The organism is Corynebacterium gottingense (assembly GCF_003693265.1).
In the GTDB taxonomy this organism is placed as follows: domain Bacteria; phylum Actinomycetota; class Actinomycetes; order Mycobacteriales; family Mycobacteriaceae; genus Corynebacterium; species Corynebacterium gottingense.
This window is the reverse complement of record NZ_RDRE01000001.1, coordinates 225,545-281,338: the sequence shown is the minus strand read 5'-3', so window position 1 is coordinate 281,338 and position 55,794 is coordinate 225,545. Positions and strand designations below refer to the sequence as shown.

Here is a 55,794-nt window from a genome sequence, read left to right as displayed (position 1 = left end):
CGTCCCGTCCGCCCCATTCACGGATAAGGCGGAATCGTGGACCGAGATGGAAAACCAGCTGATCAAGCGCTTCTCCAAGTTCTAGAAAGCTTCAGGCATCCCACGCCATGACCCCCGATCAGGTCGATCCCCTAATCACCACTATCTACCGTTGGTTCGACGTCTCCGGTGTGCTGCTCATGGGCATCATCGGAGGAACCCTAGCCCGCCACCGCGGCTACGACATCATCGGTTTCTTCTTCATCGCCATGCTGTCCGCCCTCGGCGGGGGCATGCTTCGCGACGTCCTAATCAACCAGGGCACCGTCGCCGCCATGAACCAACCCGAGTACCTCATCTTGGCGTTCACGGGCGCGCTCATCGCCCGCTTCACCTACTTCAAGGGCAAGGCCTGGGAGCTCTTACAAAGCCACGGCGACGCGTTCGTCTCGGCGCTGTGGGCCGCCACGGGCGCGGGCAAGGCGATCACGTACGGCCTGCCCATCCTGCCCACGATCATGATGGGCGTGTTCACGGCGACGGGCGGCGGCATGATCCGCGACGTGGTCACCGGGCGCGAGCCGTCCATTTTCGGCGACAATCAGCCGACGGTCATCCCGGCGGTCGCCTGCGCGCTGATCATGTTGCTGGGCAACGCGACGGGGTTCCTCGCCGTGGGCATGGTGCTGGGGCCGATCGTCAGCTTCGCGCTGTTCCTCGCCGGTTACTGGGGGAACTGGCGCGTGTCCACCAACCCGGAGTACGCACCGGTGAATGAGACCGCGGTACAGGTGGCGCACCTGGCCAAGAAGGCGGAGCACCGCTCGCGCGCCGTCGCCCGCGAGCTGGAGCCGACCCGCGTGCGGTCGTGGCGCCACCGCCAGATGGAGAAAGCGCTGCAGCGACGCATCGAAAGCGAGGTGCGCAAGGGCAAGCGCCGCGCCACCGCGCAGACTGAAGCGGACGATTTCCTGCAGGAGTTCACCCACGAATTTTCCGCCATCGACCCGACGATGCTGGACAAGGCCGAGCAATCGCCTCGCGACGCCACTGAGCCCGCCGAGCCCGAGAGCCTCCTCGACGGCCTGGGCGTGGACCTCGCCGGCGACTCGTACGACGACGACCCAGCCCCCGAGGACCGCCGCCCCGCCGACGCCGACACGATCGCAATGCACAACGACATGCTCGATACGATCCTCGCTGACGACAAGCTCACCGACGAGCTCATCGAGCGCCTCGCCGCCCGCTACGCCCAGAACGACGAGTAGCGCCGCCCACGCGCGTTCCTCCGCGGGCCTATAGCCGACAGCGCGTACGATCAAGCGATGTGTTTGTGCAACGGAGAAGTGTCGCTGCCGTGGCGGTGGCGTCGATAGCCATCGCGGTGCCTGCCGCCCCGAACCCGGCGGTCGCGCAGGAGACGTCCACGACTTCGCTCACCCCAGGCCCCGGCCACTTCGACGAGTTTGGCAACTGGGTCCCACCGGTGCGCGACCGCGCCCCGGACACCGACAACTGCCCGAACGCGCAGCGGCCGTCGGCAGCGATGTCCACCTCCGAGCGGCTCGCGCCGGGTCAGCCCACGCCGACGCCGCCGCCGCAGGTCTACGACGGCCCCTGCGGCGTGATCGTCCCGCCCGGCTATGCGGTGCCGCGCGACGTGTACGCCTCCGCCTGGGCCGTGTTCGACGCCGACTCCGGCGAGGTCGTCGCGATGAAGGACCCGCACGGGCGGTACCGGCCGGCCTCGATTATCAAGGTCCTGCTCGCGCTCGTGGTGATCAACGAGCTCCCGCTGGACCAACAGGTCCCGGTCTCGGAAGCGTCCGCGAACCAGGAGGGCTCGCGCGCCGGCATCGGGGCGGGCGGCACCTACACCGTCAACGACCTCCTGCACGGCCTGCTCATGGCGTCGGGCAACGATACCGCCCACGCCCTCGCCCAGGCGATCGGCGGCGACGACGCGGCGCTGCGCAAGGTCAACGCGCTCGCCCAGGACCTCGGCATGCGCGATACCTACGTCGCGTCCTACTCCGGGCTCGACGCCCCCGGCATGTCCACCTCCGCCTGGGACCTGTCGCTGGCCTACCGCGCCGCGTTCCAAAACCAGACCTTTGCCAGCATCGTGGACACGGATTCCTACGAGTTCCCCGGCTTCGACGACCTGCCCGGCTTCCAGCTCTGGAACGACAACCAGCTCTACCTCAACGACCCCGAGGGCATCGGCGGCAAGACCGGCTACACCGACGACGCCAACCACACCTTCGTCGGCGGCGTGCACCATGACGGCCGCCGCCTCGTCGCGGTGCTCCTGGACACCACCGTCGGCGAGCACCGCGCGTGGGGCCAGGCCCAGGAGCTTCTCTTCGCTGCCTACCCAGTCGCCGCGGGCCAGGGTGTCGCATCGCTTGACGACGCCACCGCTCCCTCCACCTCGCCCTCCACCACTCCCCTCGCTCCGGGTCCGGACGAGGGGGCGTCGACAAGCACTGATGCGCAAAAAGCGCCGGCGACCACCCCGTGGAAGTCCATCGGGATCGTCGCCGGCGTGGCCGTGCTGGCGCTGGTGGCGCTGGCGCTTAGCCTCGAGTCAAGAGGGACACCACCCCGACACCGACGGCGCCAATAGCCGCGCCGACACCGAGCGCCTTGCCGGTGTTGGAATTCTGGCGGGCGGCGCCGGAGCGGACGTTGATCACGGCGGGCTCCGGCACCTCCGCGGGCGCACGCTTCAGGCTCTCCTGGGTTGTCGCGGTCCACGCGGACACGTACAGGACGACGCGCCAGATCAGATAGAGCACAACCATCAGGGAGATCAGCGGGCCGAAGATGGCGCCCGCCGGGTTGCCGGTCATCGCGCCGATGATGAGGCCGGCGAACTGCTTGATCACCTCGAAGACGATCGCGCCGAGCAGCGCGCCCTGCATGCCGGACTTCACCGGCACCTTCGTGCGCGGCAGGAACATCACGACCCACAGCATGACGAGGAAGTTCGCCAGGATGCCCACGAGCAGCACGACGACCCACACCAGCACGCGCGCGCCCGGGACCTGGTCCAGGCCGATGTACTCGAGCAGTTGGTCCGTCCAGCCCGACACACCGAGCGCGGTGACGGCGAACGCGACGACGAACAGCACAATGAGGCCGATCAGGCCAACGAGGTCCCACAGCTTCTTGGACACGAAGCCGCCGCCCTCGTTGGCGTCCAGGTTCCACATCGCGGAGACGCCGACGCGCAGGTTGTTCATCCAGCCCAGTCCGGACCACAGGGTGGTGAGCAGGCCGATGCCGGCGACCGCGCCGCGCTGATCAATCGCGGACTGGATGAGGTCATTGACCATGCTGCCCATGTCGCCCTCCAGGCTCTCGCTGACCTGGTTCTGGATGTCCTGCATGAGGTCCGGGCGGGCGTTGAGGAAGAAACCGAGGCCGGCGAAAACCAGCATCAAAAGCGGGAAGAGCGAGAGCACGGAAAAGTACGTGATGCCCGCGGCGTAGTGGTTGCCGCCCTGGGCGCCGAAGCGGTCGTTCATGCGCAATAGGTGGCCAACGGCGGGCGCCTTCTTCTGCACCTCGCCCATGGCGCCGTCCTGCTGCTGCTTCGTAGCACGCTCAATGCCGTGCTCGTCGGTGTACGCCTTGGACGGCGACGTCGATGTTGCCATGCGGCAATCCTTCCTCACTCAGTGGACTGTTGTCAGCACCACAATCGTAGAGGAAGCGTTGGGGCGTCGATACTCGATGCCCCGTGTGGCGTTAGGCGCGCTTGAGAAAACCGGTCTTCTCGTAGACATCGGCGAGCAGCGGCGCGGCGACCTCGCGGGCGCGCTCCGCACCGCGGGCGAGGATGGCCTCGAGCTCCGCCTGGTCCGACATGAGCTCGTCGTAGCGGGCGCGCAGCGGGGTGGTGAACGCCTCGAGCGCGTCCGCCGTGTCCACCTTGAGCGCGCCGTAGCCCTGGCCCTCGTAGCCGGCGACCAGGTCATCGATGGACTTGCCCGTCAGCGCCGACTGGATGACCAGCAGGTTGGACACGCCCGGCTTGTTCTCCTTGTCGTAGGCGATGACGCCGTCCGCGTCGGTCACGGCCGAGCGGATGCGCTTTGCCGACGTCTTCGGCGCGTCCAGCAGGTTAATCAGGCCCTTCGGGTTCTGGCCCGACTTGCTCATCTTGGAGGTCGGATCCTGCAGGTCATAGATCTTCGCCGCGCCCTCCGGGATGAAGCCCTCCGGCACCACGAAGGTCTCGCCGCGCTTGGCGTTGAAGCGCTCCGCCAGGTTGCGCGTCAGCTCGAGGTGCTGGCGCTGGTCCTCGCCCACCGGCACGAGCTGCGGGGAGTACAGCAGGATGTCCGCGGCCATCAAGACGGGATAAGTAAACAGGCCCACCGAGGTGCGGTCCTGCCCCTGCTTCTGGCTCTTGTCCTTGAACTGGGTCATGCGGCTGGCCTCGCCAAAGCCGGTCAGGCACTGCAGCACCCAGGTCAGCTCCGCGTGCTCCGGCACGTGCGACTGCACGAACAGGGTGGACTTCTCCGGGTCGATGCCCAGCGCAATCAGCTGTGCGCAGCCGGCGATCGTGCGCTGGCGCAGCTCCTCCGGGTCCTGCTCCACCGTGATCGCATGCAGGTCAGGAATGAAGTAGAACGCCTCGTAGTCGTCCTGCAGGTCAATCCACTGCTTCAGCGCACCGAGGTAGTTCCCCAGGTGGTAGGAGTCGGCGGTGGGCTGGATTCCGGAAAGGACGCGTTTCATACACCACATATTAACCCGATACGTAATCGAGGGAACCGGGGGTTCTTTATCGCTACGATGAAGCCCACGAAAAGAGCAGCGATGACTGTAAGTAACCGCCCTGAGACAGTTCAGGATGCCAAGGGAGAACATCCGCACCGTGGCTAGACTTCATTCGAGAAGCTGATCCTCAAGAGAACACGAGGGCAACGGCAGATCCGCGTCACTGATGAAATGCGTCGCATCGTCTCGTTTGATTCCTCAACGTGCGTATCACTGCCCTCCAGCTCGACCCGATCAGCCCGCTCCAGAGCTTCGGCCACCAGATCATCGCCGACTGCTTCGGCGGTGACGTCTCCGTTGGCCTGGCCAGCCAGAACAAAAAGGGCACCGTACGGCTGTCGCTGACCGAAGCCGGTCGCACAGACCCTCTCCTCGGCCCCCTCATCCTCGAGCCGGTTGTCGTCGAATCCCACCACGACGCAGTAGTGTCACTCCCGCCCGGCGCGCAACTACTCGGTTCGAGTGCTCACTGCCCTATCCAGGCAATGCGGCTCGGCCCCATCGTTTCGGTGCAGTTCTACCCCGAATGCGCCCCTGATGTCGCAGGTCAATGGGCTGCACGCAGCAATTACGACGCCACCACCGTCGCCCAAGATCTCTCGCGTCACGTCGACCGCCTCACCCATACCGGCGACACCCTCGCCACCGGCTCCGTCCATGCCGCCCAGGTGTGGCGGTAGTTGCGGTAGGTATTTCAGATTTCGCCTACCACTTGCTCGACCCGACTAGTAGTACAGGGACGCAGCACTGCTAGAAATCAGCGCTGACAAGCAGCTTTCGCGATCTAACCTGCCATACCCGGCGCGTTGGAAAAATTGGGGGTTGACACGCCAGCCTTTCCGGTTCTATGGTTACCCACATGAGTGGTAAACCCATATACCAACAGATTGCCGATGAGTTACGTGACCTCATCGGCGCTGGCACCCTCGCCCCCGGCGACCGGGTGCCGTCCACCAACGAGTTGTCCGCCTATCACTCCGTCAACCCAACAACCTCCGCCAAGGCGCTCACCGAACTATTCGACGAGGGCCTGCTGGAAAAGCGTCGCGGGCTCGGCATGTTTGTTCTAGAGAATGCGCGTGACCAGGTATTAGGTACGCGTCGTGAGGCATTTGCCCGCGACTTTGTCCAACCGCTTGTCCATGAGGCCAACCAGCTCGGCATCACCACCGAGGAGCTTGCCGCAATGATTGAAAAGGAGCGCACCCAATGAACCCCGGCTTCTACGCGCTGGTCGGCCCAAACGCCGCCGGCAAAACCCATTTCCTACACACGCTCATGGGCCCGCACGCCGCGTTTGTCCCGGCTGGTGCGGACGCGAAGTTTGCGGGCACGACCGTGGACGGCCACCTGCGCGCGGTCGCGGCCATCCACCCACATGTAGAGCTCGACTTCCCCAACACCCGCATCAGGGACCTCTCCGTTGGGCAGCGCCGCCTCCTCACCATCGAGGTAGCCCTAGCCATCGGCAAGGACCTGTTACTCCTCGACGAGCCGTTTGACGGCATCGACACCACCACCCGCAAACAGGTCCGCCAGCGGCTGATTGACTACATCGCGGAGAACCCGCAGCGCAGCGTGGTGATGGCGTCGCATCGCGCCGAGGACTTCGCCGGTTTGGCCACCCATGTCATGCAGACATTCGATCACGAGGTCTCGCGCCCTGTCCCACTCGACGACGCCCGCCTGCGTTTTCCGACGGTCACCGGCCCCACCGCCGAGATCAAGGAACTTATCGCTCGCTTCCCCGTCGCCGAGACGGCGAGCCTCGGGCCAACGACACGCGCCACTTTCGCTGAACCCATCAGTGAGAACAATGTCCACCTGCCCATCGAATACCCGGACGATGCCGAACTCATCGACCTCCTTGCGACAGAAAGGCCCGAACGATGAAACTCTTCCTCAGCCCCTTCAAGCCGCTGTCCTACCTGGTGGCGTTGGCCGTATTACTGATCCTGGCCCCTCTGGGCCGTTTCTACAGTGGAGACGGTTCCTTCTGGACCATCTTCGGAGGCTTCGCCCTGACCGCCCTATTTATCCACGCTGGCACGCAGTGGAGCGCGTTAAACCAGCTCGGCGCGAGCTTTTCCGCGTGGATGAACTCTGCAACAATCACCGCCGTCATTGTGGCGGTGATACTTGGAGTGTCCACCGCGGCATCCTCGATCTACAACCAGTTCAAGAACCCGTACTACCAGCCCTATGACCTGTTCCTATTCACCAACGGCGCAGACGTACCCTGGACGGACACGAACGGCGATGCCTACATCATGGTGAACGCCGGGCAAGACACCACATCTATGACCCTGACGATGCTGCTCCACATTGCGTTCTTCTTCGTGGCTGCCATCGTGGGGGTTGCGCTCGGTTTGGTCTACGCCTCCTACGGTGCCGGACGCGGCCTCATCACCGCATTTTCCACGTTCCTCATGGCGGTGGCGCTGTACTGGGCAATAGGGTCCCCTGTACGCGATTGGGACACCGCCGCTGCCAGTGGCATATACGCCGCATGCCTAGTCACACTCGCCGTCAGCGCGGTGGCGTTTCGTAGCACGAAGCGCTTCGTGCCCTAGCAACCACTCGCGCCCCCTACCGCTCCAGCCACTCCGAGCGCAGGATGCCGTGGCGGGAGCAGCATGCCTCCCAGCCGAACGGGCTGATTTTCACCACCATGCGGCGCTCGCACACCGGGCAGATGCGCGGCGCGTCGTAGGGACGATTCGGGTTCACAGGCAACTGAATCTCGCCGGACAGGACGGCGTCGGCAAGCTCGGTGCTCTCCGGCACGCGCATTAGAGGGCCTTGATGGTGTCGTAGACCGCGCCGTGGCCGGACTTCATCTTCTGGCCGACCGGGGTGATGCCCAGGTCAAGCACGCGGTCGACGGCCTCGCGATCCTGCTCGATCGGGCGGCCCAGGGTGGTCAGGTAGTTGCCGCCGATGATGGCGTTGGCGCCGCCGAGGAGGCCGGCCTCGGTGCCGTCGTCGCCAAGCGCGAGCTCGGTGCCGCCAGCGAAACGCAGCTGTGCGGTCGGCATGGCCAGACGGAACGCGGCAACAGCACGCAACGCCTCGCCCTGCGGAACCAGCGGACGGTCCTCAAACGGGGTGCCCGGGCGTGGGTCGAGGAAGTTCATCGGGACCTCGTGCGGCTGGATCTCCGCGAGCTGGGTTGCGAACTCGGCGCGCTGCTCCAGGGACTCGCCCAGGCCAATGATGCCACCGCAGCAGGTCTCCATGCCCTCGGCCAGCACGTACTCGAGCGTGTTCTTGCGCTCCTCCCAGGTGTGGGTGGTCACCACGTTGGGGAAGTAAGACTTCGCGGTCTCAAAATTGTGGTTGTAGCGAGACACGCCCATCTCCTTGAGCTGGCGCGCCTGGTCCTGGGTGAGGATGCCCAGGGATGCGGAGATGGAGATGTCCACCTCGTCCTGGATGGCCTTGACCGCGGCGGCAACCTGGTCGAGCAGCTGCTGGGTCGGCCCCTTCACGGCGGCGACGATGCAGAACTCAGCCGCGCCCATCTTCTCGGACTGCTTGGCAGCCTCAACGAGCTCGTTGATGTCCAGGGTCACTGCGCGGACCGGGGACTCGAACAGGCCGGACTGGGAGCAGAAGTGGCAGTCCTCGGGGCAGCCGCCGGTCTTCAGGGAGATGATGCCCTCGAGCGACACGTCGACGCCGCAGTGCTTGATGCGGGTCTCGTGCGCGATCTCCAGCAGCTCCTGGAGGTCCTCGTCAGGAACCTGGAGGACCTGCAGGATCTCCTCCTGGTTCAGGCCCTCGCCCTTCTCCAGGGCCTTTTCGCGTGCAATATCAAGAATAGGTGCGTGTGACATTGGTTAAACTCCGTTCTCAATGTAATGACTGCCAAAAGGCTACCGCATTGCTTGAACAGTGTTCAGGTGTTGCCCCAAAAATCCCCCGCGTCCCCGAATCTGGGGGCGGGGGTGCGCGATGTCAGGATCACTCGCCGTCGGAGCGCTTCCGCTCGCTCCTGGGCGGCAGCTTCATCTTCTTCAAGCCCCGGTACGCAGTGCGCGCGCCCGGAATGTGGCGAGCGCGGTGATACATGAAGGTGGTCAGGGCGTATCGCGGGTCGTACGCCGCGGCGGCCTCCTCGTCGTACTCGTAGACCGGCAGGCTCCAGCCCCGCTTGAGCGAGAACAGGCGCACCCCGAGCACCGCGACGAGCGTTACTAGGATGACCGCCCACTCGTGGACGCCCAGCCAGGACAGGGCCCACCACACCACAACACCGATGACGGCGGCGGAGGCGTACATCTCCTTGTGGAAGACGAGCGGGACGCGGTCGGAGAGGACGTCGCGAAGCACACCGCCCGAGACACCCGTGGTCACCGCGGCCACGCACGCGATGATGAAGCTGTGGCCGTTCTCCACCGCAGTTTGGATACCCAGCACGGCGAAGGCGGCCAGGCCGATCGCGTCGGCAACCAGGAAGCTGCGACGCAGACGTACCAGCAGCCAACTCACCCGCACCGTCACCGCGGCCGCGATAATCACCGTGAGCAGGTAAAGCGGCTGCTCCACCCAGGTCAGCGGGTACGTGCCGAGCAGCACGTCGCGCACCGTGCCGCCGCCCAACGCAGTCAGCGCGCCGAGCGTGATCACGCCGAACAGGTCCATGCGCATCCGGCCCGCGGCCACCGCCGCCGTCATCGCCTCGGCCACGATGCCGATGACGTAGAGGATGGAGACCAGGTTCGCGGTGCTGAAGTTGGCAACATAGGAAGCGATCATGCGCCACCCCCGTCGGCGTATTCCACCAGCAGTGGAGAGTGGTCCGACCAGCGCAGCTCCACCGCGTCGGCCTTTTCCACCCAGCTGCCCCGGGCCCGGGCAAGCATGTCTGCGGTCGCGGCCTGGTAGTCGATGCGCCACCCGGCGTCGTTGTTAAACGCCTGTCCGCGGTAGGTCCACCACGTGTACGGCGCAGCTTCCGGCGACAGGCGACGGGCCACGTCGAACCACGCTGGCTCCGCCGCAGCCGTGCGCGGCGCCGCACCCTCGGGACCGTAGTCGACCGCGCCGACCCAACCGGCGTTCGCCTTGTCCTCTATATCCTGCGCCTCATCGTCCGGGAATGCGCCGAAGACCGAGTCCATAAACGCGCGCTCCGGCGGCAGGAAGCCCGACTTCTTGCGGTTCGTCTTCCAGTTCTTCAGGTCCTCGCGGCGGTGGCAGATGTTCCAGTCGCCGCCGATCACCATCTGCGGGTACTGCGTGGCCCACTCGGCAAGCAGCGGCTCGAACTGGTCGAGGAACTCGTACTTCTCATCCTGCTTCGCAGTCTCCGCTGCGCCCGACGGCAGGTAGAGGGAGGCGACGCGCGTCCCGCACGGCAGGGTCCCCGCCAGGAACCTGCCGGCGGTTTCGAATCCGGGGATGCCGGTCTGGACGTCGATAAGCGAATGCTTCGACAAAATGCCGACCCCGGCCCTCCCCTTCGCCTCAGCGGGCGCAACTACCAGCTGCCAACCCTCATCGAGGGCGGGGGCAAGCGCCGCGTGCGCCTGCTCCTCCGTCGCACGGACTTCCTGCATCAGTACCACGTCGGCGCTGGTGTGCTGCAGCCACTCGAGCATGCCCAGGTTGTCCTCGTTGCGGACCTTCGTCGCGGCCCGAATCCCGTTGACATTCACAGAAGCGATAGTGAGACTCATGCCCCCGAGACTACCTTTTACAGGACAAGCGGTATGTAAACGCTGTACGCTGAGAGGTTGAGTACTGCCAACCAGAAAAATGAGGAGCACAATGGCTAAGATCATCTGGACCCGCACCGACGAGGCGCCCCTGCTGGCGACCTACTCGCTCAAGCCGATCGTGGAGGCGTTCGCTTCCCAGGCAGGGATCGATGTGGATACCGCCGACATCTCGCTCGCCGGCCGCATTATCTCGCAGTTCCCGGAGCGCCTCACCGATGAGCAGAAGCTTGACGACGCATTGGCGCAGCTCGGCCAGCTGGCCAAGACGCCCGAGGCGAACATTATTAAGCTGCCGAACATCTCCGCATCTCTGGTGCAGCTGAAGAAGGCCATCGCCGAGCTGCAGGCCGCCGGCTTCGACCTGCCGGAGTACGAGGAGGCGCAGGAGAAGTACGACGCCGTCAAGGGCTCCGCCGTCAACCCGGTGCTGCGCGAGGGCAACTCGGATCGCCGCGCGCCGGAAGCTGTGAAGAACTACACCAAGAAGCACCCGCACTCCATGGGCGAGTGGTCGAAGGACTCCAAGACCAACGTTGCCACCATGGATGCCGGCGACTTCCGCCACAACGAGAAGTCCGTCATCATCCCGTCCGAGGACACCCTCACCATCAAGATGACCGACGGCACCGTGCTCAAGGAGGGCCTGAAGGTCCAGGCCGGCGAGGTCATCGACGCGACCTACATGTCCGCCGCTGCGCTCGACGCATTCCTGCTCGACGCTGTGAAGAAGGCCAAGGAAGAGGGCGTGCTCTTCTCCGCGCACCTGAAGGCCACCATGATGAAGGTCTCCGACCCGATCATCTTCGGCCACGTCGTGCGCGCATACTTCAAGCCCGTCTTCGACAAGTACGGCGAAGAGCTGCTCGAGGCCGGCCTGAACGGCGAGAACGGCCTCGGCGCCATCCTCGACGGCCTGTCCGAGCTGGAGAACGGCGAGGAGATCCGCAAGGCCTTCGAGCAGCAGCTTGTCGACGGCCCGTCGCTGGCCATGGTGAACTCCCACAAGGGCATCACCAACCTGCACGTGCCGTCGGATGTGATCATCGACGCCTCCATGCCGGCCATGATCCGCACCTCCGGCCACATGTGGAACGCCGACGACCAGGAGCAGGACACCCTGGCCGTCATCCCGGACTCCTCCTACGCCGGTGTGTACCAGGCCGTGATCGAGGACTGCCGCGCCAACGGTGCCTTCGACCCAACCACCATGGGTACCGTCCCGAACGTCGGCCTCATGGCGCAGAAGGCCGAGGAGTACGGCTCCCACGACAAGACCTTCAAGATCCCGGCAGACGGCACCGTCCAGGTGGTCAACTCCGCCGGTGACGTGCTCATCGAGCACGACGTCCAGGCTGGCGACATCTGGCGCGCCACCCAGACCAAGGACGCCCCGATCCAGGACTGGGTCAAGCTTGCCGTCAACCGCGCACGCCTGTCCGGCATGAAGACCATCTTCTGGCTCGACGAGGAGCGCGCACACGACCGCAACCTCATTGAGCTGGTGAACAAGTACCTGGCCGACCACGACACCGAGGACCTGGACATCTCCATCCAGTCCCCGGTCGAGGCCACCAAGACCTCCATCGAGCGCATCCGTCGCGGCGAGGACACCATCTCCGTGACCGGCAACGTGCTGCGTGACTACAACACGGACCTCTTCCCCATCCTCGAGCTGGGCACCTCCGCGAAGATGCTCTCCGTCGTCCCGCTGATGGCAGGCGGCGGCCTGTTCGAGACCGGTGCCGGCGGCTCCGCCCCGAAGCACGTTCAGCAGGTCCAGGAGGAAAACCACCTGCGCTGGGACTCCCTCGGCGAGTACCTCGCGCTGGCTGAGTCCTTCCGCCACGAGAAGAACACCAACGGCAACGAGCGCGCCGGCGTCCTGGCCGCCGCGCTGGACAAGGCCACCGAGCAGCTTCTCGACGAAGGCAAGTCCCCGTCCCGCAAGGTCAACGAGATCGACGACCGCGGCTCCCACTTCTGGCTGTCACTGTTCTGGGCCGAGGCGCTCGCCGCCCAGACCGACGACGCCGAGCTGGCCTCCGCGTTCGAGCCGATCGCCAAGGACCTGCGCGCCAACGCCGAGCAGATCGACTCCGAGCTGCTCGCCGCACAGGGTTCCGCCGCTGACCTGGGTGGCTACTACTGGCCGGACGAGGAGAAGACCACCGCGGTCATGCGCCCGTCCGCGACCTTCAACAAGGTCATCGACGCGCTGAAGAAGTAGGCGCTCGGCCATTCCGGCCCCGGTTGCTGCGTATTCGCAGCGGCCGGGGCTTTGGTTTGCGGCTCTTGACCTGGCCTGTCGATGTCGCACTACGTAGCCTCAGAAGCGTAGCCCCTAATGCGTAGCCTCTAGAACGTAGCCTTTCGAGTAAATCATGTTTGAGTTGGCCAAAGTTTTTCCGTTTACTCGAAAGGCTACTTTTTAGGGGCTACGCTTCTCCCGCTACGTTTTAGCTTTCGTGTCAGCCGCATCAACGTAGCCTCCGCCGCACCGCTTTCTGCTGCCCCACCAGAGTGTCGCGCACTTCTTGCACAAACGTCTCCGGATTTCTGCGCAGGAAGCCCGGCGAGTACCGCAGGAACACATACCCCTGGTTCGCTATCCGCTTTTGCCGGCGAAATTCCTTCTGCCTCACCTGTTCTGCGTCTGGGCCTTGGTATTTCACCTCACCATCGATCTCGATGAGCAGCCAGCCATCGATGCACAGATCGGCATACCGCCCAGCCACCTCATACTGCGTTGTCACCGGACCAATTCCTGCTTGGATGAGCAGCCCACGCGCGAGGGATTCGTACGGTGAATCGGAGTTGGCTACCGCGTGGTCCAAACATTTTCTTACCGTACCGATCCCCTTGGCTCTTCCGAGCAAGGCAGCATGTGTATGCAGCATCTCCAGATCGAACCCTCTCCGGAGTAGGTAGTCGGCCGCCACGAGTCCCTCGACGAATCCGTGGTAGCGGGCGATGTCAGCGAAAGTGCGGAAACCGGTTGTCAGTCGGTGCCCGTCAACGTCGCCAATGTCCATCGGGAGCAGTTTCGATCGACGAAACACCAGGCCCTGACTACGATCTCTGTTGGTAGAGACACCCCCGGATGGCAAGGCGAGCTCAATGTGTTCCGCTGACGTGCTAATGACCCACATACCGTGCATCCGCGCAGCCGAACGTCCAACTAGGATCGCGCTGTTACTTGTCCTGCCAGCGGCTTCGACGCGCAGCCATTGCCGCTCATGGTATCGCAACTCCTCCCACGCGCTACGCGGGTAGTAGATCACTGAGCTCAGCGCCAAATAGTGCTCAGCGAGATACACGAGTGCCTCCCGCGACAGCGCGCGCTTATCGACGATCCCCCGCCGCAGCTCCCCCTTCCGTGCTTCCCACCGCCGCAGTTCGACCTGGTTTTCTCTGTCAATCCCCATACCTAGTTTGACGAAGAAAACCAGGTCCAGGTTCCCTCACTTCGCGGAAACCTACCCCGCGTTGCGCAGCGCTGTGGCGAGCCCGTTCATGGTGACCTGGATGGTCTTGGAGACCAGGAACGTTTCGTCGCCGGCGCGGTAGCGGCGAAGCAGCTCGAGCTGGACGGCGTTGAGCGGCAGTAGGTAGGGGTATCGGCGTTTCAGCGAGCGGGCTTGCCGCTGATTCTCGGCAACCAGGTCCGTGTGCCCGGTGATACGGAAGTACACCTGGCGAGTGCGCTCGAATTCGTCGGAGATGAGCCCGAAAATCCGCTCAGCGACATCAGCGTCTTCGACCAGGTCGGCGTAGAGGCGAGCCAGCGACATCTCCGCTTTCGCCATCACCTGCGCCATGTTTGCCATTACAGATCGGAAGAAGGGCCAGTCACGGTAGAGTTCGCGCAGCTCGTCCCAGCGTGCTTCGCTCTCGCCCGCCCAGCGCTCCACCGCGGTACCGACGCCGAACCAGCCGGGCACATTGGTGCGCGACTGCGCCCAAGACAGGACCCAGGGGATGGCGCGAAGATCGGAGATCGCAGTGGTTTGTTTGCGCGAGGCGGGGCGGGAACCGAGGTTGAGCTCGCCGATCTCGTGGAGTGGGGTGGATTGGGTGAAGTAGTCGATGAAGCCGGGGTCGCCGATGAGTTCGTTGTACTTTTCGCCGGAGTAGGCGGCAAGCGTGCGCATGATGTCGTAGGCGCGGGTCGGGTCTGCGATCGGTTCCGTGTCCAGCAGGGAGGCCTCGAGGGCACCGGCGACGAAGGCCTCGAGGTGGCGGCGAGCGGTTTCTGGGGAGCCGTACTTAGCGGAGATGATCTCGCCTTGTTCGGTGATGCGGATGGAGCCGTCGACGGCGCCCTTGGGTTGGGCGAGGATGGCGTCGTAGGTGGGCCCGCCGCCGCGGCCGACTGCCCCGCCGCGGCCGTGCGCGAGCCGGAGGCGGATGCCGTGGCGGTTGCAGAGTTCAACGAGGGCGAGTTCGGCGTCGTAAAGCGCCCAGTTGGCCTGCAGGTAGCCGCCGTCCTTGTTGGAGTCGGAGTAGCCGAGCATGACCTCCTGCACGTCGCCACGTTCGCGCAGGTAGTCGCGGTAGAACGGGAGTGACCAGAGGTCTTCGAGGATGCGCGCGCCGTGCGCAAGGTCGTCGATCGTTTCAAACAGTGGCACAACGTTGACCGCGTCGAGCCCGACCTCTTTGAGCAGCACCATGGGTTCGAGGATGTCGGAGACGGCCCCCGTCATGGCGATGATGCACTGTGTGACCGCGCCCTGCCCCAGGTCGCGGACGGCGCGTGCTGCTGCGGTGAGGATACCCATTTCCTTGCGCGTGGCGTCGCTAAGCTGCGCCTCGGCGCGCAGCAATGGCCGCGGTGTGCGCAGCTCCTGAACGAGCACCTCCACTCGGTCCTCCTCCACGAGCTCCGCGTAGTTTTCGCAGACACCGGCTGCCGCGAGCACCTCCGCCACGACCGCCTCGAAGGACTCGGAATTCTGCCGCAAGTCGAGCGTGTACAGGTGGAAGCCGAAGGTGGTCACGGCCGAGCGCAGGCGCGCGAGCCGATCATCGGCGATAATCGCGCCTCCGTACGCGCGCAGCGAGTCGTCGATGCAGTCCAGGTCGGCGAGCAGTTCCGCGGGGTCAGCGTATGGAGCATGCGTATCGACGCCCACCTCCTCCCCCGCCAACGCCCCGCGCGTCGCCGCAACGCGGTGCCGGATCCCGTACACGGCGCGGCGGTAGGGTTCGTCCACGCGGGACTCGGCGGTGTTGTCGGCGGCGTCGGCGAGCTGGGAAAGCTCTGCCGAGCAGGTGGAATAGCGGTCCGACAGGGAAAGTTCGCGCTCCAGGTCGGCCAGCTCGTCCAGGTAGTGCGCCAGCGCTGTGTCGGCGGCCTGGCGAGTGGCGTAGGTCAGCGTTTCCGCGTTGACGTACGGGTTGCCGTCGTGGTCGCCGCCGATCCAGGAGCCCGGGCGGAGGACCGGGGTGAGTGCAGGGACGGTCCCGGTGGCGTCGGCAAGCAACTGCTGAATGGCGCGGTTGAGCTCCGGGATCTGCTCGAGCAGCGAGAGTTTGTAGTAGCGCAGACCGACGTCGATCTCGTCTTCGAGGCGCGGGCGCGCGATGCGGATGAGGGCGGTCTGCCACAGCAGGGTCATGCGCAGCTCCATCTCACGCTCGATCGCCTCGGGGTCCGCACCAGCGTGAAGCTCGCTGAGCAGGCGTTTGATGCGTGTCTGGGTGTCAAAGACGGTGCGCCGGCGCGTCTCGGTGGGATGCGCGGTGAGCACCGGCGAGACCTGCGCGCCGGCGACCAGTTCGGCGACCCGATCTGCGCCCACCCCACTGTCGTGCAGGTGCGCGAACGTGTTGCGCAGCGACACCGGGGCGGGGACCTTCTCGTCGTCCAGGTCCTCGACGAGGTTGGTCAGCAGCGCGAAGTGGCTAAACGCGCGGGCGACCAGGTTCACGTTCGTGATGTCCAGCTCGCGGAGCACGGCGAGCAGGTCATCCGGGGTGGCGTCGCCGTGCGCGATGTCGAAGGCGGTGCGGCGGGTGGATTCAACCAGGTCGAAGACTTCCTGGCCCTCCTGTTCGGCGATCACCCGGCCAAGCACCCGCCCGAGCAGTCGGATGTCTTCACGGACGTGGTCTGCGGGTTGGGTTGGCACGTGGTGTCTCCTTACAGCTTCGAATTCTTAAGCGGTGTCCAGCACACCACCTAATGTAACCCAGATCACATCCCCGCTCACCACAACGCACATCACACTCTCACGAGCTGGGCAAACCACCCCAATTTTATTCAGCCGTTTAACACGCAAAATAGACAGCTTGGTACACAACGGACCGACCGCGCGTTACGGTCAGGGGCCATGAGCAACTACGACAACTCCAACGCCAACGAGTGGGCCTTCGCCACCCGCTCCATCCACGCAGGCCAGCCCGTCGACTCCGATACCGGCGCGCGCAACCAGCCGATTTACATGACCACCAGCTACGTCTTCGACGACGCGCAGCACGCGGAGAACCGCTTTAACCTCTCGGACGCGGGCCCGATTTACACACGCCTGACAAACCCCACCCAGCAGGCGCTGGAGGATCGCCTCGCTTCCCTGGAGGGCGGCGTCGCCGCCGTCGCTTTCGCCTCCGGCATGGCCGCGGAGACCGCCGCGATCCTCAACCTCGCCTCGGCCGGCGACCACATCGTTACCTCCCCGCGCCTCTACGGCGGCACCGAGACGCTTTTCCAGGTCACGCTGCCGCGCCTGGGCATCAATGTCACCTTCGTGGACAACCCGGATGACCCGGCCAGCTGGCAAGCCGCCGTCACCCCCAACACCAAGGCCTTCTACGGCGAGACCTTCGGCAACCCGATCGCGGACATCCTGGACATCCCGGCGGTGGCCGAGGTTGCGCACGCCAACCAGGTCCCGCTGATCGTGGACAACACCATGGCCACCGCCGCGCTCGTGCGCCCGATCGAGCTGGGCGCGGACGTCGTCGTGGTCTCAACCACCAAGTTCTACACGGGCAACGGCGCGGCCATCGGCGGCGCGATCATCGACGGCGGCTCCTTCGACTGGACCGTCCAGCGCGACGGCGAGGACGTCTTCCCCTACTTCACCACCCCGGACCCGGCCTACCACGGCCTGAAGTACGCCGACCTGGGCGCGCCCGCGTTCGCACTCAAGGCCCGCGCTGGTCTGCTGCGCGACACGGGCGCCGCGATCTCCCCGTTCAACGCGTGGGTCGCGCTGCAGGGCCTGGACACCCTCCAGTTGCGCGTGAACAAGCACAACGAGAACGCTGCTGCGGTCGCCGAGTTCCTGGCCAACCACGACAAGGTGGCGAAGGTCAACTACGCCGGCCTGCCGGATTCCCCGTACAGGGCTGTCAAGGACAAGCTCGGCCTCGCTCACACTGGCTCCGTGCTCTCGTTTGAGGTCGCGGGCGACCCGGACGATCGCATCAAGGCCTGGGCGTTTATCGACGCCCTCAAGCTCCACTCCAACCTGGCCAACATCGGCGACGTGCGCTCCCTGGTGGTCCACCCGGCCTCCACCACCCACTCGCAGTCCAACGCGGAGGGGCTCAAGCGCGCCGGCATCAGCCAGGCCACGGTCCGCCTGTCCGTAGGTATCGAGGACATCAACGACATCATCGACGACCTCAAGCGCGGATTCGCGGCGATCTAGGCGGACCCCATGCTCACACTCGCCCCCGAGGGCCAGCTCGCCACCGTCGACATCAGCACCCTCCGCACCGAGGCAGGCGCCCAGATCGACGAGGCGCAAATTGCTTACCGACGATGGGGCGAGCCGGCCGGTGACCCCAACGGCACCAACAACATCCTGCTTGTCGAGCACGCACTGACCGGCGACCCGGACGCCTCCGACTGGTGGTGCGAAGCGATCGGCCCCGGCAAGGCGCTGGACACCGACGAGTGGTGCGTGATCTGCACCAACGCCCTCGGCTCCTGTTACGGGTCGACGGGTCCGGCGTCCCCCTACCCGGGCGGCACCGGAGTGTGGGGCTCCCGCTTCCCTGCCGTCTCCATCCGCGACATGGTGCTGGCCGAGCACCGCTTCCTCGAAGCCCTGGGTATCTCGCGCGTGCACGCGATCCTGGGCGGCTCGATGGGCGGCGCCCGCGCGCTGGAATGGACGCTGCTTTACCCGGAGCAGGTGGACTACGCGCTGGTGATTGCCGTCTCCGCGCGCGCAAGCGCGTGGCAGATTGGGATCCAGACGGCGCAGATCACCTCGATCACGCAGGACCCGGACTGGCAGGGCGGGAACTACCACGGCACGGGTCGCGCACCTGATGCGGGCCTGGCAGCCGCCCGCCGCCTGGCACACCTCACCTACCGCGGCGAGCTGGAGATCGACGAGCGCTTCGGCACCTCCGCCCAGCCTGGCGAAAATCCGCTCGGCACCTACCGCGAGGACGGCGAGCGCTTCGCCGTCCAGTCGTACCTGGAGCACCAGGGCCGCAAGCTCACCGAGCGTTTCGACGCCGCCTCCTACGTCACCCTCACCGAGGCCCTCAACCGCCACGACGTGGGCCGCGGGCGCGGCGGACTGAACAAGGCGCTGGCCTCATCAACCGTGCCCACAATGATCGTGGGCGTTGACACCGACATTCTCTACCCCTACCACCAGCAGGAACACCTCTCCCGCAACCTGGGCAACCTGCTCGCGATGTCGAAGCTGTCCTCGCCCGTCGGCCACGACGCGTTCCTCGTCGAGGCGCGCCAGATGGACCGCGTCCTGCGCAACTTCATCGCGCTGACCCGCGAGGCCCCGTCCGCGCACGACATCGCGGCCGCCCGCGGCGACTACGACATCTAGGAAAAACTCAGAGGTCGCGGAGGGTCACGTGGGCGTCGTCAAGCGTGGCGATGAGCCCGCGCCCCATACCCACCCAGCCGACGGGCACGGCCGCGTCCAGCTCGATCCGCTGGTGCACGTGGCCGAGCGCCCAAGCGTCGTAGCCTCGCGTCTCGAGCTCCTCAACGTCGCAGGGCAAGCAGGCGTTGTTGGAGTATTCGCCGGTGACGGAGGTGTGGAGGAGGCCGAGGTTGGGCGCGCCGCTGATACGCGAAGGAAACGACGGCACCAATCGGCGCGGGTCGCGGTCCACCTCAACGGCGGCGGTGTGCAGCGCCCACCCGCCCGCGCGGATCGTCTGCGGCCGCGTGCCCGCCACAGCGACACCTGGCGGGATCACTGCGGAGAGGTCGTGGTGGACGTCGTGGTTGCCGGCGATGAAGACGGTGGTGTCGAACAGCTCGAGGGCGCGGGCGAAGAAGCGCGTGACCTCGCCGAAGGTGGCGCTGGTGAAGCGGGAGCGGTCGATGACGTCGCCGAGCATCACAAAGTGCGCAGCCCCTGCCTGCGCCCCGCGACGCAGCGCGCCCAGCGCCCACTCGATGCCGGGGCCGGTCTTCTTCGTGCCAGTTTGCGGGCGGCCGAGGTGGATGTCTGCAAGGACGAGGATCGGAGCGGTCATTGGACCAGGTTAACGCGCGTGGCGGGACTGCCACCAGCGCACGAGCACGAGCACGAGCGTGGAGGTGCCGACGCCGATGAGCGTCATCGCCATCGCTTCGGCGCGGTGGCCCTGGTCGTACTGGTTCATGATCCACGGCGCGAGCAGGTTGATGTTGCTCGGGCGGATCAGCGAGGACATGACCAGCTCACGAATGCCCACGAAGAAGGCGAGCAGCCAGCCGGCGAACAGGCCGGGCGCGAGCAGAGGCACGGTGACGCGGGTGAAAGTTTGCGCCGGGGTGGCGCCGCAGATCGCGGCGGCCTCCAGCATGGTCGGCGACATGGATGCCGCGGACGTCTTCACGTTCTGCACCGCCATCGGCGTAAACAGTACGGTAAACGCCATGACCAGGATGATCTGGGTGCCGTACGGCGTCCACGGCAGGTTGGGCGAGTTCCACAGGAGGATAAAGCCGATGGCCAGGACGATGCCGGGCACGGTGTCGGGGGCGACGGCGAGGAAGTCGGTGAGCTTTGCCACGATAGTGGAGCGCCGCATGGTCAGCAGCGTGATCGCGAGGGCGACCAGCACCGCGGTCGTCGCGCCGATCGCGCCGAGCACGATCGAGCGGGTGAGCGCCTCCTGCGCAGACGGCATGGACAGCACGATTGCGAAGTAGTCAAACGTGAGGTTGTTCGGCGTCGGCGCCTTGGACCGCAGGATCGTCATCGCCGCCAGGATGATGGAGATGTACGGGATGAATACGGACAGGGCAAACACCACCATGCTGTAGACCCACGCGAGGGCCATTGCGCTTTTCGACGCCCGCAGCCGCACCGGCCGCGACGCCCTTCCCCCTCCGGTGAGGTCTTTCCGGCTCGCCCACTGCTGGATGGCCCACGCCGTGACGCCGAGGGCGAACAGCACGGACGAGGTCGCGGCCGCGCTGCTGAAGCTGAGGGGGTCGATGGTCACGTCCTCGTAGATCGAGGACACGAGCACCTTGTAGCCGATTGCGTTACCCAGCGTCACCGGCGTGCCGAACTCGCCGGCCGCCTTGATAAAGACGATGAGCGCGCCCAACGAGTACGGGCCGACCACCATCGGCGCGATGATGCGGGTGAACTGCTGCCAGCGGGACGCGCCCGCCACCTGCGCCATCTCCAGCTGCGAGGCGGGGATGCCCTCGAAGCAGTTGCGCAGGATGAGGTAGAGGAACGGGAAGAGCTCCGCCGCCATGATGAAGCCCATGCCCCAGACGGAGTAGATGGCGTCGTGGGCGAACCCGCCGAGCGTCTCGCCGAGCAGCATGTCGGCCACGCCGCGCACGCGGGTGAAGTCCATCCACGCCATCGCCGCGGCGAACGGCGGGGTCATGAACGGCACCATGATGAGCACCTCCACCCAGCCCGCCTTGCGCATGGGGGTCCAGGCGCGGAACAGGGCGAGTGGGGCGGCGAAGAGCGTGGCGAAGAGGACGACGATGAGCGAGAGCACAATCGTGTTACCCAGGACCTTGAGCATGCCGGGCTCGACCAGCTCGCCTAGCGCGGACGGCTCATCGCGGTAGCCGGTCACCGCGGTGACCAGCACGGAGAGCAGCGGGGCAGCGACGAGGACGAGGAGAAGGAGCAGCACCACGTAGATGCCGGGGCCGTTGCCCCGCCTGGTGTTACGCCCCGGGCGCCGCCCCGCCCGCGCGTTGTTGCTTCCTGGCTCGGCCGACAGCGTTCCCGGCTCGGCCAGCGGCGTTCCCGGCGTTCCCGTGTTCAAGGTCGTCACGTACTTCCTCGCTCCTCGCGCAGGCGGCGCCAGTCGCGCCGCGGGTGGGTGTTACAGGTAACGCTCGGCGAACTGCTCGCGAACGTTCTTGGACTCAGCGGAGATGGCCTCCCAGTCGTCCGAGATCTGCGTGATCTCGTCCAGCTTCGGGCTTTCCTTCGGCTCGACCTCCGGGTTCGCCGGGATCATGTACTTGGACGCGGAGATCTGCTGCGCTTCCTCGGAGAACATGAAGTCGACGAAGGCCTGTGCTGCCTCCTTGTTGTCGGAGGTCTTCATGATCATCACCGGGCGCGGGGAGACCGTGGTGCCGGACAGCGGCAGGCTGATCTCCAACGCCTCGCCCTTGTCCTTCTTGGAGTACGCGGAGTAGTCCACGCCGCCGAGCACGATGCCCTTGGAGCCGGAGGTGACCTTGTCCAGCGCCGGGCCGTTGGCGCCCTCGACGATCATGCCGTTGTCAAACAGCTTGTCAAAGAGCTCCCAGGTCTTGTCCTCGCCCCACTCTGCAACCATGGCGGCGAGCAGGTCGGCGGCGGTGCCGGACTCACGCGGGTCAGGCATGATGACCATGTCCTTGTACTTCGGGTCGGCCAGGTCCTCCCAGTCGGTCGGGGCCTCGTCGATGACGTCGGTGTTGGCCACCAGGGTCAGCGCGGAGCCGTCGCGGCCGTGGAAGGTGTCGTCCTGCGCGTTCCACTTCGGGTTGGAGTTCTCAATGTTGGCGGGCTTGTACGCCTCGAGCGCGCCGGCCTCTGCCTGCTTCGCGGCCGCCTTCCAGGACGCCAGGTAGACCACGTCGGCCTGCGGGTTCGCTTCCTCCGCCTTGAGCTTGGCGGTGATCTTGCCGGTGGTGTCGGCGAATACGTTGACCTTCACATCGGTGCGTTCCTCGAAGGCTTCGACGAGGGCGTCGGTAAGCCCCTGCGGGTTCGCGGAGTAGTAGTCCAGCTCACCGGAGAGGCCTTCCGGGGCCTCCCACTTCTCGGCGGATACGGCCTGGCTCTCGGAGGCGCCTTCGGAGCCGGTGGATTCCGCGTTGTCGGCGGACTCGACGGAACCGCAGGCGGTCATGGTGAGCGCTGCGGTCAGGCCGACGATGGCGGCAGCAATCTTCTTCATTGTTGTCTCCTAAAAGTTCTTGTTCAGTGCTCGCAGGCCGGTCGGCCCAGGAGGAGGACGTGATGACGGGTGGTTACGGTGTGGTCACCGTCAGCAGGACGGTATCCCCGCGCCCGATCGGCGCGCGGGTGTAGGCGAGCCACGGCTCGGGGGCGCCGTCCACCAGGCAGCGGATCTCGTACCGCCCGCCGGTGTACTGCCGCTCGACGACCTCGCCAATGACGGAGTTCTCCGGAAGCGATTCCGGGCGCTTTCCATCATCCAGCACCGTGACCTGCACGTTTTCGGGTCGGTTGTCCGGTAGCGTGTCGTGCGTGTTGGTCACGCCGACGAACCCGGCGACGAACGAGTCCGCCGGGTGGTCGTAGAGTTCCACCGGCGCGGCGAACTGACGGACCTCGCCCTCGTTCATCACGGCGACGCGGTCCGACATGGCCAGCGCCTCGGCCTGGTCGTGCGTGACGTAAATGACGGTGAGGTCCAGGTCGTACGCCAGCCGGGTGAGTTCGCTGCGGATCTGGGTGCGCAGCGCCGCGTCCAGCGCGGACAGCGGCTCGTCCATGAGCAGCAGGTCGGGCTGCGACACCAGCGCACGCGCGATCGCCACGCGCTGCTGCTGCCCGCCGGACAGCTCGTTCGGCCGCTGGTCCGCCTTCGAGGCAATATTGACCATCTCCATGGCCTCCGCCACGCGGCGCTCGCGCTCCTTCGCGTCCACCTTCGCGGCCCCCGTGGTCAGCGGGAACTCCACGTTCTTCGCCACGGTCATGTGCGGCCACAGCGCCAGGTCCTGGAACACCATCGACAGGTTGCGCTTGTTCACCGGGGTGTTCGTCTTCGGCCCGAACACCTCGCGCCCGGCAAACGTGATCGTGCCGGCATCCGGCGTCTCCAGCCCCGCGATGCAGCGCAGCATCGTGGACTTGCCGCAGCCAGAGGGCCCGAGGATGGAGACGAACTCGCCCTTCGCAATGCTTATCGACGTCGCGTGCAACCCCGTCCCGTCAGGAAACTCCCGCCGCACGCTGTCCAATTCGACCTGCGCCGTCGTCACTGCTGCCACCCGCTTTCAATCACGTTGCCGGTCTTAAATGCGTCCTCGTGCACGAGCAGGCCTGCCCGGTCCAGCTCCGCAACTAGTGTGTCGCGTTTGCGCACCGCGTCCTTGCGGGAGGTCTCCTCCTCGGAGATCTCGGCCCACACCTGGCCGCCGAATGTGGCGATCTCCAGATCCGTCTTCACGCCGCCGATCTCGACGCGCCACGTACGCTGCTCGACGGTCTGCGTCATCTTGAGGTCCGACGCCGCCAGCGTAGTGCCGGTCGCCTTTGCAAACTTCCCGGGTTCCAGGTCCTTCACAATTGCCACGGCCTTATCGGCAGACGGAATCTCGCACTGCGCAGTCACGCACGCCGCGCTCTTCTTGGTGCTGAAGTCCAGCGTCGACGTCGCGTAGCTCGCGTTCACTTGCGCCGCGTAGTTGGTGTCCGACGCGTCAAAGTTCTGCTTGCGGGCCTCCTCCAGCCCGGCACCGACGCTTTCGGAGGACACCGAATTGCCCTCGAGTGGCAGGCGATATTTATACGTCACGTCGTATCCCTGCGCGCCGTCCTTGTATCGCAGGCGCGCCGTCCACCCGTGGTTGGCCAGGAGTCCGTCGGCGGTGTCGAAGTACACTGACTGCTCCGCCCCAGAGGATTCACGGACGTCGAAGAAGGAGCGGAATTGCGCGGACGGTGCGCCGTCCGCGCCGACGGCGGTATCACTCAGGCGGAGTTTTACCTGGTAGTCGGGGGCCGCAACCGCCGCGGCACCCGCGTGCGGAAAGGGCGCGAGCGCTGCGGCAACGCAAAGCGCAAGCGCGGGAAGTGACCGTTTCTTTACAAACACCCGGTAGACGGTAGGCATTCAATGTTACTTCCGGGAAAATCCCGTATGAAGTTTGTGTGAACACGGTCCGCCGGTGGCCGCCACAAATCATGACCCCAGCGAGTCGACGGTACCCGCGAGTAGCACCATGGCCAGCCCGCAGCACACACAGAAGACGGCGTCCGCCCGGCGCGAGCGCACGGCGAGCAAGCCGACGATGCGCGAGTCGCAGGCGTAGCGCATCACCGCGAGCCACATCATCGACGCCCCCAGCACAAACGTCGCGCGGCGCCAGTGCTCCGTGGCCGCGAACAGTGCGGAGGCGACAAACCCCACGACAAAGAGGGCAACCATCGCCCACTGTGCCCAATCGGGGAGGCGCGAGGGAGGGTTGCCGATGTCGTGGGGGTTATCGAGTGAGAGCACGAATGCCCCAACCTTTACGCGTCGGACGCGATGCCGGCGGCGCGCTCAGCGCTTTCCACGATGTTGCGCACCAGGAAGGTGCGCGTCATCGGGCCGACGCCGCCCGGGTTCGGGGAGACCCAGCCGGCCTTGTCCCACACATCCGGGTGCAGGTCGCCGACGGTCTTGCCGTCGACGCGGGACACGCCGACGTCGAGAAGCGCTGCCCCCTCCTTAATCATGTCGGCCGTAATCATGTGCGGCTTGCCTGCGGCGGCGATGATAACGTCGGCGCGGCGCGTTTCTGCGGCGAGGTCCTTCGTGCCGGTGTGGCACAGGACGGCGGTGGCGTTGACGTCGCGGGAGGTGAGCATCAGCGAGATCGGCCGGCCGACGGTCACCCCGCGCCCGATGACGCAGACGATCGCGCCGTCCAGGTCGACGCCGAAGCGCTCGAGCAGCTTGATCGAGCCGTTCGGGGTACACGGCAGCGGGGCGGGCTCGTTGAGGACGAGCTTGCCCAGGTTCACCGGGTGCAGGCCGTCGGCGTCCTTGGCCGGATCAATGAGCCCGAGGATGCGATTCTCGTCCAGGTGCTTGGGCAGCGGGAGCTGGACGATGTAGCCGGTGACGGCATCGTCCTCGTTCAGCTCCGTGATCACCTGCTCGAGCTGCTCCTGCGTAGTGTCGCCTGGCAGCTCCTTCATAATGGAGGCGATGCCGAGTTCCTCGCAGTCGCGGTGCTTCATACGCACGTAGTTCTGGCTCGCCGGGTCCTCCCCCACCAGCACGGTGGCCAGGCCCGGGGTCACGCCGTGTTCCTCCTTGAGACGAGCAACGCGAGCCTCAAGGTCCGCGAAAATCTCCTCGCGGTAGAGTTTTCCGTCCAATTTGATCGCAGTCACGCACCCCATCCTAGACTGTCGGTGTGTGCGCACTTCACGTCATCTTTGATAACCCAGTCATCCCCGGCAACACCGGCAACGCGATCCGACTGTGCGCCAATACTGGTGCCGTCCTGCACTTGGTCGAGCCCCTCGGCTTCAACTTCGACGACAAGCACCTCAAGCGCGCGGGCCTGGACTACCACGACCTCGCGGACGTGCAGATCCACCCAGATATAGAGGCCTGCTTTGCCGCGCTGGACGGAGCGCGCATCTTCGCGTTCACCACCAAGGCCACCACGTACTACCACGACGTTGCCTACCGGGACGGCGACGCGCTCCTGTTTGGCACCGAACCCACCGGGCTGTCCGAGGCACACAGCCACCACCCAAAGGTCACTGACCAGGTGCGGATTCCCATGCTGCCCAGCCGGCGGTCAATGAACCTGTCTAATTCGGCGGCCGTCGCAGTATTTGAGGCGTGGCGGCAGCTGGGGTTCCCCGGTGGGGTGTAGGCCTGTCTAGGCCAAGCCTCACCCGAACCGGGCGTCCAACCGCTGCTGATACATCGGTGGCATGATGCGTAGCTCCCACAAGCGCCGCGACAACTCCGCGTCGCCCATCTTCGCACGGAACGCCTCGCCCATGGTGAACCCGTGCGAAGGCTCGTCCAGCACCTCGATGGCATCGCCCGGCGTGATCGCGCCCTCCTTGTTCACGCGAAAGTAGCAGCCACAGTCCCCGCTTAAGGTAAACGCCTTCACCCACTGCGGCTCCCCCATCCACGCCGCGAACGTGCGGCACGGCGAGCGCGGCACGCTCACCTCCAGCTCCACCTCGCCGATGCGGAAGCGCTGGTTGATCAGCACTGCGGTCCAGTCGATGCCCAGGGTCGTAAGGTTCTCACCAAACATGCCGTTGTCCAGTGGGTACCCCAGCTGGTTGCCCCACCAGTCGAGGCGCTCGCGGCTAAACACGTAGACCGCCTTCTGCAGCCCGCCGTGGTGAGCGGTGTCCCCCACCGTGTCGCCGACCACGCCGCTGCCGTCGCCGTAGTGCGGCCCCGGAATGATCACGTCGAGCCGCTCGGCAGGCTGCTTATGAATGCCACTCTGCCGCGCCGCCCCGCCCGGGTCGCGCTGCGGGCGGGCGACGTTTGCACTCAGCACTGTCGCACGTTCGTGCGACTCAGATCCGCTCATAGTGATGTAGCGTACACCCCGACTGTTAGGATTTGCCCCTGTTCCCCCGTTTACACACAACGCTTTGAAAAGAGGCGCACATGTTTCCCACTCTGACGGCACAGCGTCGTCGCAGCCTCGCCGCAGTCGCGGCCGCGCTCAGCACCGCGGCGCTGTTGGCCGGCTGCGGCGACTCGGGCGACCCGGGCGATTCAGAGCCCACGACCTCCTCCCAGAATTCCGCCGCCGCCGAGATCTCGGAGATGCTCAATGCGCCCGTCGAGGCGGATACCTCGACCTCATCCAAGCCGACCACGTCCAGATCGACCGCGTCCTCCGCGCAGCGCTCGGCCGAGCCACCCATCGATCGGCGCGCGATCGACCCGGACAACGACGCGTCCGGCCAGCGCGGACGCGACGATAACCTGGGCATTTACTACCACAACTCCACGGACTGGCAATGGCTCCAGGCGCCGGGCGGGGTCGTTCCAGGCGGCATGATCCACAACGCCACGACGGACACTGAGTGCTCAACGGGCTTCCTCGCATCCAAGGGCGACCGCCTCTTTATCATCACCGCGGGCCACTGTGGCCTGGTTGGCGACGACTTCTACGTCAAGGATTCCAACGGCAATTGGACGCGCGCGGGCACGATGGTGGAGTCGCTGTGGCAGCAGGACCAGCGGACCACCGAATTCGGCGCGGACATCGGGCTCATCGAGCTTTCTGGCGAATCCCAGTACTCGTCCTCGCTGCCGTTGGACCGCCCGCTGCAAGGCTGGATCACCCCGCAGGAGGCGCAGCGCCAGGGCATGGCGATTTGCCGCCTCGGCGCGACCACCGGCTACTCCTGCGGCGAGTTCACCGAGATCGGCCACGACGGGCAGTTCTACTTCCGCAACATCTCGGACCGCGGCGATTCGGGCGGCGCGATCTTCGCTGTCAACAACCAGGGCGCGTGGGCGCTCGGCGTGACCTCCAACGGCTCGGACACCAACAAGACCATGCTGGGTGGGATGGAGATCGCCGGGGCCATCGAGCACTGGGGCCTCACCCTCCACACCTAGCTCACCGCTTATCGACGCCCCTCTGCCACCCCATCAACCGCATCCTCACCTATCACGTCCGTGGGCTCCAGGGCGGGCAGGGTGCGGGCGCGGAGGGCGTCGACAAGCGTGCGCGCCTGCGCGTCGTCTAGGTCGCGGGCGGTGACCTTCACCGCGCCTGGGACGAGGTCGAAGCGCACGTGCGCCAGGCCGAGCCGGCGCTGCCACGGGCCCTGCCTGTAGGTGAGCTCCTGGATGTGCGGGATCTTGACTGCCTGGAAGCGGCGGGTCAGCCGCCCGAAGGTCACACGCGCAACGCCTCGGCCGCTATCCACCGCGACGCTCTGCTGCCGCCAATCCACCGGGGAGACCCAGCGTGCCTGGCGCGGGCTGCGCGCTGAGACGGTAACAGTAGGCACAGTAGGCACAGTGGGCACGGCCGGCCCTGTGAGTTCGGCGGCGGTGAGCGGGCCGATCGCGTTGACCACGCGGGCGGCCTGCTCGTAGGTGCCCACCGGGAGCAGCTTCGAGGTGCCCGAGGCCTTGTTCATTTCAGAGCCGTACCCCGCCACCGTCACCGTGACCTGCCACCACCCGAACGGGCGCCACAGCATGGACTGTTTCAGCTGCACCGCGTGGATCCGGTCCAGGGGCACCGCCTGGCGGCGGCGGTTGGCCAGCCCGAAGGTCAGGTTGACCACGTCGCCGTCGAGGGAGGAGTTGAAGCGCCACGACTGGTCGATCGTGCGCCAGATCTGCGGCAGGAAGCTCACCACCACCGGCACGACCGCGGCGATGGTCAGGCCGGACCAGATCGGAATACTTGCCCACGCAAGCGTGAACAGCGTGGAAAACTGCAGCGCCGCCGCGGCGAGCGAGCGCTTGATGGGGATCGGCGCGACGAGGTCGGGGGATGCGGTGGGGACGGTAAATGTGGCGTCGTCAAGCGGGGCCTGCCCGTGCATGCGCGCGAGGATCTCTTTGCGCAGCGACTCGGCCTCGCCGCGCGGGAGGAAGGCGATTTCGATGTTGGCCTGCGCGCCGCCGGCGGCCTCGATGCGCACACCGGCCAGGCCGAACAGGCGCGGGGCGAACGGCTCGACAATGTCTACGGCCTGGACTCGGTCATAGCGCGCCGTGCGGATCTGCGTGGTGAGCACGCCGCGGCGCATCTCAATCTCCTCGTCGTCGACGCGAAAACCCGTGCGCGCCCACCACAGCTGCGACACCCCGAAGATGACGATCAGGGCGAGCACCGCGGCACCGAGCGCCCACGCGGCGTCGGTGAGCCCGACGTCTTCCTCTTCCAGCCAGTGATAGATCGGCATGGTGAAGTTGAAAACGGCGATGGCGAGCAGGGCAAGCAGCGTCGTCCACACGCGCAGCAGCGGGGTGAGGCGGTGGACCCTGCGGTACTGGGGCTGGTGCTGTTTCTGGTCTTGCGCAGGCTGAGTCACAGGCCACTCATCCGTTCGCGAGCCTTGGCGGCCAGGCGATCACGCAGCGCATCCGCGTCCGCCTCCGGCAGGCCGGGCAGGCTGGCATCCGAGGTGGTGGACGCGGTGTTGACCACCAGCTTTTTCAATCCGAGGGCGCGGGCGACGGGGCCGGAGGTGACGTCGACAAACTGCACGCGGCCGTACGGGATGACCGTCATGGTGTGCCACATCTTGCCCTTGCTCAGCACCAGGTCATCCTCGGTTTCCAGCCACCCCATGTTGCGCACCTGGAACGGGATGAGGAAGTACTGCCAGACGAAGTAGACCGCGCACACCCCGAGCGGGATGGCCCAGCCCCAGCCCCACTTCCACCAGGCGAAGCCGAGAAAGCCCAGGACGATCAGCGCCCAGATCGTGTTGGAGACCAGTTTCGGCACCATCAGCTTCGGCGAGACGCGGTGCATCTGCTCCACGGACGTCGGCAGCTGCGGAACCGCGGGTTCTTGCGGAATCGGGGTGGTTGACATGGTGGTCAACCTACCAAAGACTCAGCGCATGCCTACCGGAAGTCGCGCGAGCCACGCGAGAGCCACTCCCCTACCTCGAGCGGCTCGAACTTGTCCGCCACCACGCTGACCGCGCCGGTGGCGTTTTGCACGATGCCGCGCACAATCAACGCCCGCGACGTGCGCGCGAGCACCCGCTGCCTGCCCCACAGGCCAGGCGAGACCATCACGTTAAGCAAGCCCGTCTCATCCTCCATCCCCAAAAACGTCAGGCCCTGGGCAGTGTGCGGGCGCTGCCGGTGCGTCACCACCCCGGCGATGCGCACACGGGTGCCGTCCTCCACGCGCTTCAGGTCCACCGCGCGCAGGATCCCCGCAGCCTGGAGCTGGTCGCGCAGTACCTCCATCGGTTGCGCATCCGGCGTTACCCCGGTGGCGGCGACATCGGCGGCGAGCAGTTCGAACGCGTTCATCCCCGGCAGCGCGGGCGCGTCGATGGCGGAGAGCCCGGGCAGCATGCCTTCGCGCTCGGTGGCGGCCACGCCCGCCTGCCACAGTGCCTGCCTGCGGTCCACGTCGAAGCAGTCGAGCGCCCCGGCGCGCGCGAGCGCCTCGACCTGCTCCACCTTCAGTTCCGCCCGGCGCGACAGGTCCGGGATCCCGCTAAACGGCTGGGCAGCCTCGACGCGGTCGGCGGCCGCGTCGCCAAGCCCGCGCACCAGGTTCAGCCCTACCCGGATCGTCTCGTTGTCCAGGCAGCGCGCCTCGCGGCCCGACTCGTTCACGCTCACCGGCAGCACGGTCACGCCGTGGCGCCGCGCGTCCTGGATGAGCGACTGCGGCGAGTAGAACCCCATCGGCTGCGCGCGCAGCAGGCCCACGCAGAACTGCGCCGGGTAGTAGCGCTTGAACCAGGCGGAGAAGTACACCAGGGACGCGAACGACTGCGAGTGCGACTCCGGGAACCCGTAGGCAGCGAAGGCAACGATCTTGGTCCACAGCTTCTCCGCCACCTCCTCCCCGATCTGGTTGGTCTCCCAGCAGCCGCGGAAGAAGCGGGCTTTCAGCGCGGCCATTTTGGCGGGTGAGCGCTTGGAGCCCATGGCGCGCCGCAACGCGTCCGCCTCGCGGCCGGAAAAGCCCGCGGCGTCGACGGCGATCTGCATGAGCTGCTCCTGGAACAGCGGGATGCCGAGCGTCTTGCCCAGCGACTTCTCCAGCACCGGGTGGTCGTACACCACCGGCTCGAGGCCATCGCGCCTGCGCAGGTAGGGGTGGACGGAGCCGCCCTGGATCGGTCCGGGGCGGATGAGCGCGACCTCCACGACCAGGTCGAAGAACACGCGCGGTTTGAGCCTGGGCAGGGTGCCCAGCTGCGCGCGCGACTCCACCTGGAACACGCCGACGGCATCGGCGCGGCAGAGCATGTCGTAGACGTGGGCGTCGTCAAGCGAAAGCTCCCACAGGTGCACCTCGCGACCGGTGGTGTCGCGCACCAGGTCGATCATGTGGTGCAGCGCCTCGAGCATGCCCAGGCCCAGCATGTCGAACTTGACCAAGCCTGCCGACGCGCAGTCGTCCTTGTCCCACTGCACCACCGAGCGCCCTTCCATACGCGCCCACTCCACGGGCACCACATCGGCGATCGGGCGGTCACAGATCACCATGCCGCCCGAGTGAATGCCCAGGTGGCGGGGTTGCCCTTCAAACTGAGCAGCAAGCTTATCGACGCTACCAGGCACCTCCTCAACGCCCTTGGCCCACCCATCCGCGGTCCCCTGCGCGTACCCCAGCGCGCGAGCCGCGTCCCGCACCGCGCCCTTGCGGCGGTACGTAATCACGTTGGCCACCTGCGCGGCGTTGTCGCGCCCGTACTTGGCATAAACGTACTGGATGACCTCCTCGCGGCGGCCGGACTCGATGTCGATGTCAATGTCGGGCGGGCCCTCCCGGTCCGGGGACAAGAAACGCTCGAAAAGCAGCCCGGCAGAGATCGGCTCCGCATTCGTGATGCCAAGGGCGAAGCACACCGCCGAGTTGGCCGCCGACCCCCTGCCCTGGCAGAGGATATTCTCGCGGCGGCAGAACTCCACGAAGTCGTGGACGATGAGGAAGTAGCCGGGGAAGTTCAGCTCCTGGATCACGTCCAGCTCGTAGCAGATCTGCGCCAGCGCCTTGGCGCGGACCTCCTCCGACCAGGAGGCGTAGCGCAGCTTCGCGCTGGCGAGGGTGAGCGCGCGCAGGTGCTCCATCTCGCTGCGCCCGTCCGGGGTATCAAAGCGCGGCAGTTCCGGGGCGACCAGGTTGAGCGTAAACGCGCACTGCTTCGCCAGCTCCACCGTGTAAGCCAGTTTGTCCTCGCAGCCCGGGAGCATGCGGGCGAGCTGTTCGCCGGAACGCAGCCAATTCGCACCCATCGGATGCAGGTGGCCGTTGGCCTGGGCGAGCGAGTCGCGCCTGGCCAGCGCGCGCTTCGCCTGCGCGAGGCGCGCGTGTTCCCGCGTGGCTGCGCCGGGAGCGGCAGTAACAATGGCGGGCAGTGTGTCGTGACGGTCCAAAAGCTCGTGGTGCTCCGCGTCTTGCGGGGTCATGGACGCCTCATACTCGCGCACGACGTTTCCGGGCCCGAACGCATCGACCAGACGATCGATGGCACCCTTTTCCTCTGCCCACTGCCAGCCCGCCAGCACCACGCAGGTCCCGCCGAGTTCCTCGCCGATCAGCTCCAACGGCGGGTAGGCCACCTTATCCTTCTCGCGCGTTGCCATGTGCGCCTCCGCCATGAGGTGCGACAGGCGCTTGTAGCCCTCGGGCCCGCGTGCGATGACGGGGAGGACGCGCCCGTCCAGGGTCAGCTCCGCACCGAAGACGGTACCCACTCCTGCAGCCGCGGCGGCCTCCGCGAACTTTACCGCCCCGTAAAAACCGTCCCTGTCCAGCAGCGCGAGCGTCTCGACGCCCAGTGCCGCGGCTCGCGCGACCATCTCCTCCGGCTCGCTCGCACCCGAGAGGAAGTTGTAGGCGCTCACGGCGTGGAGCTCGGCGAACGGGACGCGCGAGGTGCTCGACACGCGCTGCGGGCTCTGAGCAGGCGCGGTGTGCTGCACCGGCACGGGTGCAGCCGTCTCCGCGCCGGAGAGGATCCGCTCCAGCTTGGACCACGAAAGTGGCGCGCCTCCATTGAATCGCATGTTCGAAACGCTAACAGGTTTCGAACCTCCGTGCTACCTCGCCCAGGGGGTGACGTACTCGTTAGGCTCCCACCCCTCGGTTGCGGCAAGAAGCTCAGCCGCCTGCGCGCCATCAAGTTCCTCGCGCATGATGTCCGCATGTCCCGCATGCCGCGCGAACTCTTCCACATAGTGCACATAGAGGTAACGCAGCTTCGCCGGACGCGCCTCATCCATGCCATACCAGGGGAAGGGGCCGACAGGCAGCTCCGCCTCCAAGTCGCCGCCACGACTCATCTGCATAAAGTCAGCACGAACCACATCGAAGCGCTCCAACAAAACCTCCAGCACTTCTTCCTCGGTCGGCACAAAGCTCGAGGCAAAGTCCACAGCCGCATCCTTGTAACCTTCGTTTCCGGCTCGGGAGAGCGACTGTGCCATCACAAACGTGACGTGCTTGAGAATGCCACTGACACTCAGATCACTACGCAGTGGTGTGCGGCGCGCAGCGGCATCATCAAGCCCGTAGGCGCTGGCACGGACCGCATCGAGTTGCGCATCGAGGTAGTTGCACAGAGTATCCAGCTCATTGTCCTTGCGTGGGAAGTACATCAGGTTTCCTTTCTGTCGAACGATGACACCGATACCCTAAAATGCCTTCCGGACAGCTCTTGTCCGCAGTGTGAAGCACAATAGAGCAATGGCGGATACAACACAGCGAGTCCTCCAACTCCTCGGACTCTTGCAAGCGCGCGCCACTTGGCAGGCACACGAGCTCGCAGCGAAACTCGGCGTCACGGAACGCACGGTTCGCAGAGACATCACTCGCTTGAGAGACCTCGGTTATCCAGTCCATTCGAGCCGCGGTCTTGACGGCGGCTATCAGCTCGGCGCAGGCCGACATCTACCGCCACTCCTGCTCGACGATTCCGAAGCCATCGCACTCGTGGCCAGTCTGCGTATGAACGCCCTTTCCGGCACCGACGAATTCGGCGAGGCCGCATTCCGAGCCCTTACCAAACTCGACCACGTCATGCCGCCACGCCTGCGAGCCATCACGCATACGCTCACAGGCGCCTCGACCACACTCAATCACGAGGGTTCCGCTACCCAGCAACAACAAAAAAGCAATCTAAAGCTGCTCCAGCAGCTCACCAACGCTCTCCGAGATCACGTACTGGTGCGCTTTACGTACCACAAACCGTCCGCCACCCCTACGGAGCGCGAGGTTGAGCCAGCCAAGCTCTTAACCCAAGGAGAGTACTGGTACCTCCAAGCCTTCGACAGAGGCCGCAACGACTGGCGAACGTTCCGACTCGACCGGATAGCAGAGCCCCACGTCACTACATGGACGTTTAGCCCTCACGCAGCCCCACCTCCAGCTTTAAGCACCAATATCGCGCAACGTTTCAGCTGCGTGGCTCGCGTCCAACTCACAGCGGCACCGGAAGAGGTCGCCGCCCGAATCCCCTCCTCGTACCGCTCAGAGATCGAAGCTACTGATCACGGCGTTGCCGCCGTCGTCGGCAAGCGTTGCGTAGAGCGCCTCACCTTCCTCCGGCGTCTCCACGTACGCGGTGAAGCCGAAGTCGCCCCGGTTGAGGCTGGTTTCATTGCGCTCGAGGTCGTCTCCGCCCGAAATGGAAAACGGACCGGTAAGCGTGGCGTGGGCGATAGCCTCGCACGGCGGGTCGAAGGGGAACTTCACCCCTTGATCCAGCTGTTCGCCGTAGGTGAGCAGCTCAAGATCGCCGCCGAAGACGGATTGGTAGAACTCCAGCACCTCGCGTGCGTTGCCGGGGAAAGAAACATAGAGCTGTGTCGTCGTTGCCATGTGCGCCGAATCTAACAGGACATGAGAAACACCCGCCGACGCTCGACGGGTGTTTGGGTGGAGACAACCTACGCGGTCTTCTCCTTCGAACGGTCGAAGGCCAGCAGAATCAGGCCAACGACGATCCAGCTGCACAGGACGATCCAGGAACCCTGCGCGTCCGCGCCGTCGAAGAAGCTCAGCGAGCGCACGAGGTAGCCGGTCGCACCAATCGGCATGAGCTGGCCCAGTGCGGACCAGCCGGCCGGCAGCAGCCATGGGCCTGTGGCCAGGCCGGCCAGCGGGTTAGCCACAAAGATGGTCAGCACCGCGCCGAGGCCAGCACCCGGCACGCCAAGAAGTGCGCCAAGACCGGCGGTGACCGACGAGGTTGCGGCGATGCCGGCAGCGATAGCCAGCCACTCCATGCCCACGCTGCCGCTGAGCGAGCCGTAGATGCCGTGCAGCATCCAAACCGCAACACCCGCGCCGAGGATGGACACACCCGTGATGACTGCGACCTTCGACCACTTGCGGCCACGAAGCAGCACGGTTGCAAGCATTCCGGAGATCACGCCACCGAACGCGAGCGGCAGGCCGAGCAACGCGAGGCCCTGGGCCTGCGGGTCATCCTCGGTCGTGGGGGCGAGATCCTCGGTCTCCACCGGCATGCCGGAGGACTGCATGTTCTGGGCAAGGCCATTGAGCATCTGCACGTACGGTGCACCGTTACCGGAAGCGGTGTAGACCGTGGCGCTGCCCTGCCCGATTGCGATCGCGCCGACCGCGTCGCGGTTTCGCACCATATCTTCAGCCTCGTCCTGTGAGCTCACCACGACGAAGTCCGGGTGCTCCTCCTGCTGCTCCGCCTGAGCACGCAGCTTCTCAACGACCGGCTCCGGCCCCGCCACTGCCACCGGCACCCCGTCCGGGCCGGAGGCGAAGGTGGGCGCAAGAAACGCCCACAGCATGAGGCCGAGGATTATCGGCAGGCCCAAAATCAGGGCGATGGTCTTTTTCACGGTGCTGTTGGTGTTGTTGATGCGGCTGCCATCGGTGGTGGCGGTTTCCTGTTGCACCACGGTTGTGCTCATCGTTTCCTCCAAGTGGAACAGACTGTTTCGCTTTTACGAAGTGGATCATATTGTTTCATTTTTCGGTTGTCAAGGGTAAAGTGCCGGATATGCGAAAAGATGCTGCTGAAAACCACAAAGCGCTTGTAGAGGCGGCCACGACGCTCATTGCCCAGATGGGGCCGAAGGTCTCGCTGCGCACCATTGCGAAGGAAGCAGAGGTGGGTGTTGCCACCGCGAGCCGCCACTTCCCTACCAAGGATGACCTCTACCGCGCGGTGCTGGAAAACATCATCGACAAGATGCGCGCGATCGTAGACAAGCACGTTCCCCGCCTCCCCGGCGCCCCCGAGGCGACGTGGCGCTGCGCCATCACTGAGATGGTGGACAACGGCTTCCCTGCCGTCGGCCAAGAATTCCTGCCCGTGTTCGCACCCCACATGGGCCAAGAGGAACGAAACATACTGATAGAAAAGGTAAAAGCCCTCTACCGTCCCCTCCTCACGGAGGCGAAAAAGTACGGGCTGTGCCCCGGCGACCTCGACGTCCTAGACTTCCATTTCGGCATCATCACACTGTCGCGGCCGCTGCCAACCATCGCAGAAGAGGTGTTCGCCCGTAGCAGGGGGTGGCTCGTAGACGTGTTTATCGACGGGCTGCGGGCGCAGGCCGAAGGGTCACAAAGCAACCACTCACAAAGCACAATCGTGTAATTCGTGCCACAATGCGGCGGTGTGAGGATCGAGAAGCAACGCTCCCGAAAACCGTCCAGCAATCCGAAGTACGCAACCTCCCCCTCCACCACCCACTACCGCGGCACGTCGCCGGCACGCATGCAGGCGTCACGGTTCCGCAATAAGCAGCGCATCCCGATGACTCCGGCGTATTAAAGGCCGTTACAGGAGTTCGTCGATAAGCGAGCGCACACGGGCGTCAATGTCGTCGCGTACGAGGCGCATGCGCTGCATGCCTTCGATGCCGCGGAGCGAGGGTTCGTCGGTACGCCAGCGCTCCAGCGTGCCGCGTGCGTCGTCGGGCATGTCCACCTGCGCGTCTTCGCCGAGCACCACAACGCGATCAACGCTGCGCAGCAGTTCCGGATCGATGGGTTTGGGCGTGCCGCGCGACATGTCGGCGCCGGCCTCTGCGATCGCCTCGACCGATTCCTGGTTCAGCGACGTGCCAGGTTTGGTGCCCGCGGAGTGGATGCCGAGCTGGCTACCCGCGTGCTTCTCGGCGAGCGCCGCCGCCATCTGGGACTTTCCGCCGTTGCCGACGCACACAAACAAGACTGAGGGCTTCATAACGTCTCCTTAGGACAATTTGGGCAGGGTTGGGTCACCCGGGAACAGTTTCGGGCCGATCCCACGCATGAGGTAGACGAGGCCGACGAGGATAGGGATCTCGATAAGCGGCCCGATGGTGCCCGCCAGCGCCTGGGCGGAGGTGGCGCCGAACGTGCCGATCGCCACTGCGATGGCCAACTCGAAGTTGTTGCCGGCAGCCGTGAACGCCACCGAGGCCGACTGGGCGTAGTCCATGCCGGACAGTTTGGCTACCAAGAGTGCAATAGCGAACATGCCGACGAAGTAGCACAGCAGCGGGATCGCCACCCGTGCCACCGTCCACGGCTGGGAGAGGATCTGGTCGCCTTGCAACGAGAAAAGCAGGACGATTGTGTACAGCAGGCCGATCAGCGCGAGTGGGGAGATCCGGGGCAGGAAGGTGTTTTCGTACCAGTCGCGGCCCTTGGTGCGCTCGCCGATAATGCGAGACAGCAGCCCGGCCAACAGCGGGATACCCAAAAAGACCAGCACGGAGGACACGATCGCCCAGAACGAGAACTTCACCGAGGTGGTTTCCAGCCCCAGCCAGGCAGGCAGGATTTGCAGGTAGAACCAGCCGAGTACGCCGAACATGACCACCTGGAACACCGAGTTGATAGCTACCAGCACTGCGGTGGCTTCCCGGTCAGCGCAGGCGAGGTCGGACCACACCAACACCATGGCGATGCAGCGGGCGAGACCGACGATGATCAAACCGGTGCGCAGCTCCGGGGCATCTGGCAGGAAGATCCAGGCGAGCGCGAACATGAACGCGGGGCCGACAATCCAGTTCAAGATGATGGACACGGTCATGAGACGTTTGTCGGTGGCAATCTCGCGGGTCTTGTCGTAGCGCACCTTGGCCAAAGGCGGGTACATCATGACCAGGAGGCCGAGCGCGATCGGAAGCGAGATGCTTCCGACTTCGAGACTCTCAAGTGCGCCCGAAAGCCCCGGCACCGCTCGGCCGAGGGCGAGGCCCGCCGCCATGGCGAGCATGATCCACACCGGCAGGAAGCGGTCAAGAAACGACATACGCTCTACCGGCTGAGAGGTTGTGTCTTCCATCTGGAATCCTTATCTATTGACAGCATTCAAAACGAACACTAAACAGCATATTTATCACTGTCAATATGACGAGGTAGGAAGAATGAACGATTACGTCGCCACCACAGAAAACACCGGCCTCGACTGCTGCTCGCTGGGCTCCGGCTTGCTCTCCGAAGACGACGCGACGCGTTACGCGGACCTGTTCAAAGTTTTAGCGGACCCCGGCCGACTACAACTTCTCTCCAGAATCGCCGAAGAGGGCTGCGAGCCGATGAGCGTGGGCGAACTCACGCAACGCTCCGGGCTAAGCCAACCGACAGTTTCCCACCACCTCAAAATGCTTACCGAGGCCGGCCTCCTAGAAAAGAGCCGCCAGGGCAGGACAGTCATACACCGGCTGCGCCCGGAGCTGTTCGAGGAACTTCGCACCGTGCTACAGATGGACTGAGACTAACGGGCGCAAACCCCGTTACTCCGTGGCGCGTAGCTTGGCCACGTCCTCAGCTGAATACGTCGCCGCAATCTGGGTGTCATTGCCGCCGGAGAGGTTCACTTGCGACAGACGTACCCGGCGCGCAGCGCGCAGTGGTTGAGCCAGACGTCGTCTGCGCGCGGTGCAACGACCAGAAAATCGGTGCCGCTCGACGAGACGAATGGCCATGCCAGGCGGGCAGAGCACGCCATCGACGCCGGTGATCACGCTGTGGCCGGGGAACTTGCGGCAGGTTTAACCCTCGCGCAGCCCCATTCCCAGCATTAAGCACCAATATCGCGCAACGTTTCAGTTGCGCGGCTCGCGTCCACCCCACAGCGACACCGGAAGAGGTCGCCGCCCGAATCCCCTCCACGTATCGCTCAGAGATTGAGGCTACTGATCACGGCTCTAGTTTCATCACCGGTGCGCCGGACTGGGACGATCTTGCATGGCATTTGCTCTGGGTATGTCGCGATTTAGACACTCAACTACTCATGGATTCCAGCCCCGAAACCGACCATCTGCGCGACGCGCTGCGCCGCATCGCAACGGACGCGCAAAATGCCGAAGCAAACACAGCTCGCAGAGATACGCATGGGCCAATTCCAAAGACAAGATAGACAGCTTAGTAAGCAATATCCCGCAAACATAGACTAAGCGGTACATTGGGTGCTAGATTTCTATCCGTCAACAATTCCCGAACTCAACAAAGGAGCCAACATGCGTATCTCGCGCACTCTCGCCACGATCGCGGCCTCCACCCTTCTTGCCACCAGCCTCGTCGCCTGCTCGAACGAGTCCGACGACACGGCCGGCCAGAACACCGACGGCGACGGCAACGTCACCGTCAAGATCGGCACCACGGATGCGGACCAGAAGGCGTGGTCCGTCTTCTCGGACCTAGCCGCCGACGAGGGCATCGACCTGGACATCGTCCAGTTCTCCGACTACGCCCCGGTCAACGAGGCGCTCGCGCAGGGCGAGCTGGACCTGAACAAGTTCCAGCACATCCTCTACCTGTCCTCCTATAACAAGGACTCCGGCAACGACCTCAAGGTCGTTGGCTCCTCCGAGATTTACCCGCTCGCCCTGTTCTGGAAGGATCACGACTCCCTCGACGGCATTGAGGGCGAAGAGGTGGCCATCCCCAACGACGACACCAACCAGGGCCGCGCCATCAACGTGCTGGTCCAGGCAGGCCTGCTGGAGTTGAAGGACGGCGCTGACGAGTACGCGCCGGCTCCGGTCGATGTAGACACCGAGGCGTCCAAGGTCTCCGTGGTCCCGGTGGACGCATCCCAGACCCCGTCTGCGTACGGCGAGGGCCGCCCGGCAATTATCAACAACTCCTGGCTGGACCGCGCCGGCATCGAGCCGGATCAGGCCATCTTCCAGGACGACCCGGGCTCCGAGCAGGGCGAGCCGTACATCAACGTGTTCGCCTCCCGCGCCGAGGACGTGGAAAACCCGACCTACGTCAAGCTCGCCGAGCTGTGGCACGACCCGGCCGTGACCGAGGCGGTCCAGGAGGACTCCCGCGGCACCGCCGTTGAGGTCAGCCGCCCGGCCAACGAGCTCAACGACATCCTCGACCGCCTGCAGAGCAAGTAGTTAGCAAAGGAATTTACCGTCATGCGTACCAACCGTTTCCTCGCCGCAGCAGCGGCCTCCGTTATCGCCGCGACGAGCCTTGTGGCGTGCGGCTCCGAGTCGGATTCGTCGAATAGCTCCGGCGATACCACCACGGTAAAGATCGGCACCACCGACGCCGATCTGAAAGCGTGGTCCGTGTTTGAGGAGCAGGCCAAGGAGCAGGGCATCAAGCTGGACATCGTCCGCTTCTCCGAGTACCCGCAGGTCAACCCGGCGCACACCGAGGGCCAGATGGATGTGTCGAAGTTCCAGACCATCAACTACCAGGCGCAGTACAACGCCACCTCCGACGAGGATCTCCGCATCGTCGGCTCCGGCGAGATCAACGTGCTGGGCCTGTTCTGGAAGGATCACGATTCCGTCGACGGCATCGAGGGCCAGGAGGTCGCGATCCCGAACGACCCGTCCAACCAGGGCCGCGCGATCAACGTGCTCGTCCAGGCCGACCTGCTGAAGCTGAAGGAGGGCGCGCCGAAGCTCACGCCGACCCCGGCAGACATCGACGAGGCCGCCTCCAAGGTGAAGGTCGTCGCCGTCGACGCCTCCCAGACGCCGAACGCGTACCACGAGGGCCGCCCGGCGATCATCAACAACAACTGGCTGCAGCGCGCCAGCATCGACCCGGCTTCCTCCGTCGCCGCGGACGACCCGAACTCCGAGCTGGCCGAGCCGTACATCAACGTCTTCACCGTGAAGGCGGACGAGGTGGACAACCCGACCTACGAGAAGCTCGTGGAGATCTGGCAGTCCGCCGAGGTCACCGAGGCGCTCAACGAGGACTCTAACGGCACCGCCGTGCAGGTCCAGCGCTCCAAGGAGGACCTGAACAAGATCCTCGATGAGCTTGTGGAGGAGTACAAGTAATGCCCAACACCGGCACCCGGATCGAGTTCCGGGACGTTTCCAAGGTCTTCAAAACCGGCAACCGCGAAGTCACCGCCGTCGACGGCGTCACGCTCACTGTCGAGCCGGGTGAAATCCTCGGCGTCATCGGCTACTCGGGTGCCGGCAAATCCACGCTGGTCCGCCTCATCAACGGCCTCGATTCCCCCACGGGTGGGCAGTTGCTTCTCGACGGCACCGACGTCGTCGGCAAGTCCGAGCGCCAGCTCCGCAACATTCGCCGCAATGTTGGCATGATCTTCCAGCAGTTCAACCTCTTCAATTCTCGTACCGCCGCTGGCAATATTGAGTACCCCTTGAAGCTCGCGGGCGTCGATAAGCAAGAGCGCAAACGCCGCGTGAACGAACTGCTCGACTTTGTGGGCCTGGCCGAGCGCGGCAAGAACTACCCCGAGCAGCTCTCGGGCGGACAGAAGCAGCGCGTCGGCATTGCGCGCGCCCTGGCCACCAACCCCTCGCTGCTGCTCGCCGACGAGGCGACCTCCGCGCTCGACCCCGAGACCACGCACGAGGTCCTCGAGGTGCTGCGCCGCGTGAACGAAGAGCTCGGCATCACCATCGTGGTGATCACCCACGAGATGGACGTGATCCGCTCCATCGCCGACAAGGTCGCCGTCATGGAGGCCGGCCAGGTCGTCGAGTACGGCAGCGTCTACGACGTCTTCTCCGACCCGCAAACCGCGGTGGCCAAGCGCTTCGTCTCCACCAGCCTGCGCAACACCCCCAACGAGGTCGAGGCACAAGAGCTTCTCGACGCCGCACCCGGCCGCCTCTTCACCGTCGACCTCTCCGAGGACTCCGGCTTCTTCGGCGCGGCCTCTAAGGCGCGCGAACGTGGCGTGAGCATCCAGCCCGTGCACGCGGGCATTGCCACCCTGCAGTCGCACTCCTTCGGCAAGATGACGGTGCGCCTCAACGGCGACGACGCCGCCATCAACGAGTTCCTCCACACCCTGCAGTCCACTACCGACATTGAGGAGATCACCCGATGAACGAAATGATCCTCGCCGAACCCGACTGGGACCGCCTCGGCCCCACCTTCATCGAATCCATCGGCGACACCATGTGGATGGTGGGCATCACCATGGTTGTTGGCGGTTTCTTCGGCCTGCTTCTGGGTATCTTCCTCTACACCACCCGGCCGGGCGGCATTCTGCAGAACGCGGTGGTGTACTGGATCATCAACATCGCCGTGAACTTCTTCCGGCCGATCCCGTTCATCATCATGATCGCCATGCTCTACCCCATCACGCTCGGTGTGGTGGGCACGACCATCGGCCGCGGCGCCGCCACGTTCGTCATGTGCTTCTCCGCCACATTCACCGTGGCCCGCATCGTGGAGCAGAACCTGGTGGCCATCGACCCGGGCGTGATCGAAGCCGCCCGCTCCATGGGCGCCGGACCGTGGAAGATCATCCAGTCCGTGATCCTGCCCGAGGCGCTCGGTCCCCTGATCCTGGGCTACACCTTCATCTTCATCGCCGTGATCGATATGTCCGCGATGGCCGGCTACATCGGCGGCGGCGGCATCGGTGACTTCGCCATCGTCTACGGCTACCGCCAGTTCGAGCCGCAGGTGACGTGGGCGGCCGTGATCGTCATCGTGGTCGTGGTCCAGCTCGCGCAGCTGCTGGGCAACGTGCTGTCGAAGAAGGTCATGCGCCGGTAGGTGTAGGCTGCGCCGGTTCTATTTGACGAGAACCCCTTGACGAAGGTGCTGGGAATCATCAGCGACCTCGTCAAGGGGTTCTCGTCATGTGTCTTGTCGGGGCCGCGCACGTCCCGTCGGCCGCGCAACCCCGCGGCCCCCGCAGCCCGACGGCCAGCCTAGAGCTCCTCTGCGAAGAGCGTGACGTTCTCCGCGGCCAGCATCTCCATGGTCAGGTCGTCGACGGGGATGGCCTGGAACGCCGCGCGGTCGGGCAGGCCCTCGTCGGTAAGCTGCCCGGCGCTGGCGTCCATCACAGCGACCATCCGGACGTACTGGTCGGCGGTCAGGCTGGCGACAAGGCCCTCAATGGTGTCCTCGTTGTCCTCGCCGAACCACCACGGCGGCACCAGGTCGTTGACGGCGCGCGGCAGCCAGGACTGAATGTGCTCGAGGAGCCCCATCAGGGCCCCCAGCTCGAGCGCCTCTGGCTCGGTTCGCTCGGCCATCCTGGCCACGACGTCCGACATGCGCAGGGGGAACTCGTAGCGGGGCGAGTGGGCCGCGAGGAATTTCAGGGACTGCGCCAGGGCGTCGATGACAAGGCGTCGATAGGCGTTGTCCTCCTGGAAGGCGTCGGTGAAGCGCAGATCGCTGACGTGCTTGGCATAGGCCGCCTCGGCGTAGAAAGACGCGGGAGGCAGGCCAGGGAGGGCGTCGAGCATGCGCTCGGGCACCGCGGCGAGCGCGCGGAGAACGCCGAACGCTGGGCCGTCGGTGCGCAGCGTCACGGCCGCCATGATGTCCGCAACCTCGGCGTACACCTCCAGCTCGGGCGCCGGGTCCTCGGTCCAGAGCGAGGCGTGGAACGCCAGCCCCTCATCGGTCTGCTCCGGCGCGGGCAGGAGGCCCGGCAGCTCCGCGCAGACCTGCTCGACCGCGCCCAGGTCGAAGTCGCCGGCCGCGATCCACCCGCGGCGGGCGAAGTACCGAGCCGGGACAAAGCGCGGGTCCAGCTCCGACAGCCGCGCCAGTTCCTGGTCGATCCGGTTCAGGCGCAACATTGCCTCTGCGGGCGAGATCCCCTCGTCGAGCGCCTCGCGCAGCTCCCCGATGCCGTTGAGCGTGTGTGCCAGCGACTCGACCGCCTCATCCGGGTATTCGGTCGGCAGCTCCTCGGAGCCGGTGTATTCGTCCGCGGCCTCCCGCACCGCGTCGACGAGCGCTTGCGCGAATTCCGCCTGCTCCTCGTCCTCGGAGCGGAAGAAACGCGGCGCGACCTCGGCCTGGATCTGCAGGGGTGCGCCGCCAGCATTTGTTTCCCATTGTGCGATAGCCATACGGGAAGTATATGGGCGCGGACGCGATGCTGTCGGTGCAAGTTCATGGCCTCGTGCTGCACCCCTAGACTCGTCAGTATGAAGATCGCGGCCTTTGACTTCGACGGCACCCTCCACCACCCCGACGAGCCGAAGGGGTTCAGCCCCGCCGACCTTGCCGCGATCAGGGCGTGGCGCGACGCCGGCCACCTCGCCATTTCCGCCACGGGCCGCTCCCGCTCCGCCCTCGCTTACGGCATGCGCGGCAGCACGCTCGCCTTCGACTACCAGGTCCTTTCCAATGGCGCGTCCGCCACCACGGGCGACAACCGCGAGCTCCTCTTCGGCTACACCATCGACCCGGGCGTGCTCCTCGCTGCGCTGGACGCCTTCGGCGAGCGCGCCGGCCTGGCCATCTACGGCACGACGATCGGCCCGATTGACGGTGTGTTTGCCGACAACACCGGCGGGATAAGTCACTTCACCGAGCACTTCACGCCCATGACCCGCGCGGACATCCCGGAGCATCAGTTCGCGGTTGTGCCGATCTGGGTGCCCACGGATGAGGCGCTGCGCCGCGAGGTCGTGGCCTGGGGCGAGTCGCTTGCCGGGGACTACACCGTCGCGCAGAACCAGCAGTACGTGGACATCATGGCGCCGGGCCGCACGAAGGGCGCGGGTATCCTCGAGCTCCTTGACCGCCTGCACATTGACCGCTCTGACGTGGAGCTTTTCACCTTCGGCGACTCATGGAACGACATGTCCATGCACGCCATCGCGGACCATTCCTACAGCTTCGCCCACTCCCCGGCCGATGTCCGCGCGGCCACCGACCACGTGATTACGCGCGTGGCGGACGCGCTGTCACCGCGGTAGGCACCCAGCTCTCGCCGTCCTTCGCGGGCTTACCGCACGACGGCACGACCCCGGAAATCTCCTTGCGCGCAAGCTCCACGGTGTAGGACGCCCCGTGCTTATCGACGCGCACGTATCCCCCATCATCCGTCACCGCAACGTCGGTGACCTCTAGCTCGCCGTAGCGCACCTGCTCGCCGGCACGCGCCAGTTCGGCCGCGACCGCAACTTCGGCGGCCTGCGCCGGGGCGCTCAGCGTGCCGCGCCCCCGATTGCCGGGGACGAAGTACTCGCCGCGCAGCGCGGCCTCCAGCATGGCGTCGGTGGCCTCGAAGGTCATCCGGCCGAAGCTGTAGGCCCACGGCATGAGCAGCATCGTCGGCGCGAAGCGGTGGCCCTTGATGTGCGAGGTCTCCCACACCACGTCGTTGCCGTGGCCGAACGGGTACTTCTGCACCAGCTTGTTGATCATGCTGCGGCCCTTCACCGCGCAGCAGCGGTCGCGCTTGGCGTGCGTGCATACGAGCAGCAGTGGCTTGGTGCGCGCAGTCGCGCCCGCCGCGGCATTCTTGCCCGGGCCGGACAGGTCCAGCTCCAGGAGTGCTTCGGGGCCGTCGACGTGCATGACCTCGGTGGCCTCGTCCTCGGCGAAGACGAGGTAGACGTGGTGGTCGTCGATCTGGCGGCCCTCGCGCGTGGGGTGGCGGATGAGGAGCAGGGAGGCGTCGTACTCGGCGAGGTGCGCTTTGAGCTTCTCGGTGAGCTCCTCCCCGAGCGTGCCGCCGTCGAGCACGTCGTGGGTCCAGGCGTGCGGCCACTCGAAGAGCACGTACGTCGAACCCGGCTTCGCCGTGCCGGGAAGCGACTCGACCTGGACGTCGGAACAGGACGCGGCCGGGGTACTGGTCAACGTTTCCTCACTCATGCCCTCTACCCTACAACCTTTAGGGTGCCCTAATACACGGCCTCAATACACCGCTTCGACGCGCCAGCTGCGCCGGGTCCACACCAGCAGCCACGCTTCCGCGACGCTGCCCGCCTCCTGCTCCTCGCCGACGACCTGGAGTCGCGCCACGCGCTGCCCGGCCGCACCCCACCAGCCCTCGTCCACGGGCCAGGGGCCGGCCCACCCCGTGACCAGGTACTTGTGCTCGCCCCAGGCCAGCGCGTAGGGGTCCGAGGACAGGAGGGCTTCGGCAGTGACGGTGATGGGGTGCGCGTGGGCGTCGATAAGCATGATGCGCGAGGCCGGGTGGTCGATGCCGCCGCCGAGGCGGGCTGGCAGCGGCGCGGGGATCGCGCCCGGCCACGGCTGGGTGGCTGTGGCGGGTGGCTGCTCGCCGAAGGGAGAGAAGGCGATGCGCTCGGCCACGCCGCGGCCGCCGACGGCGCGCGGCTGGACCACTGCGTCGATGCCCAGCTGGGACTGCACACGCTCGATCACGCGGCGCGCCTCGCCGCGCGTCTGCGCTGCCCCGCCGCCGAAGAGCTCGCGAGCCTCGGGCGCGGCCAGCTCGAGCGGCTCCAGGATGAGGGAGGTGATCGCGCCGGCGCCGCCGCCGGTGAGCCAACCGTCGAGCTGCCAGCGCACGCGGTCCGCGGTGGCGGACTCGGTGAGTGCTTCGCGGGTGCGCCAGACGCGCTCGACGCGCTCGCCGGTGGCCAGCTCCGCGATCACCTTCAGGCGCAGGCAGCTCGCGCCGCGCTCGGCGAGCCGCTCGTGCAGCGTGGCGGCCAGCGCGCGGGCGGCGAACGCGGCGGCGTCGACGCGCTCGATCGGGTCCTCCGGGGTCAGCCCGACCGCCAGGTCCGCGGCCGGGAGTTCGGGGGCGACGCGGCGGTCCGGTGCGGCGCTCGCGATGCGGTGGATGCGCATCCCGCCGGCCCCGAAGCGGGTGGTTACTGCCTGCGGCGGCAGTTGCGCGAGCTGGCCCAGCGTGGTGATGCCCAGCTGGCCGAGCGCGTTGACGGTCGGGATGTCCGCGCCGAGCGCCACCTCCGCGACCAGGGTGTTCAGTGGCTGCTGCGCGAGGAATTGCGCGGACGCGCCCGGGGCGACGAGTTGGGAGGTGCGCGTGGCAATCACCGCGGTGGCCAGCTCGTCGGCGGCGCCCACGAAGGCTTCAATGCCGCTGCGCTGGGCGGCGTCCAGCATCATTTCCAGGGCCGTGTCCTCGCTTCCGTGGAAGCGGGCCGCCGCTTGCAGGTCCGCCACAATCAGGCCGGGGCGCAGGACCTCGACGGAGGCGGCGACGTCGTCGAGCCCGCCGGCGAGCGAGGCGAACATGCGCCCGTCGCGGTCCGGGTTATCCTCCACCACCGTGAGCTCCGGCGCGAGCGCCTGGGCGTTGCGCACCCGCATGCCGCGGCGCACGCCCGCCCGGCGCGCGGCCTGCGAGCACACCTTGATCCGGTGCTGCGCGGCAATGGCAATCGGTTCTTGCAGCGTATCGGCCGCGTCCAGGGTGGCGGCCTGCACGGGCCAGTCGGGGAACCACAGCGCCGCCACCCGCATTTAAGGCACCGCCTTCAGGCGACGGCCGGGGGCAGCGTCCGCAGCACCTGCAGCACCCGCAGCGCTCGCAGCACCTGCGCCGAGCGTGAGCGTTACCGTCGCGCCCGGCCATCCCTTCGCCTCGGCGCGCACGCGCACGTCGATCCTCCGGATGCGCCCCGCGCCCCGGCCGATGCCGTGGAACTGCGCAATCTGCCCGGTGACCCGCAGCGCGGGCGAAGGCACCGACACGTTCACCGCCACCAGCGCGGCGTTGCCCTTGCGCAGTCGCGCGAGCAGTGGCCGGGCGCGCACCGGGCTCAGCTGGAGCGCAGTCCGGGTGCGCAGCACCACCAGGTCGAGCCCCTCTGCGAGCACGCCCGCCACCGCGAGGTCCTCGATCCCCGGCTCCGGCACCGCGATCACCCGCTCGAGCGCACTGGCCGCCATGCCCGCGTACGAGAGCTCCGGCCACCCGATCACACCCGCGCTGCCTCCCGCCCCGGCAACGCGGTCGAGCAGCTCGACTACCAGCGCGGGCGTCTCGCTCACCTGCGTGACAGCGTGGCGCGGCAGCCCGCCATTCGGCAACACCTGCGAAAAACCGCCGCCCACAGGCAGCACATCCTCGCCCACCACAACGTTCGGCGCGGCCTGCCCGCCCATCTCCGCCATCCGGGCGCGGAGCTGCGCAATCCGGGCATGCCGATCCACGTCAGGGACACTTTCCACATCCTGACCTGCACTGTTCTGCACCCCGCTGAGCGCTCGAATGGACGTTCTGTTCACGCCACATAGTATGCACCCCGCCCCGAACATAGGCAACCGCCGAGGTCGCACGGGTTTGCGAATATAGCGAGCCACGCTTCTCGACGTCACACCCTCCGCCACCCCACCTACTCCTGCTACAGTACTGCCCATGTTCCCCAGCGACATCCGCTCCCGCGTCACCCCGATCCCCACCCCGCTCGCCGTGCGCGCCGCAGGGTCCGCGGGGGTGGCCGGGTCGGTCGCCATCATGGCGTCGTCGGCGCCAATCGCGGTCCGGGCGGTCGTCGCGATTGCGTGCATCGCGGTGGCGCTCGGTGTGACGCTTGCACACCCCTACCGGCGCGCGATGCGCGAATTTGCGGCGCAGAAAGGTGCGTCCACGGTGGCGTCGATAAGCATGCTCGTGCCGTTGATGCTCTGGTGGCTGCTGCTCATGCTTGCGCCGCTGCTGCAGTGGCCGGTGTGGGGCGCGCTGCTCGTGTTCGTGGGACTCTTCGCGCTCGCGTGGCTGCTATTTCCTCACGTCGACGGCTCGCGGCGGCTCGCCTACGCCTAGCTAGTCCAAGTCCCGGTCCGCAGCCCAGCGGGTGAGCTGGTGGCGGTTGGAGGTCTGCGTCTTGCGCAAGATATTCGACGCATGCGTCTCCACCGTCTTCACCGAGATGAACAGCTGCTTGCCAATCTCCTTGTAGGTGTAGCCGCGGGCGAGCAGGCGCAGCACCTCCAGCTCGCGGCGGGTCAGCGCGTCCACCGCAGGGTCCTCCACCTTGACCGGCTCGCCTGCCGGATCCTCGACCACCCCGCCCGAAGCGAAGGCGTCGAGGACGAAGCCGGCCAGGCGCGGCGAGAAGTACGCATCCCCACCGTCAACTCGGGCGATCGCCTCGGCGAGCTCCGCGCCGTCAATGTTCTTGGTCACGTAGCCGCGGGCACCCGCGCGGATGAGCGCGATGACGTCCTCGGCGGCGTCGGACACGCTCAGACAGAGGAACTTCGTGGCCAACTCCCCCTGCTGTGTCTTCTGCACCGCGCGCAACACCGCCAGCCCGCCGCCGTCCGGCATGTGCACGTCGAGGAGCACGACGTCCGGGTTGCTCTCGCGAATGCCCTCGATCGCGTCGGCGACGGTGCCGGACTCGCCGACAATCTCGACCTTTTCCGCCAGCTCGGCGCGCACGCCGGCGCGGAACACGGAGTGATCATCTACAAGAAAGACGCGAACCATAACAACCAGGCTAACGGTGCCTACAGCGTCAGCTCCACTTCCGTCCCCTCTCCAGGCGCCGACGTGATCCGGGCCGTCCCGCCGGCGCGCTCCATGCGACCGATAATGGAGTCGCGCACCCCGTGGCGGTCCTCCGGGATCGAGCGCTGGTCGAAGCCCGCGCCGCGGTCGCGCACGAACACGGCGAGCTGGCCGGCGAGGTTTTCGGCGTAGACGTCGATCGCTTCGGCGCCGCTGTGCTTCGCGGCGTTCACCATGGCCTCACGCGCGGCCAGCGCCACCGGCTCGTTGTCCTCCGTGAGCGCGGGGTCCTCGCCCACCGTGACGGGGCGGATCACCACGCCGAAGGTGTCCTCGACCTCCCCGGCCGCCCGGTTGAGCGCCTGGAAGAGTGAGGCGGGCGTCGTCGAGGGGTGCTCGGGGGCGTCGAAAAGCCAGGCGCGAAGCTCGCGCTCCTGGCCGCGCGCAAGGCGGGCGACCTCCTCGGGGTGCTCGGCCTGCTTTTGAATCAGGGCGAGGGTCTGCAGCACCGAATCGTGCAGCCGGGCGGCGATCTCCGCGCGCTGATCCGCTACCGCCTTCGCCTCGCGCTCCGCGAGCAGCGAGGAAGTCAGGCGCATCAGCAGCGGGATGACCAGCACCGCCACGCCGCACACCGTGACCAGGACCGACACCACCACCCCGGTGATGCCTGCGCGCTCGCCCAGCATCGCGATTGCAAACACCCCGCCCATCACCAGCAGCGCACCCACCGACAAGGCGATCACGTTCGCCGTCGTCCCCATCTCCCTGTCGTAGGCCTGCAGCGCCAGCACCGCGCCCACGGTAAACAGGCCGAGGACGAGCACCACCGAGCTGCCGAAGCCGCTCGACACCTTCAGCGAGACGAGCGCGCCCGCGACCGCCACCGCCACCAGCACGAGGTTGACCACCCGCGTCCAGCTTTGATGTCCCACAATCTCCGGCGTCACCGCCGGCTCAGCGTCGGTGGTCTTCGGCTCCAGCGGCGTGGTCATCCACAGCGCCGCGTAGGCCAACGCGCCAGCGCCGCCGACGAATGCGCCAACGATGAAAAACAGGCGCACCCAGCGCTCGTCCACCCCGAGATACCGCGCCAGGCCCGAGGCGATGCCTGCCACCATGAGGTTGCGGCGGCTCCGGGTGAAGCGCGAATACAGTACGGGGGGCTGCGCTGCGTACGGGGTGGATTTTGCCATGCCCTCAATTCTTCCACCCGCACCTGCAGCGCGGATCGGGGACAACCCTGACTTTTCCGCGCACCCCGCCGCGCGCAAAGTTCAGGGGAATTCCGGATGGTCGCACCACCTCTGACCGGCGATAATGAAGGTATGGAAACGACACAGACCTTCACCAAGATGTGGGAGACCCGCCCGCCCCGCATCCCGAAGGACCAGGGCGGCAACGCGGTCCTCGCCGGTGTGGCCGAAGGCTTCGGCGCACGCTACAACATCGACCCCGTGATCATCCGCATCGCCTTCGTCGTCCTCACCCTCTGCTTCGGCGGCGGCCTGTTCCTCTACTTCCTGTGCTGGATCAACATGGGCCGCTTCGGCGTCCCGTTCAGCCCCTGGTCCGCGCTCGCCACCGGCCGAGGCAACATCGCGCGCGAGTCGAAGACGGGCAAAAAGGAACGCACTCTGGCGATCTGGCTGCTCATCGGCATGTTCGTCTTCTTCCCGTCCCTGTCCTACGCCAGCGACGGCACCACCATCTACAGCGCCGCCATCACCTTCGCGCTCTTCGGACTGGGCTGGTACCTGCTCTACCAGCGCGCCCCGGAGCCACCCGCCGGTCTGCTCGTGCCGCAGCAGGGGCGCACGCTTCACGACGCTCACCCGTCCGGTCCCTACACCGCCCCCGGTAACACCGACACAGGCGGATCCACCGCGTGGCGAGCAGACGCGGCCGAATCCCCAGAGAACCCTTACGCGCAATCCGCCACGGCGAACCTGACCACCCCGCCGGAATTCCCGCACCCCGCCACCCCGCCGGCGTGGGACCCACTCGGTGCTGCACCGGAGCTGTGGCACCTGCCGGATCCGAACAGCGAGGCCGACGCTTCCGACGACGACACGCCTCCGAAAGGCTCCAAGCGCAGCTGGTGGATCGCCGTCGCCGTCGTGGTCGGCGTGCTCGTCCTGGGAGTGATCTCCGCCGTCGTCGAGAACGGTAACGCGGGCAACATGTTCGGCGGTTCCAATATCACCACCACCACGGAAACCGAGGTCAACAACGTCTCCGAGACCATGGGCGACGTGAACGTGGACTATCGCGACCTCCCGTCCCTCGATCAAGAGCGCACCGCCACGCTGCACACCAACATCGGCAACGTGGACGTCGTGCTGCCGAAGGACGTGCCGGTCGAGGTGCGCTGCTCGACCAACCTCGGCTCGACCGACTGCCCCACCGATACCGTCAACCCCGATGCACCGGGCAAGACACTGCGTATCAACGCCACCACCCACATCGGCAACGTCACCGTCCGCGAGCCTTAAGGGGCCCTTCCGGTTTTAGAGTGCGTTGATTTTGTCCTGTAGTTGTCCGGAGTGGATCAGGCACCGCAAGATGTAGTGGTTGAGGTTTTTGAATCCTAGGGCGATGCCGCGTAGGTGTTCGAGTCTGCCGTTGATTGCCTCGACGGGGCCGTTGGATGCACCGGTATCAAAGTAGGCGAGCACATCTTTATGAAAAGATTGTCAATTATCTATGCCCTGACATTGGGCCGTCGCGGGATCATTCTGGATGAGCCGACGAACGGTTTAAACGATGAAATTGTCGAACGCTTTTTGACAACGCTACGTGAAAATCGCAGCACCCGTACTGGGGCAGCGTATGCGCTCTAACAAGATAGGAATTGTGATGGTCGCAATAGTTTGGAATAAAATCTCTTTTCGATACTCGAAATATGGGCCATATATTCTGCGGGATGCCGCGCTGTCGTTGTCACGGCCTGGCATCTACGCAGTCCGGGGCCCATCGGGAAGCGGTAAATCCACGGTTCTGGATCTGCTAGCCGGTCTGCGCTCACCCAGTGAAGGCAGGGTAACCATCGACGGTAAACGGTTCGGAAAGGGCGCGGCCAAGAAGCTCACCTCGTGGCGGGCCGCGCACGTCGGGTACGCACCACAGGCACCGACCCTCCTGCCTAGCCTCAGCTGCCGGGAGAACCTCGAGCTGGCAGTTCACGTCGCCGGACGGGGCCTCGACGCCCAGGGCAGGGATGAGCTGCTTGGCACGTTGGGCATGCAGCCTTTCACAGAGGCCCTGCCGGGGGAGCTATCCGGGGGTCAACGCCAGCGCGTTGCGGTGGCCCAGGCACTAGCTTCCCAACCGGACTTGGTGCTCATGGATGAGCCCGTCAGCGCGCTTGATGGAGCGAATGTCACCGTGGTCGAGGACTTGTTGCTCCAGTCGGCGAAGCGGGGAGCGATAGTGGTCTATTGCTCCCACCGTGAGCTTTTCGACGGGCAGGCAAAAACGCTGCTGCAGATGGGGCATAGCTCATGAAGACCATGACTCCCACCGCCGCCTACCGGAGAGAGCTGTCGGTGACGGCGCGCCCCTTCATCGGGGGAATCGTACTGGCTGCGGTAGTAATAGGCACGCTCGTCGGCACCATCCTTTACGTCGCATTCTCGACTGGCGGAAGCAGCGACTTCAAGGCCGGCGTGACGAATATGAGCCTGATTGCGATCATCCCGGCATTCGCCGGGATCCGGTTGGCGCATCAGAATTTTATCGCTGACCACCGAAATACCTTGCAAGCGCTGCGGATTCTCGGCATAGGCAGGGCGTTTTTAACCAGGCACCTGCTCCTGCAAGGGGCGTGCCTGGCGCTTCTGGCAAGCGCTTCCGCGGTCGTGTTGGGACGGTTGTTAGCGACGCCGCTTTTCAAGGTGATTCTGCTAGGGCTCAACAAGCAACTGCCAGATCACTGGGGCTCGCCCTTTGACGTTGCCTGGTCGTCACTGCTGGTCTTAGTCCCCCTGTACCTCCTCGGCGTGGGGATTCTCAACGTCGACAAGGTGCTGGCCAAAACCGGGGATCGGGGAGCGGCGACAGTAGGTAAGTCCAAATCCTTGGTGGGGCTGGTTGGCCTAGTGCTCGCAGTGGTCAATATTGCCGCGGGTATCTGGTGTATGGTGACGACTCCGCCAGGGCCTGTCGTGTTGATATTCGTCTTCACCTTGCCGTTCCTCGCTGTCACACTTGCCGGCACCTTCGCCCGGGCGCTAGCTCGTTGGGCAGCCGCAGCGATCAAAAAGGTCAGCGGATGGTCGGCACCCGCGCTAGGCATCCGCTCCTCCGAAACCGTCGGGACGACCTCGAGGGTGGGGCTTGCTACCGCGCTCGTAGCCATTCCGCTGGCAGGCTTCACAGGTGCACAGACCTCCTTATGGGCGGCAAATTACGTAGGCTCCCAGAATTTCCAAACGGTCCCAGTCGTCGTTGGCCAAGATTTTCGCCTACTGGAAGCGCAGGAAGCAGACGGTGTATGTGAGGAGATCGGCGACGACTGCCGTGGGGTCGTCTACTGGCAGCCTTCGGACTTCGAATCCGCGGGGGAGACCTCCGTACCGATGGAGAAGGCGAATGACTATTCTCTGGCCGGATCGAATGACCACGTGATAGGGCAGCTACTCTCGCCCGGGGCGCCGGTGAAAGCTCACAGCCCCTTCTACCCAGACTTCATGGTGCCGTTCTCCGGTATTTCTAGCGAGTCTCCGGTCAAACCGGAATGGGGGCTTCCCGTGGTCGCAGAATCGGCTAGCGCACCGGATCATCTCCGAGTGGAGTCCGCGCAGGATTGGGTACGGCATGTGGATATGGATAGCCAGATCATGTACGGGCCCCACGGCGACGGAACCGCCGGCTTCGTACCCACCGCGGCCTACACTCTGCTGGCGATCTGCCTGGTCCTCGCGGTCTCTGTGATGGGCAAGCGGGCCAATTTGCATGCGTTCTTCTCACCACTGCGTCTTCTGGGCCGTACCCAAGGCGCGATCCAGCGAGCAGAGTTCTGGGCAATCCTCTTTCCGTACTGTGTTGCCATGCTGACAGCGCTCCTAGTGGGCATCTGGTACACGGTCGCCGTCCATGTCGCAGTCTCGGCGTACCCGGGGGCGCTGCTGCCTTACCTTCCCCCAGGGCTATGGGTGCTCTTTGTCCTCGTCTTCTTAGGCACGAGTGCGACTGCCTTCTTGCCAACTCCAGACAAGGACGAGCGTGGCGCAGATGCGCCCTAGACACTGGCGTGCCGGCGCCTAAAGAGGCCCCCGCAACGCGAAGCGCCGCCTCCCTGCAGGTTCTGCAAGGCAGGCGGCGCTTTCGTCGAGGCGGGAGTTACTCCCACTCGATGGTCCCCGGCGGCTTGGACGTCACGTCCAGCACAACGCGGTTGACCTCTGCGACCTCGTTGGTGATGCGGGTGGAAATCGCCTCGAGCGTCTCGTACGGCACGCGGACCCAGTCGGCGGTCATCGCGTCCTCGGAGGCAACCGGGCGCAACACGATCGGGTGGCCGTAGGTGCGGTGATCGCCCTGGACGCCGACCGAACGGACCTCTGCAAGCAGCACGACCGGACATTGCCAGATCTGCTCGTCCAGGCCAGCCTTGGTCAGCTCCTCGCGCGCGATGGCGTCGGCTGCGCGCAGGGTTTCCAAGCGGTCCTGGGTGACCTCGCCGATGATGCGGATGCCCAGGCCGGGGCCGGGGAACGGCTGGCGGTTCACGATTTCCTCGGGCAAGCCGAGCTCGCGGCCGACAGCGCGGACCTCATCTTTGAACAGGAGGCGCAGCGGCTCGA

Annotated in this window: 56 protein-coding genes and 3 pseudogenes (2 of these 59 only partly in view); 25 read left to right on the top strand and 34 right to left on the bottom strand. The window is 65.8% G+C overall.

Annotated elements, in window-relative coordinates; translation table 11 throughout:
* From EAW56_RS01390 to EAW56_RS01380, 3 genes are all read left to right on the top strand, one after another.
* On the top strand, positions 1-85 hold the 3' end of the coding sequence (locus EAW56_RS01390; protein ID WP_122084745.1) for a hypothetical protein. Its footprint begins 1,154 nt before the window's first position; only the last 85 of its 1,239 coding nucleotides appear in the window; its start codon lies off the left edge, out of view; its stop codon occupies positions 83-85.
* Between the two features lie 22 nt (positions 86-107).
* Positions 108-1,247 carry a trimeric intracellular cation channel family protein gene (locus EAW56_RS01385; RefSeq protein ID WP_095277673.1) on the top strand — a complete coding sequence of 380 codons (1,140 nt, stop codon included), beginning with the start codon at positions 108-110 and terminating at the stop codon, positions 1,245-1,247.
* 65 nt (positions 1,248-1,312) lie between these two features.
* On the top strand, positions 1,313-2,608 hold the full coding sequence (locus EAW56_RS01380; RefSeq protein ID WP_244213304.1) for a D-alanyl-D-alanine carboxypeptidase family protein: 1,296 nt from the start codon (positions 1,313-1,315) through the stop codon (positions 2,606-2,608).
* Here the strand turns inward: EAW56_RS01380 and EAW56_RS01375 are convergent.
* Both EAW56_RS01375 and trpS read right to left on the bottom strand, forming a co-directional pair.
* Complete coding sequence (locus tag EAW56_RS01375; protein WP_122084744.1) at positions 2,559-3,644, bottom strand: YhjD/YihY/BrkB family envelope integrity protein; 1,086 nt, start codon at positions 3,642-3,644, stop codon at positions 2,559-2,561. The two genes, EAW56_RS01380 and EAW56_RS01375, sit on opposite strands and share 50 nt — an antisense overlap.
* A gap of 91 nt (positions 3,645-3,735) precedes the next feature.
* On the bottom strand, positions 3,736-4,743 hold the full coding sequence (gene trpS, locus EAW56_RS01370; protein WP_095547581.1) for a tryptophan--tRNA ligase: 1,008 nt from the start codon (positions 4,741-4,743) through the stop codon (positions 3,736-3,738).
* A gap of 236 nt (positions 4,744-4,979) precedes the next feature.
* Between trpS and EAW56_RS01365 the strand changes: the two genes are divergently transcribed.
* From EAW56_RS01365 to EAW56_RS01350, 4 genes are all read left to right on the top strand, one after another.
* Positions 4,980-5,456 carry a type 1 glutamine amidotransferase gene (locus tag EAW56_RS01365; RefSeq protein ID WP_095553418.1) on the top strand — a complete coding sequence of 159 codons (477 nt, stop codon included), beginning with the start codon at positions 4,980-4,982 and terminating at the stop codon, positions 5,454-5,456.
* Between the two features lie 179 nt (positions 5,457-5,635).
* Positions 5,636-5,989, top strand: a complete 354-nt coding sequence (locus EAW56_RS01360) for a GntR family transcriptional regulator (protein ID WP_122084742.1) — start codon at positions 5,636-5,638, stop codon at positions 5,987-5,989.
* Positions 5,986-6,669: an ATP-binding cassette domain-containing protein gene (locus EAW56_RS01355; RefSeq protein WP_122084741.1), complete on the top strand. Its 684-nt coding sequence runs from the start codon at positions 5,986-5,988 to the stop codon at positions 6,667-6,669. Before EAW56_RS01360 ends, EAW56_RS01355 begins: the two co-directional genes overlap by 4 nt.
* Positions 6,666-7,349, top strand: a complete 684-nt coding sequence (locus EAW56_RS01350; RefSeq protein ID WP_122084739.1) for a hypothetical protein — start codon at positions 6,666-6,668, stop codon at positions 7,347-7,349. Before EAW56_RS01355 ends, EAW56_RS01350 begins: the two co-directional genes overlap by 4 nt.
* Positions 7,350-7,365: 16 nt before the next feature.
* On the opposite strand, the gene bsaP is transcribed toward EAW56_RS01350, so the two are convergent.
* The 4 genes from bsaP to EAW56_RS01330 form a co-directional block, all read right to left on the bottom strand.
* Entirely contained in the window at positions 7,366-7,569 is a 204-nt protein-coding gene (gene bsaP, locus EAW56_RS01345; RefSeq protein ID WP_122084738.1) for a biotin synthase auxiliary protein BsaP, read from the bottom strand.
* Positions 7,569-8,615: a biotin synthase BioB gene (gene bioB, locus EAW56_RS01340; RefSeq protein WP_095277691.1), complete on the bottom strand. Its 1,047-nt coding sequence runs from the start codon at positions 8,613-8,615 to the stop codon at positions 7,569-7,571. The genes bsaP and bioB overlap by 1 nt, the downstream gene beginning before the upstream one ends.
* A 127-nt stretch (positions 8,616-8,742) precedes the next feature.
* Positions 8,743-9,537: a trimeric intracellular cation channel family protein gene (locus EAW56_RS01335; protein ID WP_122084736.1), complete on the bottom strand. Its 795-nt coding sequence runs from the start codon at positions 9,535-9,537 to the stop codon at positions 8,743-8,745.
* The gene (locus tag EAW56_RS01330; RefSeq protein ID WP_122084734.1) at positions 9,534-10,460 is read right to left on the bottom strand and encodes an exodeoxyribonuclease III; all 927 of its coding nucleotides are present in this window, start codon (positions 10,458-10,460) and stop codon (positions 9,534-9,536) included. Before EAW56_RS01330 ends, EAW56_RS01335 begins: the two co-directional genes overlap by 4 nt.
* Before the next feature lie 91 nt (positions 10,461-10,551).
* On the opposite strand from EAW56_RS01330, the gene EAW56_RS01325 reads away from it, so the two are divergent.
* Positions 10,552-12,729 carry an NADP-dependent isocitrate dehydrogenase gene (locus tag EAW56_RS01325; RefSeq protein ID WP_122084733.1) on the top strand — a complete coding sequence of 726 codons (2,178 nt, stop codon included), beginning with the start codon at positions 10,552-10,554 and terminating at the stop codon, positions 12,727-12,729.
* Positions 12,730-12,979: 250 nt separating this feature from the next.
* Here the strand turns inward: EAW56_RS01325 and EAW56_RS01320 are convergent, their stop codons facing one another.
* Entirely contained in the window at positions 12,980-13,927 is a 948-nt protein-coding gene (locus tag EAW56_RS01320; protein WP_095277699.1) for a hypothetical protein, read from the bottom strand.
* A 51-nt stretch (positions 13,928-13,978) separates the two neighbouring features.
* Positions 13,979-16,636, bottom strand: a complete 2,658-nt coding sequence (gene ppc, locus EAW56_RS01315) for a phosphoenolpyruvate carboxylase (RefSeq protein WP_122084731.1) — start codon at positions 16,634-16,636, stop codon at positions 13,979-13,981.
* Positions 16,637-16,837: 201 nt separating this feature from the next.
* Here ppc and EAW56_RS01310 point away from each other — a divergent pair, with 201 nt between their 5' ends.
* On the top strand, positions 16,838-18,160 hold the full coding sequence (locus tag EAW56_RS01310) for an O-acetylhomoserine/O-acetylserine sulfhydrylase (protein WP_095546126.1): 1,323 nt from the start codon (positions 16,838-16,840) through the stop codon (positions 18,158-18,160).
* 9 nt (positions 18,161-18,169) lie between these two features.
* Complete coding sequence (gene metX / locus EAW56_RS01305; RefSeq protein ID WP_095546127.1) at positions 18,170-19,315, top strand: homoserine O-acetyltransferase MetX; 1,146 nt, start codon at positions 18,170-18,172, stop codon at positions 19,313-19,315.
* Between the two features lie 7 nt (positions 19,316-19,322).
* Here the strand turns inward: metX and EAW56_RS01300 are convergent, their stop codons facing one another.
* The 7 genes from EAW56_RS01300 to EAW56_RS01270 all read right to left on the bottom strand — a co-directional run bounded on the left by EAW56_RS01300 (position 19,323) and on the right by EAW56_RS01270 (position 26,041).
* Entirely contained in the window at positions 19,323-19,976 is a 654-nt protein-coding gene (locus EAW56_RS01300; protein ID WP_122084729.1) for a metallophosphoesterase family protein, read from the bottom strand.
* 9 nt (positions 19,977-19,985) lie between these two features.
* Positions 19,986-21,740, bottom strand: a complete 1,755-nt coding sequence (locus EAW56_RS01295; RefSeq protein ID WP_244213303.1) for an ABC transporter permease — start codon at positions 21,738-21,740, stop codon at positions 19,986-19,988.
* Positions 21,741-21,791: 51 nt separating this feature from the next.
* A complete protein-coding gene (locus EAW56_RS01290; protein ID WP_095277710.1) occupies positions 21,792-22,862 on the bottom strand; it encodes an ABC transporter substrate-binding protein in 1,071 nt (356 codons plus the stop codon).
* A 73-nt stretch (positions 22,863-22,935) separates the two neighbouring features.
* Positions 22,936-23,925: an ABC transporter ATP-binding protein gene (locus tag EAW56_RS01285; RefSeq protein ID WP_233125501.1), complete on the bottom strand. Its 990-nt coding sequence runs from the start codon at positions 23,923-23,925 to the stop codon at positions 22,936-22,938.
* Positions 23,913-24,770, bottom strand: coding sequence for a hypothetical protein (locus EAW56_RS01280; RefSeq protein WP_133064808.1), 858 nt, complete (start codon positions 24,768-24,770; stop codon positions 23,913-23,915). Before EAW56_RS01280 ends, EAW56_RS01285 begins: the two co-directional genes overlap by 13 nt.
* Positions 24,771-24,839: 69 nt before the next feature.
* On the bottom strand, positions 24,840-25,157 hold the full coding sequence (locus EAW56_RS01275; RefSeq protein ID WP_095277717.1) for a DUF3017 domain-containing protein: 318 nt from the start codon (positions 25,155-25,157) through the stop codon (positions 24,840-24,842).
* A 14-nt stretch (positions 25,158-25,171) separates the two neighbouring features.
* Complete coding sequence (locus EAW56_RS01270) at positions 25,172-26,041, bottom strand: bifunctional methylenetetrahydrofolate dehydrogenase/methenyltetrahydrofolate cyclohydrolase (RefSeq protein ID WP_186439346.1); 870 nt, start codon at positions 26,039-26,041, stop codon at positions 25,172-25,174.
* Positions 26,042-26,064: 23 nt separating this feature from the next.
* On the opposite strand from EAW56_RS01270, the gene EAW56_RS01265 reads away from it, so the two are divergent.
* Positions 26,065-26,535 (top strand): tRNA (cytidine(34)-2'-O)-methyltransferase, encoded by a 471-nt coding sequence (locus EAW56_RS01265; RefSeq protein ID WP_095277722.1) that lies wholly within the window; start codon positions 26,065-26,067, stop codon positions 26,533-26,535.
* A gap of 18 nt (positions 26,536-26,553) precedes the next feature.
* Here EAW56_RS01265 and EAW56_RS01260 read toward each other — a convergent pair whose 3' ends face one another.
* Positions 26,554-27,222, bottom strand: coding sequence for an MOSC domain-containing protein (locus tag EAW56_RS01260; protein ID WP_095277725.1), 669 nt, complete (start codon positions 27,220-27,222; stop codon positions 26,554-26,556).
* 80 nt (positions 27,223-27,302) lie between these two features.
* On the opposite strand from EAW56_RS01260, the gene EAW56_RS01255 reads away from it, so the two are divergent.
* Positions 27,303-28,268: a chymotrypsin family serine protease gene (locus EAW56_RS01255; RefSeq protein ID WP_095277728.1), complete on the top strand. Its 966-nt coding sequence runs from the start codon at positions 27,303-27,305 to the stop codon at positions 28,266-28,268.
* Between the two features lie 8 nt (positions 28,269-28,276).
* Here the strand turns inward: EAW56_RS01255 and EAW56_RS01250 are convergent, their stop codons facing one another.
* From EAW56_RS01250 to EAW56_RS01235, 4 genes are read right to left on the bottom strand one after another with little or no spacing between them, the layout of a single operon-like run.
* On the bottom strand, positions 28,277-29,704 hold the full coding sequence (locus EAW56_RS01250) for a PH domain-containing protein (RefSeq protein ID WP_095277730.1): 1,428 nt from the start codon (positions 29,702-29,704) through the stop codon (positions 28,277-28,279).
* The gene (locus EAW56_RS01245; protein ID WP_233125502.1) at positions 29,701-30,213 is read right to left on the bottom strand and encodes a PH domain-containing protein; all 513 of its coding nucleotides are present in this window, start codon (positions 30,211-30,213) and stop codon (positions 29,701-29,703) included. Before EAW56_RS01245 ends, EAW56_RS01250 begins: the two co-directional genes overlap by 4 nt.
* Positions 30,214-30,245: 32 nt before the next feature.
* On the bottom strand, positions 30,246-33,383 hold the full coding sequence (locus tag EAW56_RS01240) for an error-prone DNA polymerase (RefSeq protein ID WP_122084728.1): 3,138 nt from the start codon (positions 33,381-33,383) through the stop codon (positions 30,246-30,248).
* A gap of 33 nt (positions 33,384-33,416) precedes the next feature.
* Positions 33,417-33,974: a mycothiol transferase gene (locus EAW56_RS01235; RefSeq protein WP_095277736.1), complete on the bottom strand. Its 558-nt coding sequence runs from the start codon at positions 33,972-33,974 to the stop codon at positions 33,417-33,419.
* An 88-nt stretch (positions 33,975-34,062) separates the two neighbouring features.
* Here EAW56_RS01235 and EAW56_RS13195 point away from each other — a divergent pair.
* A pseudogene (locus EAW56_RS13195) lies at positions 34,063-34,236 on the top strand (HTH domain-containing protein); the annotation flags it as partial.
* A gap of 30 nt (positions 34,237-34,266) precedes the next feature.
* Here the strand turns inward: EAW56_RS13195 and EAW56_RS12925 are convergent.
* The gene (locus EAW56_RS12925; RefSeq protein WP_233126927.1) at positions 34,267-34,425 is read right to left on the bottom strand and encodes a hypothetical protein; all 159 of its coding nucleotides are present in this window, start codon (positions 34,423-34,425) and stop codon (positions 34,267-34,269) included.
* Between EAW56_RS12925 and EAW56_RS13190 the strand changes: the two are divergent.
* Positions 34,396-34,686 (top strand): annotated as a pseudogene (locus EAW56_RS13190) (WYL domain-containing protein); the annotation flags it as partial. The gene EAW56_RS12925 and the pseudogene EAW56_RS13190 overlap by 30 nt on opposite strands.
* A 159-nt stretch (positions 34,687-34,845) precedes the next feature.
* On the opposite strand, the gene EAW56_RS12920 reads toward EAW56_RS13190, so the two are convergent.
* Positions 34,846-35,196, bottom strand: coding sequence for a VOC family protein (locus EAW56_RS12920; protein ID WP_233126926.1), 351 nt, complete (start codon positions 35,194-35,196; stop codon positions 34,846-34,848).
* Positions 35,197-35,264: 68 nt separating this feature from the next.
* Positions 35,265-36,269, bottom strand: coding sequence for an ABC transporter permease (locus EAW56_RS01225; RefSeq protein ID WP_231699057.1), 1,005 nt, complete (start codon positions 36,267-36,269; stop codon positions 35,265-35,267).
* Positions 36,270-36,358: 89 nt separating this feature from the next.
* On the opposite strand from EAW56_RS01225, the gene EAW56_RS01220 reads away from it, so the two are divergent.
* Positions 36,359-36,961, top strand: a complete 603-nt coding sequence (locus tag EAW56_RS01220) for a TetR/AcrR family transcriptional regulator (protein WP_095536510.1) — start codon at positions 36,359-36,361, stop codon at positions 36,959-36,961.
* Between the two features lie 183 nt (positions 36,962-37,144).
* Here the strand turns inward: EAW56_RS01220 and EAW56_RS01215 are convergent, their stop codons facing one another.
* Positions 37,145-37,552 (bottom strand): arsenate-mycothiol transferase ArsC, encoded by a 408-nt coding sequence (locus tag EAW56_RS01215; RefSeq protein ID WP_038589864.1) that lies wholly within the window; start codon positions 37,550-37,552, stop codon positions 37,145-37,147.
* Positions 37,553-37,561: 9 nt separating this feature from the next.
* Complete coding sequence (gene arsB, locus EAW56_RS01210) at positions 37,562-38,641, bottom strand: ACR3 family arsenite efflux transporter (RefSeq protein ID WP_038589861.1); 1,080 nt, start codon at positions 38,639-38,641, stop codon at positions 37,562-37,564.
* Between the two features lie 82 nt (positions 38,642-38,723).
* Between arsB and EAW56_RS01205 the strand changes: the two genes are divergently transcribed.
* Positions 38,724-39,071, top strand: a complete 348-nt coding sequence (locus tag EAW56_RS01205; protein WP_095553406.1) for an ArsR/SmtB family transcription factor — start codon at positions 38,724-38,726, stop codon at positions 39,069-39,071.
* A gap of 21 nt (positions 39,072-39,092) precedes the next feature.
* On the opposite strand, the gene EAW56_RS12500 is transcribed toward EAW56_RS01205, so the two are convergent.
* Positions 39,093-39,323, bottom strand: coding sequence for a hypothetical protein (locus tag EAW56_RS12500; RefSeq protein WP_133064907.1), 231 nt, complete (start codon positions 39,321-39,323; stop codon positions 39,093-39,095).
* 495 nt (positions 39,324-39,818) lie between these two features.
* Here EAW56_RS12500 and EAW56_RS01200 point away from each other — a divergent pair, with 495 nt between their 5' ends.
* Genes EAW56_RS01200 through EAW56_RS01185 form a run of 4 tightly spaced genes read left to right on the top strand, consistent with a single transcriptional unit; the run spans position 39,819 to position 43,323 of the window.
* Complete coding sequence (locus EAW56_RS01200; RefSeq protein ID WP_095536507.1) at positions 39,819-40,709, top strand: MetQ/NlpA family ABC transporter substrate-binding protein; 891 nt, start codon at positions 39,819-39,821, stop codon at positions 40,707-40,709.
* A 21-nt stretch (positions 40,710-40,730) separates the two neighbouring features.
* Positions 40,731-41,615: a MetQ/NlpA family ABC transporter substrate-binding protein gene (locus EAW56_RS01195; RefSeq protein WP_095277744.1), complete on the top strand. Its 885-nt coding sequence runs from the start codon at positions 40,731-40,733 to the stop codon at positions 41,613-41,615.
* Entirely contained in the window at positions 41,615-42,646 is a 1,032-nt protein-coding gene (locus EAW56_RS01190) for a methionine ABC transporter ATP-binding protein (RefSeq protein WP_122084726.1), read from the top strand. Before EAW56_RS01195 ends, EAW56_RS01190 begins: the two co-directional genes overlap by 1 nt.
* Positions 42,643-43,323, top strand: a complete 681-nt coding sequence (locus EAW56_RS01185; RefSeq protein WP_095277750.1) for a methionine ABC transporter permease — start codon at positions 42,643-42,645, stop codon at positions 43,321-43,323. Before EAW56_RS01190 ends, EAW56_RS01185 begins: the two co-directional genes overlap by 4 nt.
* Before the next feature lie 158 nt (positions 43,324-43,481).
* Here EAW56_RS01185 and EAW56_RS01180 read toward each other — a convergent pair whose 3' ends face one another.
* Positions 43,482-44,642 (bottom strand): hypothetical protein, encoded by a 1,161-nt coding sequence (locus EAW56_RS01180; protein ID WP_122084725.1) that lies wholly within the window; start codon positions 44,640-44,642, stop codon positions 43,482-43,484.
* A gap of 78 nt (positions 44,643-44,720) precedes the next feature.
* Here EAW56_RS01180 and EAW56_RS01175 point away from each other — a divergent pair, with 78 nt between their 5' ends.
* Positions 44,721-45,497, top strand: coding sequence for an HAD family hydrolase (locus EAW56_RS01175; RefSeq protein WP_122084723.1), 777 nt, complete (start codon positions 44,721-44,723; stop codon positions 45,495-45,497).
* On the opposite strand, the gene EAW56_RS01170 is transcribed toward EAW56_RS01175, so the two are convergent.
* From EAW56_RS01170 to EAW56_RS01160, 3 genes are read right to left on the bottom strand one after another with little or no spacing between them, the layout of a single operon-like run.
* Positions 45,463-46,401, bottom strand: a complete 939-nt coding sequence (locus tag EAW56_RS01170) for a sucrase ferredoxin (RefSeq protein WP_122084722.1) — start codon at positions 46,399-46,401, stop codon at positions 45,463-45,465. The genes EAW56_RS01175 and EAW56_RS01170 overlap by 35 nt on opposite strands.
* A gap of 42 nt (positions 46,402-46,443) precedes the next feature.
* Entirely contained in the window at positions 46,444-47,991 is a 1,548-nt protein-coding gene (locus tag EAW56_RS01165) for a Y-family DNA polymerase (RefSeq protein WP_122084720.1), read from the bottom strand.
* Complete coding sequence (locus tag EAW56_RS01160) at positions 47,992-48,759, bottom strand: hypothetical protein (protein ID WP_208636473.1); 768 nt, start codon at positions 48,757-48,759, stop codon at positions 47,992-47,994.
* Between the two features lie 130 nt (positions 48,760-48,889).
* Here EAW56_RS01160 and EAW56_RS01155 point away from each other — a divergent pair, with 130 nt between their 5' ends.
* Entirely contained in the window at positions 48,890-49,297 is a 408-nt protein-coding gene (locus EAW56_RS01155) for a hypothetical protein (protein ID WP_122084718.1), read from the top strand.
* Here EAW56_RS01155 and EAW56_RS01150 read toward each other — a convergent pair whose 3' ends face one another.
* Together EAW56_RS01150 and EAW56_RS01145 are read right to left on the bottom strand one after the other, a co-directional pair.
* A complete protein-coding gene (locus EAW56_RS01150; protein WP_095555547.1) occupies positions 49,298-49,966 on the bottom strand; it encodes a response regulator in 669 nt (222 codons plus the stop codon).
* Between the two features lie 20 nt (positions 49,967-49,986).
* A complete protein-coding gene (locus EAW56_RS01145; RefSeq protein WP_122084717.1) occupies positions 49,987-51,183 on the bottom strand; it encodes an ATP-binding protein in 1,197 nt (398 codons plus the stop codon).
* Between the two features lie 132 nt (positions 51,184-51,315).
* On the opposite strand from EAW56_RS01145, the gene EAW56_RS01140 reads away from it, so the two are divergent.
* The gene (locus tag EAW56_RS01140) at positions 51,316-52,482 is read left to right on the top strand and encodes a PspC domain-containing protein (protein WP_167457370.1); all 1,167 of its coding nucleotides are present in this window, start codon (positions 51,316-51,318) and stop codon (positions 52,480-52,482) included.
* 15 nt (positions 52,483-52,497) lie between these two features.
* On the opposite strand, the pseudogene EAW56_RS01135 reads toward EAW56_RS01140, so the two are convergent.
* Positions 52,498-52,668 (bottom strand): annotated as a pseudogene (locus EAW56_RS01135) (transposase); the annotation flags it as partial.
* A gap of 118 nt (positions 52,669-52,786) precedes the next feature.
* On the opposite strand from EAW56_RS01135, the gene EAW56_RS01130 reads away from it, so the two are divergent.
* Together EAW56_RS01130 and EAW56_RS01125 are read left to right on the top strand one after the other, a co-directional pair.
* Complete coding sequence (locus EAW56_RS01130; protein ID WP_122084714.1) at positions 52,787-53,494, top strand: ABC transporter ATP-binding protein; 708 nt, start codon at positions 52,787-52,789, stop codon at positions 53,492-53,494.
* Positions 53,491-55,233, top strand: coding sequence for an FtsX-like permease family protein (locus EAW56_RS01125; protein WP_122084712.1), 1,743 nt, complete (start codon positions 53,491-53,493; stop codon positions 55,231-55,233). Before EAW56_RS01130 ends, EAW56_RS01125 begins: the two co-directional genes overlap by 4 nt.
* 97 nt (positions 55,234-55,330) lie before the next feature.
* Here EAW56_RS01125 and guaA read toward each other — a convergent pair whose 3' ends face one another.
* Positions 55,331-55,794, bottom strand: partial view of a glutamine-hydrolyzing GMP synthase gene (guaA, locus tag EAW56_RS01120; RefSeq protein WP_122084711.1) — the 3' portion only. Its footprint extends 1,090 nt past the window's final position; only the last 464 of its 1,554 coding nucleotides appear in the window; its start codon lies beyond the right edge, outside the window — the gene reads right to left on this strand; the stop codon is at positions 55,331-55,333.

Coding starts and splice junctions, on each gene's coding strand:
- EAW56_RS01235 (WP_095277736.1), bottom strand. CDS start 33,974: ATGTACTTCCCACGCAAGGACAATGAGCTGGATACTCTGTGCAACTAC.
- EAW56_RS01260 (WP_095277725.1), bottom strand. CDS start 27,222: ATGAGCGGATCTGAGTCGCACGAACGTGCGACAGTGCTGAGTGCAAAC.
- EAW56_RS01205 (WP_095553406.1), top strand. CDS start 38,724: ATGAACGATTACGTCGCCACCACAGAAAACACCGGCCTCGACTGCTGC.
- EAW56_RS01145 (WP_122084717.1), bottom strand. CDS start 51,183: ATGGCAAAATCCACCCCGTACGCAGCGCAGCCCCCCGTACTGTATTCG.
- EAW56_RS01240 (WP_122084728.1), bottom strand. CDS start 33,383: ATGCGATTCAATGGAGGCGCGCCACTTTCGTGGTCCAAGCTGGAGCGG.
- EAW56_RS01325 (WP_122084733.1), top strand. CDS start 10,552: ATGGCTAAGATCATCTGGACCCGCACCGACGAGGCGCCCCTGCTGGCG.
- EAW56_RS01200 (WP_095536507.1), top strand. CDS start 39,819: ATGCGTATCTCGCGCACTCTCGCCACGATCGCGGCCTCCACCCTTCTT.
- EAW56_RS01360 (WP_122084742.1), top strand. CDS start 5,636: ATGAGTGGTAAACCCATATACCAACAGATTGCCGATGAGTTACGTGAC.
- bsaP (WP_122084738.1), bottom strand. CDS start 7,569: ATGCGCGTGCCGGAGAGCACCGAGCTTGCCGACGCCGTCCTGTCCGGC.
- EAW56_RS01175 (WP_122084723.1), top strand. CDS start 44,721: ATGAAGATCGCGGCCTTTGACTTCGACGGCACCCTCCACCACCCCGAC.
- EAW56_RS01165 (WP_122084720.1), bottom strand. CDS start 47,991: ATGCGGGTGGCGGCGCTGTGGTTCCCCGACTGGCCCGTGCAGGCCGCC.
- EAW56_RS01375 (WP_122084744.1), bottom strand. CDS start 3,644: ATGGCAACATCGACGTCGCCGTCCAAGGCGTACACCGACGAGCACGGC.
- EAW56_RS01310 (WP_095546126.1), top strand. CDS start 16,838: ATGAGCAACTACGACAACTCCAACGCCAACGAGTGGGCCTTCGCCACC.
- EAW56_RS01170 (WP_122084722.1), bottom strand. CDS start 46,401: ATGAGTGAGGAAACGTTGACCAGTACCCCGGCCGCGTCCTGTTCCGAC.
- EAW56_RS01140 (WP_167457370.1), top strand. CDS start 51,316: ATGGAAACGACACAGACCTTCACCAAGATGTGGGAGACCCGCCCGCCC.
- EAW56_RS01290 (WP_095277710.1), bottom strand. CDS start 22,862: ATGAAGAAGATTGCTGCCGCCATCGTCGGCCTGACCGCAGCGCTCACC.
- EAW56_RS12920 (WP_233126926.1), bottom strand. CDS start 35,196: ATGGCAACGACGACACAGCTCTATGTTTCTTTCCCCGGCAACGCACGC.
- EAW56_RS01355 (WP_122084741.1), top strand. CDS start 5,986: ATGAACCCCGGCTTCTACGCGCTGGTCGGCCCAAACGCCGCCGGCAAA.
- EAW56_RS01320 (WP_095277699.1), bottom strand. CDS start 13,927: ATGGGGATTGACAGAGAAAACCAGGTCGAACTGCGGCGGTGGGAAGCA.
- EAW56_RS01225 (WP_231699057.1), bottom strand. CDS start 36,269: ATGAGCACAACCGTGGTGCAACAGGAAACCGCCACCACCGATGGCAGC.
- EAW56_RS01335 (WP_122084736.1), bottom strand. CDS start 9,537: ATGATCGCTTCCTATGTTGCCAACTTCAGCACCGCGAACCTGGTCTCC.
- arsB (WP_038589861.1), bottom strand. CDS start 38,641: ATGGAAGACACAACCTCTCAGCCGGTAGAGCGTATGTCGTTTCTTGAC.
- EAW56_RS01185 (WP_095277750.1), top strand. CDS start 42,643: ATGAACGAAATGATCCTCGCCGAACCCGACTGGGACCGCCTCGGCCCC.
- EAW56_RS01245 (WP_233125502.1), bottom strand. CDS start 30,213: ATGTCAACCACCCCGATTCCGCAAGAACCCGCGGTTCCGCAGCTGCCG.
- EAW56_RS01150 (WP_095555547.1), bottom strand. CDS start 49,966: ATGGTTCGCGTCTTTCTTGTAGATGATCACTCCGTGTTCCGCGCCGGC.
- EAW56_RS01300 (WP_122084729.1), bottom strand. CDS start 19,976: ATGACCGCTCCGATCCTCGTCCTTGCAGACATCCACCTCGGCCGCCCG.
- EAW56_RS12925 (WP_233126927.1), bottom strand. CDS start 34,425: ATGCGTGATGGCTCGCAGGCGTGGCGGCATGACGTGGTCGAGTTTGGT.
- EAW56_RS01280 (WP_133064808.1), bottom strand. CDS start 24,770: ATGCCTACCGTCTACCGGGTGTTTGTAAAGAAACGGTCACTTCCCGCG.
- EAW56_RS01385 (WP_095277673.1), top strand. CDS start 108: ATGACCCCCGATCAGGTCGATCCCCTAATCACCACTATCTACCGTTGG.
- EAW56_RS01330 (WP_122084734.1), bottom strand. CDS start 10,460: ATGAGTCTCACTATCGCTTCTGTGAATGTCAACGGGATTCGGGCCGCG.
- EAW56_RS01215 (WP_038589864.1), bottom strand. CDS start 37,552: ATGAAGCCCTCAGTCTTGTTTGTGTGCGTCGGCAACGGCGGAAAGTCC.
- EAW56_RS01255 (WP_095277728.1), top strand. CDS start 27,303: ATGTTTCCCACTCTGACGGCACAGCGTCGTCGCAGCCTCGCCGCAGTC.
- EAW56_RS01195 (WP_095277744.1), top strand. CDS start 40,731: ATGCGTACCAACCGTTTCCTCGCCGCAGCAGCGGCCTCCGTTATCGCC.
- EAW56_RS01190 (WP_122084726.1), top strand. CDS start 41,615: ATGCCCAACACCGGCACCCGGATCGAGTTCCGGGACGTTTCCAAGGTC.
- bioB (WP_095277691.1), bottom strand. CDS start 8,615: ATGTCACACGCACCTATTCTTGATATTGCACGCGAAAAGGCCCTGGAG.
- EAW56_RS01180 (WP_122084725.1), bottom strand. CDS start 44,642: ATGGCTATCGCACAATGGGAAACAAATGCTGGCGGCGCACCCCTGCAG.
- EAW56_RS01155 (WP_122084718.1), top strand. CDS start 48,890: ATGTTCCCCAGCGACATCCGCTCCCGCGTCACCCCGATCCCCACCCCG.
- EAW56_RS01125 (WP_122084712.1), top strand. CDS start 53,491: ATGAAGACCATGACTCCCACCGCCGCCTACCGGAGAGAGCTGTCGGTG.
- EAW56_RS01220 (WP_095536510.1), top strand. CDS start 36,359: ATGCGAAAAGATGCTGCTGAAAACCACAAAGCGCTTGTAGAGGCGGCC.
- trpS (WP_095547581.1), bottom strand. CDS start 4,743: ATGTGGTGTATGAAACGCGTCCTTTCCGGAATCCAGCCCACCGCCGAC.
- metX (WP_095546127.1), top strand. CDS start 18,170: ATGCTCACACTCGCCCCCGAGGGCCAGCTCGCCACCGTCGACATCAGC.
- EAW56_RS01350 (WP_122084739.1), top strand. CDS start 6,666: ATGAAACTCTTCCTCAGCCCCTTCAAGCCGCTGTCCTACCTGGTGGCG.